Source organism: Priestia sp. YIM B13490, assembly GCF_042787735.1.
Classification (GTDB): Bacteria; Bacillota; Bacilli; order Bacillales; family Bacillaceae_H; genus Priestia; species Priestia megaterium.
Genome location: NZ_JBHZOT010000016.1, coordinates 1 through 57,671, shown reverse-complemented (window position 1 = coordinate 57,671; position 57,671 = coordinate 1). Strand labels below are relative to the sequence as shown.

Below are 57,671 nucleotides of genomic sequence, written 5' to 3'. Positions count from 1 at the left end.
GTTACTTGGGGGCAAGTTGGATATGCCCAATAATCAATGTCAAAATAGCTAGGATAGTTCTTAATTGTTGTCCCTAACAGGGGCATTAAATCAGCCTCATACGAGGGAGCCCATAATACTGGTTTAGCCAATAGTTGAGCATAACCTGTATTAATATTAGTAGCTACTCTAAGTGTATTAATAAATGTATTTATTTCAAATTGAGCATAAGATTGGGGCTTAGAAAACACCTTGCTTATCATATAATAACTAGCGTTCCTAAATTCCAGACCTTTCATAACAAAAGCATGTGTTGCACTTTCTAATACTGTACTGGGGATTTGTATGGGATAATATGTTTTATCAATTCTTGACTTTTGAAAGTCTTCGTCCATCTTTACAATAGAAATTCTGTCAGTAAGTTGGTATTCCTCAAAATCAAAGTGAGTAAATAAAATGGGAACATGTATCTCCAAGGGTAGTTGCTCCGTGTAAATGCAATTCTCAAAACTCTGGTAAATCTTATTAAACCTTTCTTGATTGTAATCCTCGTCTCCATTAATATACATATATCTTTGTATTAAACTTTGAGCAATATCTTGTATCTTATATTCGGAAATGCCTTCAATTTGTTTTTCGATATACTGTCCTGTTGTTGCTTTAAAATAAGATGATATGTGTTCCGATTTAAGCATATAGTCTTTATATTCTTCGTATCCACTAATTTGTGTAATGTCTGTGTCTTGTTTATCTTTATACTTAGTAAAAAACGTTTCATAGTATATAGGAACATTATCACCGTATGATGTTAACGATGATTCAATACTTGGCATTCTATTCGGTTTAACATAATAAATACGTGGATATTTAGGATACGTAGATAGATATAGCTTTTGTGAGACCACTTCTTTAACTCTTTTTACTCCATTTTCCACAACTGTAGATAATAGGTGATGTAAAAATTCATCTTTTATTTTTAGCATAATAATCTATTTTCTCCTTTAGTGAGATAATTTAGATATCCTCATATTATGATAACCCTTTTATATTATTTTTGGTAGTTTAAACCTTTTAAATTGGTTAATTATGCTATTATAATAGTAAAGTTAACTTATCTTATCTTAAATTTCAAAGGAGTATATATATGTTACCAACTTCAGAAGAAATGTGTTTAAATGTTGGGCTCTATGATTCATTTGATATTGAAAAAACAGACTTAATTGATTTACGTGACATGCTTTATGGTGCAAGAACAATGGATTTCTCTCGCTTTATAGTCGCGCTATAGTAATATTTTTTTGATTTCTTCCAAAAAAGTGGAGTTTAACGTGAGTTTTAAAATAAAGAATTTAAATCCTCAATAGTTAATATTATACATTATTTTTCTGTTATTATATAAAAATGCAATTATGAAGATATACTAAAAACAACACTTTTAATGTATGGGGTGAGATAGATATGGAAAAAATCTGTATATTTTGTGGAAATAAACCACAAGATAAAACTAATGAACATGTAATACCACAATGGCTTATTGAACTAACGGGTAACCCTAGTAGAAAAGCAAATTTTGCTCTAAACAAACAATTTGCCTTTTCATCATTCAAGTTTCCCGCCTGCAATATATGTAATAATAAGTTTTCTGGGATGGAAGGTGCTGTAAAGCATATCATCATTAATTTATTAAATGGACAACCTATAAAAGCATTGGATTTAAATTTATTACTTGATTGGCTAGACAAAGTACGAATAGGTATATGGTTAGGTAATTTATATCTAGATAAAAACCCTACTAATATTGACCCTAATTATCATATTAATACAAGAGTGGGGCAAAGAGATAGAATGCTAGTGATATATAAATACCATCCTATGTTTATTAATAAAGGTATACAATTTTCAGGTACTAATCTCCCTTCATTTCATATAATGCCTACGGCATTCACATTAAGAATAAACAATATTGTCTTAATGAATGTATCAGTTACTAAATTTCTTTCTCACAAATTGGGATTTCCTTATATAAAAGAACAAAAAATTAAGGACGCTAAAACAACTTCAGGCATTCTAGAAAAAGGTCTAGAAAGAGTAAAAAAACCTATTGTTTCATTTCCTTTAATTTCAGGTGGAATTGAAATTTACCAACCGATGTTCGGTCGTGAAATTGAATTTATGGATGACGCAGATTATTCCCTTCTCTACGACACCGACTATGTAAAAGAGAACTCTCTAGACTACGGAAAAGGTGCGGGATGTTTTTTCATTAATAAGAAGGATACAGATACTTTTAATATATATAAAGACAAAGAGGACTTGATCAACTTAAATTGTAATACTATTCAACCCATACACGACTATGAGAAATTCATGAAGCACATACTTGTAATTCAAAATCATTTTCTTGAACAAAATATTTCAAACCTTTACAATCTGCCCAAAGATAGAAGGAATGCACTTAAAGAAGGCTTGAAAAGTTGCATTCTAATCAATAAGAAAGCTATCAAGAGTAAGGTGGATTGGAAAACAAATATGATATCATTATGATTTAGAAAAAGGCAGCATAATAGCAGCCTTTTTTTTATAAAAAGTTCTTATCACTAAGTAAAAAACATTAGGGTATTATTTATTTTTAGCTATTGAACTTAATAAACCTCAATAAAAATTTAATATTAGTTATGTTTATCAAATAAATAATCAGCTACTCTCTAACACCTTAATTGAATGGAAATATACCCTGATATAAAATTAGCAATTGAGTTAATCCTTGATGAGAAGTTGCACCAAATTGAACGTGAAAAGAAAATAAAATCAGCTAAGGCAAAAATCTCTAAAATTCACGAATCGTTAAAGTCTAAAACAGAAGCTTGAACTAATTCTAAGCCCTCTTTTTAAATAAGAGGGCTTAAATAATTTTATTCACTCCTTTTTTATCTACAGACTAAAAAAGAGAAAAATCCTTGTATATTCTATATGTAGAATAATTTATATTTGTCTCCGATAAATCTAAAAGGGAAAACTTGATTAGCGAACGTTTTTTAATATCTGTTTAAGTACAAAAATAATATATAATCTTCTTTAATCTAGAATATAACCTTTATGAAAGTTTTTATTTACTATATATAAATGATAAAATTATTGATAAAAATAAGTTTCACTACTTACACACCTTGTAGAAAAACGTTGTATTTGTCGTCAGGTAGAGTAAATGGTAAAACTACGATTTTTATAAGTTAGTTTATAGAATAACTTCAATATATGTATTTTTATATTAATTTACTTCTATTAATATACATTTTTATTAAAGAATAAATAGAATAAATAAATCAAAGATTTCACATTAAATATAATATAAATAACAATATTTATCCAGGTGAAATAAGAATGGATGAATATATTCTGAAAAGAAAAACCAACTCCATATGTGTGAAGGTAGTTTTTCTCTAGACATTAAAATTTAATTATTGAGTAGATTCTTCACGGTATTATCAATGTGGCTCCTTTTTGTTAACTGACACCTAGAGCTTTAAACACTGCATCCGTTGGATCTGAGTAAAAGACCGGCTGTACTTTTACTAATAGATCGGAAGGTACTGTTTGAAAGTCGACAACTGAAGATGCAGGAATAAGAACTTTTTTTGCTCCCGCATCTACGCATACTTGTAAGACATTAGCAAACTCTTCTACTTTCGAAATAGTTCCTCCTACCGTCATGTTACCGATAACGACCATGCTTTCTTGTACAGGTTTTTCTAAAGCACCTGAACATAATCCAATTAGCTCGGCAATTGCTAATTCATTGGTTAAACCAATGCCTTGCAAATCACTTATATGCATAAGATAATCTTTTGTTTTTGTACTAATCATGTTGCTAATGCTTTTACAGTTTGCTGTAAAGTAACGGAAGGCAGTATCTAAACTTTCTTTTGCCCCGCGGTGAGAGCTAACACCTGATTTATCAAACTTTCCTGTACCACTGACTATTTGATTTTCAAGCTTATATACGCCAATCATTCCTGAATTTCCATGACCAACTAGATAAACATGTCCAGGTTTACCCATGCCTTCAGGAATAAGCTTACCACCACCTTGTTCTGGTACAGAAACATACTCTTCTTCTAAGGTTTCTTTATTAATATAAGAGAACATAATGTCATAAAACTCCATGCCTCCAATTTTCTTGAGCTGTTCCTTTACTCGACGTCTGCCTTCAAGAGCGTATTGTAAAATTTCCTCAATATCCTCTTTTGTATATTCTCCATGTGGATATAATAGTTTGACCATTCCTGATACAGTTTTACGAACAGCTACAGTGTCACGCTGGTTTAAGTTATTACCGAGTTTGAAATACTGATCAATTGAATTAGCAAATGAGCGTTTTTTCATTTCTCTAAAAAACTCCGCAATGTAATCGACAATAAAACCATACTTATCAGTGAAAAAGTCAGGACGCATCTTGGGAATTTCCCATCCTGGCAAATAATAATGCATTCGGTCAAAGAAAGCTGTATCGTTTGCCATTTCTTCTGGAAATGGAGCAAATAAGTGGGAAGTTTTTATTAACATATCTACACTTTGGTTTATATTTCCTACAAAAACCATGGACGCACTTGCATTTTTTTCTTCTTTACCTCTCGCAAATGAACCAGATGCCATGTAATCTTTCATGATTTGAATTCCATCTTTATCTTTAAAGCGAATACCCGCCACCTCGTCAAAAGCGACACAATCCCAAAGCCCGACGAGTCCAATTTTTCTCGACGACATATTATAGAAGAGGTTAGCCACAGTAGATTGGCCACCAGATACTAAGATGGAATTTGGCGAAATTTCTTTGTATACATGTGATTTACCTGTACCACGAGGTCCGAGTTCACACATGTTATAGTTATTTTCAACGAGAGGTACAAGCCTCAAAAGAAGATGCCATTTCACTCGACTCTCCAACTGAGTTGGCTCCATTCCTGTCGAACGAATAAGAATATCTATCCATTCTCCTTTTGTAAATCCCTTTCTCCCTTCAAAAACTTCATTAATGTCCATATTCGGCATCTGAATTGGCTTTAAGCTATTCACACTAAATGGATTTGAGTTCTTTATCTCTTCATCATAATAATAGTCGATTTTGACCATACACCAAATTCCACCAGCAAGAAGCTTATCAAACTCTTTTACAAAGTTTGCTGAAACAGGTACGCCTTTTAAACCCAAATTTGAAAACTCTGCTTCATATGTATCAATTTTGGGATTTAAAGCTACTGTTACTTTGTCAATAATTGAATATTGTCCAAGTTCACGAATTCGAGATTTTATTTTCTCTGCTTCATCAGGTCTTACAAAGTTATCAGAAAGGATTTTCTTGACTCGTTCGACCCCTTCTTGAATACTCTCCTCATCATCAGTGGCTGCATACATCCCTAACAAGTATTCAAGAACATAAATTGGAACATTGGCTCCTTCTTTAATAAGCTTTGTTAAATCTTTTCGAACGACTCGACCGGCAAAGATTTCATTCAACTTCTTATCGATATCGAGTGTGTTGAGGTCAATCATTGGCTCTTCCATTTACAAGCCTCCTTAAGTTAAAAATCAAAATCACTTACAATCCCCAAGTTGATAGAAAAGGATACTTTTTCTATGACTACATCTGTTTCTGCATCCTTGATGATTAAGTAATAGTTTTTATTTTTATCGTATGAAATCGACTTCAACACAAATTGAATTTTAAAGGTTCGTTCTGTTGGATTATCAAATGAACGGTCGCCAATAATCGTTTCTTCATTTGATAAAACTATTCCTTCTTCATCTGCCATATAAATGACAACCGTTCGAGGAATAACTTTTTCTTCTACTTTTTCCGTTTGGAAGAATTCTAAATTAAAGATACTATTCGTAATTTTTCTTGTTGTGTTTGTTAACTTAATATCCACTTTTTTTATGGTTTTAGTCCCTTTTTGTCCCGTTCGTTTATTCTTGAATGATAGCAATGGCACAACGACTTCTTGCAGACTTGCTCCACCATGGACAAAATTCACTCCAGATCCTTGTAATTTGTAACGAACAGTTGAGTTTGGCACATAAGCAGTCAGTTGATGTTTATTTTTTACAACCGATGTTAAATCAATATCTAATAACCCAGCTCTTTCTTTTTTATCCTTTGCAAGCATGTAACGACGTTTCACTTCAATTGCATCCATAGTTTGTCGTTGAATCTTATCACTTTCCTCTAAGCTATCTCGTTGATAGAGGAAACCATGATCTGCTGTAATATATACATTGGTTCCACTTAAATCATCTCGAATAACTTTGACTAAGTCGTATAATTGATTTAACGCACTTTCCACCGCATTAAATGTGTACACTTCTGTTGAGGCTTTATCACCCATTGCATCAATAGTATCATGATAGATATAAATTAATTTCTTTCCTTTAAATGTTTCTCGTCTTCCTGCTTTATTCATTGCCATTACATCCTGGAAATGAATTGCAATGCTATCTTCTACCTCAGTTTCAATGATTTTTTTACGGTTGTCTAGTCCGGAGGAATCTTTCCCATCCACTAGTACTCGTCCTTTCTCATCAAAGTCCAAATTTTGATGTGGCAGCAACGAGGCCATACCCAGCTTTGTAACAGAGGGAATAACCCCTAATAATGTTTCAACCTCACAGACACCTACCGTCTCGGAATTCAATCGTTCGTTTAGTTCCAAACCAACCTCATATCGCATTGCATCTGAGACAATGACAAACACTCGCTCTCCTTTTCGAATTTTGGGATCAATAAAATTCGAATAAAAGTGTTGTTGATTCCGAACACCAGGCAGGACCCAGTTTTGTTTCATCTCTGAACTGACAGAACGGGACCAATGGGAGCTCAATTCACCCATGAACCAATTTGTATATAAATTCTCCACAAGTACTTTTAATTTTTTTAATAGCTCATGATTATTCTCCTGGTCAAAAGCAATATAAAACTTGCGGTAAAATGTATCCATCTGATAGTAGTCTTTTACATATGCTTGATACACGTCTATTGCTTGGCCTTGTGAAATACTCTGATGATGACTTTTATAAAAAGCATGCATCTGCACCGTATAGTATAGCGCCTCATATATATATTGATAGGTTTCATAATAGTGCTTTACTCTACGTAGCTTAATAAGCTTCTCATACTCTTCATAATCCTCTAAATGGTTCACAAGACTATTCGCTATGTAAATAATAACGGCACGATCTATATAGGGGAATATATCCGCTTGTTTGAACGACTCAATCGACATGTGCTTCACGATGTTAGCTAACTGAATTTCTTGTTCAACCATTTCTGCATACTCCTGAAATACAACGTAATCCGTTTTATGATGCATCCAATGATCAACAAAGACGACAACGTTTGGTCTGTTGCGTTCGGAAATATAGCCTTTTATATTGACTAAATGAGTTTCATCGACCATATGACTAAATGCCGTTACTGTCAAATGAATAAACAGCTTTTTAAGAGATTTTTCTTCTTGATCATAGCCGTACTGTTTTGAAACATACGTCCAGAAAATATCTATATCAAAAAATTTCTCCATTAATGATAAGTATTTATTTTTACTGTCCGTTAAGGTATCCATAAAGACTGTCTTTAAAATTGTCTCAAAATCAGGCGTTTTAACCTGAGCTAATACACTCATAATTGCCAGCTCTATGCGTTCTTCTGTAAAACTATCCATATCATACGCTTGGAATTTCTTAAATCGATCTTTATTATTAAAAAATTTCTCATACTTTTTTACGACTGACCGTAGTGATGGATCAATATGTAGTTCATTTAATAGTAGTGAAACTCGATCTGCATAAAACTTATCCGCATATAATACTGTATCTGTTAACCAATTGTCTTCTACATTAATGTCAATTTGTGTATAGATGAGATAGGAAGAGACCTGATCTTCTTCCTCTAATAAAAATTTCGTATAAAATTGGTTCTGGTCGGTGAGTGTATGTACCTTTACGCCTTCTATAAAAAGGTTTTTAATATCTTCGTTAAACTCTTGATCTTTATCTACCCAAAAGACAATTTTTCTCTGTTCACCATCATTTAATGGTTGCTGAAACAAATCGGTTAAGGCTTCTATTATTTGATATATATTCACACTCTTCCTCCTTTCATTAGACCATAATAAGGCAAGGATAAATCAGTCTAAGCAAACTTATCTTGCCTCATATATCTATATTTTCGCTACTAACCCTTTAAACTTCTCATAATTGACTGCAACACCATCATCTAAATCAATCTCAACTTGCATATCTGCCATATGATGTAGCAGCTCATCGTATTCTTTCAACTCTACAATTTTTTTATCCAGATCCTTTAATTCTTTCTTCGCACTGTTAATTTCTTTAACAGAAGAATCACCTTCAATAATATTGAGCAAATCTTTCTTTTGCGCATCCATTCGAATTTGATACTCATGTAAGTAATCGGTGCGAATTCGAGATAATGTTGTTTTGTCATAACGATGCATATAAACCAAACAATTAAATGCCTTCTGCTTACCAGAAGTAAACAACCAATAAATTGGTCGCTTCTTGTAAGTCTGCACGTGATTTTTGAAGAACTCCTTCAAGAAGTAACGACGAATCGTCTCTTTTGATGTCTCTCCTTTGTTCTTTCCGAGCGTATCAGCGATAAAATCCAGATTATCTAACAAAGTCTCCTCACCAAACGTTATCTGAACAAACTCAACAAACCTCGACACGATATCATCTTCAAAATATGCTCCAGGTAGAATTGGAAGGATATTATCTCTATCTGGTTTGAAGGTCTTGTATTTATATGGATCAAACTTTCCGCCTGCATAAATAATGCCTTCTTTGTCTAAAGAGTACCGCCCAAACATACAACCTACTGCATAAGAGATGAAAGATTTAGTATCAACAAGACAATCAGCTTTATTTAGAGTGAGTTCATCGTCGCTTACTTCCAATGCAATACTTTTTTCAAGGCCATGGTTTTCCACAATTAAGAGGTTGATCTTTTCTTCAGTTAATTTAAGATCTTTTCTTTGATTCAAATTGAAATTTTCCCATTCGTTATAAACCTTAGCAATTTGTCGCTCATCATTTTTAAATTTAATAAAAGGATGTTTATCAAAATCAATCGAAGTTTCGTAACTGTTCCATTCTGAAACAGCAATTCTAATACAAAGATCGATACCATTTTTGAGATTTTCTCTTACCTCATCACTAAAATTTAATATTGGTAAATTACCAATGACTCCAGTAGTTAAATTTAAAGTTCCACCCTGTATTTTTAGTAATTGATTAAAAAGATCACTATTTAATTGAGCAAGTAATAAATAAGCATCTTCACCGAAAATTGTTGGTGCTGCATCATTAAATGCAAAGCCACTTGGTCTCCATCTAAAACTTGGTTTTCCAGAACCAATTTTCCCCCAAGTAACCCCTTCCCTGAAAAGAAATTGTAAGTTTTGAGGCCTTGATCTTAAACTCCCGTCAGCATTCCTATAGTTTTTAATTCTTTGGCCATCATTTTCCCAATCCATTACATAGGAAAAGCCCATATACCATTTTTTAAAGCTTCCTGCTTTGTCTGTTAAAACCCATCTATTTCCTATACCGATTTTTTCTAAAGAAACTTCCCAAAACAACCTTAAAAACTCAGCGTCGTTTCTTGTTCCTACGCCTTCTTTTAAATCGTATTTATGTCCAATTAATTTATTTGAATATAATCCTCTAATCTTTTCATTAATCCAATATGCAATTGGGCTTCCTGGAATTTCGTTAAAGGTGTCTGGATTAAAAGAATAACGATAAGAAATATCTGGATTTTGAACAGCATCTAAGGTTTTTTCTTTCTTTTCTCTTGACGTTCTTTGATCGATTAAACGAATATATATCCCGCTTAGATTAGGCACCCTACTGTTTCTCAATACAAATGCTGTCGATTGTACAACTTCTCCACCAATTTCCTCAAATGCTCTAGTGCCTAAATGCAACATGGACGAAATAGATTTGTTTTGAATAATCTTTTTTCTTAAATTTTCATAACTTGATAAAAACATCCATGAATGTTGATTAATACTTGCATAAAAGCTAGTTTCTTTCAGGTAGTGACCTAACTCCATAAAAGAAGCAAAAAGGTCTGTTTTTGAATTAGGGTAGTGTTTTTTTAGAAAACTGGATAAAACTGTATTCATGTTTCCAGAACCCATATATGGTGGGTTGGTCACCAAAACATCAAATTTATTAACCATAATGTCGGCTTGCTTAATTAATTGTGTTAAAAGCCATATACACTTTTCTCTTGTCTCAGTTTGAAACAAATTAGTTACCGGAGTTGCTTTGATATTGTCCAGTCTCATTTCCAAGAACTCTTTGGGAAATGAAGTTAACTTAATCAGTGAGCCTGTTGTCTTCGCATCTTGAAATTGTTCGATAAACTCCTTTGTTCGATTGAAGTTTGATCCAGTATTTTCTGCTGCTATATAGGCAATATCATCATCTGTTAAGTAATTAGTTTCCTGAAGGGATGCTAAATGCAAAGTAAGTCCTTCTCTTTCGATACTTCTAAAGAATCTTTTGTTATATTCCAATGCCTTCATTACAACAGAAAAACATGCTAACTGATTAGCTCGATCATCAATGTCCAATCCATATAAATTATTCTCCAAAATGAGCCTTGGGATCTCCCGCTCCATATATCCACATTTACTATAGATTTCATATAAAACATCGAACATATAGACAAGAATATGCCCGCTACCCATTGCTGGATCAAAGCATTTAATGTCCTCCACTCTTAATTCTTTATTAATGTAGAGGTCTAATTCCCCTTCGAAACTAGGGTCTGAAATCGAATTTTCTAGATAAAACTCCCAGTCTCCAATTAATTCACGATGTTCAGCATGTGATTCAATCCAATAACGACCTAGGGAGTTTTGTACCATATAGCGAACAATCCAATCAGGTGTGAAAAGCTGTGTTGCAAATGGAATTTCTTCTGGCTTATATTTCTTTTTCGCTTTAAAGACTCTATCTTTTTCTTCCACAATGTAATACTGGTACAACCATCCAATAACTTCGATTTTTCTCCAATTTTCTTCAGGTATCGATTCCGTATTTGTCATATGACGAACGAATGAATCGGTTGCTAACAATCCTTCTGGAAAAAGTATTTGCGTATAATGGTCTATTCTTTCAAACATAAACGGTAAGAAGCGATTCAAGTCGTTACAATGTTCAATAATGAGATATTTAAAAAGCTCATCTGTTTTATTATTTAGTTTTAGATCATAAACAAGTTCTTTGTCCAGATCTAAGTCCAAATTTAACGCTTCTTTCATCATGTCTGGTTCTATTCTGTTAGCATCTGTAGATGATAATACCCGTACTTTTGTTGGCAAATAATTATTCACTTCCATGTAACGCAGAGCTGTAATACGGTTGAACCATGTATAGGCAACCTCATCCATAACTTGATCAAACCCAATTTCTTTAATGCGAGCAATTAAATGATTCCTCTGAACTTTTTCTACTTGTGAAAGCTGTTTGCCATCGATAAAGATGGCATCCGAACTTTCTATATCTGCTTTTTTAATGGCATCTCGGGTAATACCAATTTTCATAGCTTTTGCTTCTACTTTCTTTAACAACTCTTTCCTTGCAGTTGTTGCAAAAGTTTTCAATGCTGTTTTATTCATTACATCTTTCCCCGCCTATTCGATAAATTCAATGTGCTTATTGGACTGTATAATTTTTTTTAATTCATTTGAAAGAGTACGGATATATTGATCAACATCTTCTTCAGATGTTAATACCTGTACATTCACTAAGCGAGTGACTTTCACAGATTCTTTTTGAATAGTTGGAACGATTGGTTCAATTGGATCTATTTCACCCGTATTAAAACGCACTTCTTGTTCTTCAACTTTCTTTCTTTGCCATTCAGCAATTTCCAATTGTATATCTCTCGTCATTTTTTCTTTAAAGGTAACACTGCGTGAAACCATAGCATCAACTTTGAAGATATCCTGAAACGTTTCAACGCTAGCATTCAAGTCTTCGTAATAGCGATCAACCTGTTGTTTTGTATTATTCGATACACCATATTGTTTTGCTAACAATGCCAAATGATCGTAGTCTAATTTAAGTTTATTTTTTGCATTAATTTTCTTTTCCTTCAACACAGTATTAAATTGTTCATCAATCGTATTTAACAGTTCAGGAATCTCTTTAATCTTTTTATATGGAATAGGATCTTGTAGAATCATTTCTAGCTTTTCAATAACAATATTCAATTGTTCATTTTCAATATAAGCTTTATTTTCTTCAATTTTTTTTAATCCCTTTAATCCGTTGTCAAAAACGTCCTTCTGACTAGCAAAGAAGCTCTTTACATAGACAATATCTTCTTCCCAATCCAACAAATCATCTTCTAACTCTTTCAGTTTCAAAAAGAAAGTTGAGTTGTCTAAACCTTTATTGAATTGCTCAAAGTATGCTAACCCTTTATCCAACAAGCTCATTCCAGGATATTTACGTCCTTCGTAACGCGCTTTATAGCCGTTGATTTCATTGATTTGCTTATCTATGAGAATACGAATGTCTGTTACTAATCCATCTTCGTCATCCGGTAAGTCTGTTTTATTAAAAACTTCTTTACAAATACTTTTCGCTATTCTAATTAGTTTTTCGTCTACTTTTACACGTTTTAACACGATGGCTTTGTCCGCCTCAGTTGCTTTTGTAAAGATGTGTAAAAGCGTATTAACATTTTCTTCAGGCTCCAAGTATTCTGCATTATAGCGAATACGAATACGTTGTTCCTTTAATAAATTAGAAATCAACCCTGCAATATCAATCGTTTTCCACCCATATGGCTTATCCGAAAAGCGATCAAACAAAGTTTTCACTCTTATTTGCTTTTTGATGTCATCTTGGAGGCTGATAAAGTCGTATATTTCTTGTTTTGCTAGCTCATTCGGATTCGTTTGAAACTGCTCGTCGAGACTTAGTTGATTGTCACTTATGGATAAGACATGTATGAGCCCTCGCTCGCTATCCAGGAATTCTTTTACGTAGCCTAGTTTCGTGTATACATTATTAACTAATGACTTAAATGCCATGCTGATTTTTTCTTTTACAGATGAACCTTTTATATCCATCTTATCGCCATTTAAATAAAACTGTCCGCTTTTAATTGCTTCTTCTAAAAGTAATTTCACCCGTCGTCTACGTTCTCGTACTTCTGCTTGTTTGTTATTTAGAATGTTTTGAATGTTTTCAGGAAGTTGTATAATGTTCTTTTTCTTACGGTATTCTTCAATACGTAATACTTCTTCCATTTCCTCAACATATGCCTCATTGCCACCAAGTTTTAGAATTAATTCTCCACTCCCGGATGACATCATCATGAGTTCTTGTTCTGACTTTGTATAGTGGTCAGATAGTAGAGAAAGAATATGAATACCAATACTTGACGTTTGGTTTCCTATGTTTTTATCGTCCATTTTTTGGTTGTATGAGAACGAATAGTGACTAGAATACTTGAATTTTTTATCGTCATATAAATCTTGGAAAATATAATTAGAAAGCTCTCGCTTCACCAAATCTTCTTCAATATTCAATGTTTTAATTTCTCGATTAATATCCTGCTCATCATCTGTCAAGAATACGTAATAATCACCATTCTTTTGAATAAGTGTTTGCGAAATGAGTTTACGTAAAGCCACTTTTATTTTTTCTTTCAGTTCTAATTTGTCCTGATCAATGTCAGTCACCATGAGAGTAGCGATGTTATCAATATTGGAAGGAAGTTCCTTAACGTATTTAATCATGAATAATACTTTTAATAGGTCCATGTTAAAGTCGTTGTCTTTCAGTGCAGGGTTCTCATATGCACCTTCAATCACTCTTGAAATAGATGGATTCAAGAACTCTTTAATAGTATCGTAAAACGCATAGAATGGGATAAGTGAACCTTCTTTTGAATCTTTGAATCGAAGCCCTGCTTCTTTAAACGCTGAAAGCATGGAACGCTCTCCTTCAGACAAATGCTTTCCTGAAGAACCATGCTTTCGAACCTGCTCAAAAACATTTTGTAACAGCTTGAATTGGTAAGGGATGAATGGATAGACATCTGCAAATTCTTGTTCGTTTTCGTAGCTTCGCAGATCTGCTGTGCTTTCTCGAAAGCTAATTAAATTTTTTAAGATAGCACTTTTCTCAGGAAAGAGAAGTTTAAGCTTATCATTTACAAAGTCTTTTTTTAATAAAATACGTTTTTTGATGACTTCATCAACAGAAATTGAAGAAAGCGATAGCCTCGTATCAAAACGCCCTTGAATACGGGAGAAGTCGTCTCCTTTTACTTTCACAATACTATCAATGCTTTCTTGAGACGTAACCATAATCCAAGCTTTCCCCTGACAATGGGTTCCAAGATCTTCAGCCACTGTTTGAAGATTTAACATTAAATTACGACTATCCCCGATGTACTGACCGATTTCATCCACTAAGAATATGAGATGGAAGTTTTCCCCTTTCTCATCTATGTATTCTTTAATGTCTTTGGCGAATTTTTCTATGCTAATCTCAAAGTTATCGACGCCATTTTCAAACCAATTTCGAGCAGATTCTTCTGTCATATCCGTTACTTTTGTTAAGGCTTTGATAACAAAATCCGCGTCAAAATAAAACGTATTTCTTCGTTCAACCCATTCTTCGCCAGCTAAAGATTTAAATTCTATTTTAAAAGCTTCGTAAACACCTTGCTTGTCCAAGTATTTTTCCATTTCTGCAACACCTGGAATATCTCCATAGTATCCACAGTGTTCATAGAATACTTTCATAAAAACACGTAATATCGCATCTTCTTTTGACTTGTTATCTAATGAACTTTTAGAGTCAATATTGAATAAAATGACTTCTGTATCAACATCAGATGTTCGTTTCATATTTGCAAGCATTATTGGATCTTGAACTTTATCATAGAAAAACTCAACGGCTTCTTTGCCCATTACTTTTTTATTTTCAAGTAGGTAAGCTAATATTTTGAGAAAATGTGATTTCCCTGATCCAAAGAACCCTGAAATCCATACACCCATTTTATCCGTTACCCCATCAATTCCTCTTTGGTAGTTCTCATAAAACTTAGATAAGTGTTTGTTTAGTTCACGTGTCACAACATATTCATCTAATTCCTGATGAATGCTCGTTTCATCGGTCTGAGCCACTTTAATGACGCCACGAATGTCTCTCTCTATATCCTTTTCAAGCATGTCTTTAATAATCATTTTAATTCCCCTATTCGTTAATCGACTAAGCGAAATGCTCGGTAATAGTTATCATCTTTAAACTTGCTAAATAGCTGAAGTGAATGTCCATCATATTTACCAGGAAAAAATATGATAACAGGTGTTTTATCTAAAATTTCTTGCAAATTGTTTAAAATATTGTGTGAGCGAACAAATGGATAAACCTTTCCCACTCCTGTTATGAAAACGATATTATATTTGTTTATCTGTTCTTGTATCTTTTGTAGAAAGATGTCTGGTTTCGCAAATGTTGTCATTGCTTTAAACAATGCTTGCTTTCCTTGTCTTTCTTCCATATCGAAAATACGGTCAAATACCTTGCGTTCTTTTGCTATATCCAACATCATTTTATATAGATCAAATTCGATGATTTTTCGATTGGACCCCTCATAGTTGAACTCTTTTTTTATGTGTTTGACATAGTCTCGAACAACGAGTTCTTCTGCCGGTTCGTAATCAAAAACATAAAAACTTATTTCATTCCCAAGACCACGACCATCAATAAATTTATCCTGCTGAATTTTTGGGATGATCTGATCAAGTCTTCGATTTAAGTTAGCCACATTTTTACCTCTCATTCACCTATTGCACTAACATAGCGACGTTCTCCGATATGTATGATATGCCTTTTTACTTGTTCATCTATTATAAGAAGATTTAGTTCCCCTGAGCGTTTATCTTTTAAAATACCTGTTTCAAGAAGGATTTTAATATACACTTGTCTTAATTTTTGAACAGTCACTTCGGTCCAATTTGCAATATGCTCATTTTGCTCTGCTTTTACAGTGAAATATGTATTTAGCTCTTTTTTCTCTAGATGATAATCACCCATTTTAAGTTTCTCTTTAATTACTTCTTCCATAAATTCCAAAAACAGACGATCTGTTTTCATAATAGCGTAAAGGTTAATGACCTTTACTACTTCCAAAGAACTTTCTAAGACAAGTTGTCTTAACGTTTCATCTAGGGCATTTACTCTCCGTAGTATTGATGGAAGTCCTCTCTTTAAGCTAGATATTTTCTCATGTTGAAAAAGATTTTCTGTTATTACTTTAGTTCTGATTTCTTGATCAGAATGTCCTTGCTCCTTCAGGTTTACTACTTGTTTAAATTCATATAGTAAAAAAGAAGCACCCGTTAAAACAGAAGAATACTCTAATTCCATTCTCATTCAATCCGACCTTTCACAAAATACTAAAACTATTTTAGTTCCAGTATCCGTTCTACAACAGCTAATCTTCTCTTTCCACATTGCTGTTGAAGTACTGTTGTAAATTGATTATTTTTCATAAGTTTATTTTCATTATTTTCATATAGATTTTTGACACCATTAATCAACTGCGTTTCCTTTATTTCCTCGCTCCAATACGCATCTACCAGTTGATTTAACGCCATAGCCAAGTCCCTCTGGGTACGGTAAAACAACTTCAATTCCAAAATATCACCTCTATCACTAACTCTTACTTAATTATTATTTTACTCTTATTCATTTTTTATAACAATAGAAAAACAAATTCTTCTACTTTAGCATTTATTCTGTAAATTCTCACAAAAAAGCTACCCATATGTAACAATAAACGCCATATAACTGATAGCAACAATCGGAAAAAGGTATGATATTCCATTGAATAAAGAACGTTTGTTCGTGTAAAATAAGGAACAAACGTTCTTCATTTAAGGAGTTATTCCAATGGATTATGGGCAGCTACCAAACAGAGTCATTATTTGCATCGACATGAAAAGCTTTTTCGCTTCGGTTTCATCTGTCATACGGGGTTTAAATCCGTTGAAAACAAGGCTTGCTGTTGTAGGAGATATCAAACGGTCGGGATCTGTTGTGTTAGCTGCCACACCTTTATTAAAGAAAGAAGGGATCAAAACAGGAAGTCGCTCTTTGAAATTCCTAAAAGGAAAGATATCCATGTGGTGAATCCATCCATGGAGAGATATATCAAGGCTTCAAACTATATTTCGAGTTTGGTGTTACAGTATGTGGCTCCTGAAGACTTTCATGCGTATAGCATTGATGAGTTGTTTATTGATGCGACAGCTTCTTTGCATTTATTCGCTAAAACACCAGAAGAATTAGCCCATAAAATCATCAACGAGATTTATCGCAAGACACGGCTGACAGCTACCGCAGGAATCGGTCCGAATCTCTTACTGGCAAAGGTGAGCTTAGATCATGAGGCCAAGAATAGCCCAACAGGGATTGCATATTGGCGATATGAGGATATTCCCTTTAAGTTGTGGGCCATTCATCCAATGAAGGATTTCTGGGGGATCTCGTCTGCTACGGAAAGGCGCTTGAACCGTTTGGGCATTGACTCCATAAAAGAACTCGCTCTTTCTTCTGTAGAGATGTTACGTAAAGAATTTGGTGTCCTAGGGGAAGAAATCCACCAACATGCGAATGGGATTGATTTTAGTCGCATTTCTGATGTCTACATTCCTAGTTCTCGTTCTTTTGGAAAGAGTCAGATTCTATTTCGCGATTATACAAACCGAAAGGAAGTGGAGTTATTGTTGTTAGAACTCTTGGATGATGTGTGTTTTCGTTTACGTATGCATCAAGTGGTAGCTCAAACGATCCATTTATCGATTGGCTACAGCAAACAAACAGGTGGAGGCTTCTCAAGACAAAAGAAAATGGGGCGAGCTTCAAACTTAAGCCAAGATATTTTTCCTTATTGCTTAACCATCTTACATACATATGACAATGGAATGCCGATTCGCTCCATTGGGATCTCCTTATCAAATACAAGCATTGAAAAAGAGGAGCAAATGAGCTTATTTGAGGATATCGATCAGCGTGAAAGAGCCTATGCTCTTGCGAAAACGATTGATGAAATTCGAATGCGTTATGGGAAGAATAGTGTGCTACGGGCTTCAAGTTATCTGGATCACTCAACAGCTCGTTACCGAAACGGCCTTATTGGCGGCCATAAAGCTTAAAGGAGGATGATATCATGAATCACGATAGAGGAATGAAAAAATGGCGCCCGTTTGCGAGTATGCCCGAACAATACACAGGATTGCAGGAAGTTATAAACAAGCAAGCAGAAGTACCTCAACCTCTATTAACAGAAGAGCAAATGGAACAAATCAATATCAACTTGATTGAAGCATTACATACAAATAAACAAGTATACCGTACATATTATAAGAATGGGCAAAGTATAACCGATACAGGATTCATCCAATTTGTTGATTCCCTGGGGGATCTCTTTATTTTTATCGATGAAGTATTTGAATTGAAAAATAAAATGAGGTTAAGTGAACTAGTTGATGTTCGTTTTACATAAAATAATTCCAGCTTCAATTTTTGTGGTAATCTAATAAAAGTCAATTGGAAAAGAGTGATCAACATGGAAGAGAAACAGCAGCAAGAAATAGATCTCACTAAAGTATATGATTATGCCGAATATCCAGATAAACAAAGTGGACGATGTGATAACTGCAATTCAGCTGACTTCAAAAACTCCGTAAAAGGTGGCGTTTTCTTACGCGAATGCAGAGAATGTGGCATGAAGAAGAGTATATAAGTTATATTGTTAAACTTTTTTCCCTTACATTGAAATAAATTTAAGAAAACCTGTTGTATAAAAGAGCAATAGGTTTTCTTTATGAGTTTTTTCGATATGCAAATAGTATAATAAATCAAAAGAATAGGGAGGCGATAAAATGAAAAATAAAAATGAAGATGTAGGCTCGAAAAAGAAAGAATACCTAATCGATGATCCACACTTTGAACACTGGAAAAAAGGTATCAAAGATATGGAAAAAATAATTTCAGATGTAGTGCCTGATTTTTCTAAAATACTTGAACCAGTTCAAGAACAAATCAAAAGTCTTAGTATGGATATACCTTTAATAAAAGCTTCTCTTTTTACTGAGGAACAACAGAAAATGCTTACCTCTGCAAGTAAAGGAATTTCAGCAAAGATCAATATTCTAGATATGCAAAAAAGAGCTTCCTTTTTTACTGAAGAACAACTTGAAATCTTTAAATCGGCAAGTAAAGGTCTAGGCTTTAAAATGCCTGATCTCCCAAAGTCATCCTCCCTTTTTACACCTGCACAACAAAGGATTTTAAAGTCAGTAGGAAAAGGGTTAAATTTAGGACTTGATAGGTTACCCAAAATGGCTACTATCTTTACAGCTGAGCAACAACAGATTTTAGGATCGACTGGAAAGATGCTAAATCTTAAAATTAATAACTTGCCAAAGACAGCTTCTTATTTCAGTTCCGAACAAAGATCGATGTTACAATCCATAGCAACTGGATTGAATATAAGTGCGAGTCATCATACTCAAGTAGTTCCGGCTATAACTATTGATGACTTTGTTCCTTATTGGGAGGATGAAGAAGTCCAACAAACTATCAAACAAGAAATCTCTGCTCTAGAGGGAGTGGAGAGTGAAAAAAAGCTAAAGGACCATTTTGATAATTGGGCTACGAAAGTGCTTGATTTTCCTAGTTCTTTAAGAGAAAAATCACCATTTGTATACCTCATTCTTAGAAATATTCTGTTTGTAATTAGTGTTTCCTTCATCCCTGCTATTGAAGATGTGATAAAGGAAACTGTATGGCACGTATCAGATTTTATAGAAGAAAAAAAAGAAGTAAAATCCGAGGAAAAACCAAAAGCCCAAGTAAAAGAATTAAAAACTAATGTCCTATTAAACTATCCAGATGCCGAACATGCAATGAATTATATACGTGTTACAAACCGTGAAACACTCGTTTATCGTTCAGGACAAAGAAAATCAGGAAAAATTGGTACTATTCAACCTAATAAACCGGTAATTATTTTACATAAAAAAAAGAATTGGTCCTTAGTATTGTATCGAGATAGCAATAAACAAGAAGTAGAGGGATGGGTATTCACTAAAAATCTAATAAAATAAGGATTATGAGGAGTATTAAACTATGTAAAATCAAGTTATAAGGGAAATTACAGTATTTTATACCTCTGTTTCCTCAAATAAGCATCTTTCTTTTGATCATGTGCTTTTGCACGAGTGAAGGATGATACTGTTTTCCGCCACATTCAACTGCAACCCTACCTTTTACAAGATCAATTCGATACGAAACACATTTTACTTGAGTTTGCACATAGCACTTTATTAGTTTAAAGTAATTTAATTGATGTTTGATATATTTAAGGACGTTGCATTTAATAAGCAACGTCCTTTTTGGTTGTTCTATAATTAGTTTAGTTTAATTTCTTTTCTTCTAATAGTATAAAATCTACCTCACCATAGGAATCTTGGGACCATACCCATTGTGCTTCATATTTAGCTCCACTGAGAGTTTCCCAAAATATAGAGATGGGTGTCTCTGGTTCAAGGGAAAAGGAAAGTGCTTCTTGATCAATGATATAACTCTGTTTCGAGTTTGGATTAATAACTTTTGAACCAGAGGCTTTCTTTTTTACATGATCAGTGTGTATGTTCTCCCTGTCTCGCACATACATAAAGACCTTTACATTAAAGGCAAGTCCTACACCGTTGTTTTCAAATGTTAAACGACCTTTTCCATTTGGAAAGTCAAAATCTATAGGATAAATAATGCAACGCTGTGAAATGTCGGATATTTCTTTAGTTAAAGCTAATGCGTTTCTTGATACCACTAAAGAGTTCTTTGCAATCTTATAAGTAAAAAAGGCAAAGATAACTGAAATCAGTGCAATGACCAATTGTAATATTTCTGTTAGTGTCATGTTCATTTTGATAAATTTGCCCTCCCTGAAAGATATGAGCAAAATAACTGAATACTCTCATATATAGCATAATATGTTTAGGGTCTTGTTCAATGATTAACTCTTTATCAATAGCATCCAGTACATCTTTTTATTCTTTTTTCATTACGTGTTTCAATCCCCATTCATAAAGTTCTCTTTTACGTTCTAAATCTTCTTCTATATCGCTATTTTTTATACGACCACTACCGTACATCATTCCATTAGGAAAATTAAATCCACTAAATAAATATCGGAAATTTGCTCTGATTTCTCTCATTTTTGTATGTAACTCCTCTAAAGGAATTAAGTTATCTTCCTTATATAATTCTATAGACTCACCACATAACTCCATGTTGTCACCATCAATTATAACTGGGTTCTGCGTACCTTGAGTTAAAAATGAACAACCATAAGGTCCTCTTACCAAAGAAAGGGAAGGGCCGAATGTATTATCAGGCTGAATTGCTGTGGCAATAAAAGATTCTGGAGTTTCACTCCTTATTGAAAAACAATAAGTGAATAAGCCATGACCTAGGGACCTATACTCTCTTGCAACTTCATCAATCATACTCGATGCAGCAGAATAGTAAGGAAAAAATTTATCTGTGTAATAATTACGCATAGCATAATGGGTTTCAGTTAAAAACATGCCAGAATAACATGAATCTAACAATATATTTATTCGTAATCTATGTTCATTATTATCTGGAACTAACTTTAGCAACTCATCTAAAAAAGTGCGCCACTCAATGTCGCCATCCTCCAACACTAAAGCTCCATCTGCCTCACGTCCATGTCCGGCAAAAGTAAAAGTAAGACAGCCTCCTTCCCAGTTCTGATCTTCATAGAACTGGGAAAACCACTTACCTATATTTTTGAGCTCTCTTCTAAATTCGGCAATAGAAGGATTTTGAAGTCTTTTATGCAATTCGTTTGGGGCAGTATCATAATTTTCGGTGGCCCAATTTTTTTCAAGGTAATCTATATCTGCGGTTGTATATGCTAATTTGGCAAGTGCTCGGTATCTCATATCTGAACTCGTTTCATCTAAGAGCTTACTTATTTCATTGTTTAACAAGGGACCACTAGCTGAAATAGATAAATAAGCTCTATGGTATCTCATTTTACCCATGTTTGAAACCCCCTCCTAACTCTCACTAGTTTAGGATAATCCTATACTTTGTAGACATTACACACTGATAAGTAACAACACTCTATTCTTTTATTTAGAAACCTGGTAGAGGCCCTCACTTACCATTCTCCAGAGTACAATTTTTATAATTACATATTTTTATGTTCTGGAGGACTTGTAGACCAATCAAGAAATTGACCCTTATATTGTATTTTCATTAATGCAATTCTTTCTAATAAAGCTGCCATCGTAGAAAAAATTTGGTAATCGCCTGTGGTGTATTTGTAGGTACCATGCGCAGCAGCATTTCTTTTCTTTACAAATTGCCCCACTAAATCTTCTTCATATTCTAGCTCAAAAGAATCCATTAAACTTATAATCCTAGAACGCAAAGTCCTTCCAAGTAAACCACTTAGTTTTTGCTTTAGCTCACCCTCTTCGAAATAAATTTTATCACTTTCATCTAATAGTCCCATTACATCTTCTTCAATAAATGCCTTAAACTTTGGTAGTAATGCACGTCGGTCCGTTTTACCTACAAAATGTGTTATTTTTTCCTCCAATTCTAAGTTAGTGAATTCCTCAATTATTGATCCTAGGTTTACAAAAGGAGCAGGAAACACTAACTGTAATGTAGAAAGATGGATTCCTTCTATCAGCTTCATAAAGTTAAGTCTTTGCTCGTTATCTAATTTTGAATACAAAGGAAAACAATTTATGATAAGCCCTGATAAAACATGGTAAAGGTTCACAGGCATTAATTGTCTAGAAGGTTTTAAGGGGGCAAATGGAACATCTCTAAATATTTGAAAAGACTTGTTTTCATCTAGAATACCAAAGCAGGTTCCCCAACTGACTCTTCCTCCATAAGCTACAGTACATAGCTCTAAGACAAGTTCAACTACCTCCTTTGCCTCCTCATAATCTATTCTTCCATTTGCTCTCTTCACTTTCAGCTGAACGGTCACTAGATCTTTATTATTGCTGATAATTTCATTTTTTTTGGCAATAGGATTATTTACACCTATTAATTCAAGGGAATAAGCTATCTCATTGTATTCAAGGGTGAAAGATGTCATATTTCTTATTTGTTTATCTCCTTGCTTTACAAGAATATCAAAACCAATTAAAAAATTGGGAATTAAAAATTCAACATAATCAAAACCAGAGGCATCGCCTACTATAATCTCAAGGATGCTAAAGCTGAACTTATTAGTAAGTTGACCTTGTTCATTTGTACTATAACCGTGTTTAGTCAAAGCCATACCATTAGCCTTTATGACTATCCCTTTACGACTTGTACCTTCAAAGACCCAAGGAAAAAAAGGGAAATCATTAAGGTGTTGATTTACTGAATTGTCTTTTACATTTAAGGATAAAAGGTTTTGTCTCTTATTCCATATCTCTCCTAAAATCCCTTCAATAAAGAAGTCTCCTGTTAACTCAAGTCCCTTGTCAAACTTTACTGATCCATTACCTTTTAGAGTGTGTTCCATGGACAAACCTCCTAATTTGATTAGACGTTATATAAAAGACAGTTGGTTTACAGAGATAAACTATCTTTATTTTCATACTATTCAAAGCTTATAATTTTCCCCAATGTATTTCACCAGTTCTCTATTTTCTTTATTTAATAACATCCTCTGCATTTCAGTCTCACCAATATTTATTATGATTGATTCAAGCTCTTTACTATTCTTATATTTCTCAATTAACAATCGAAGGTGAAGAAACATTACGCCTATGGCTGCTGCTAACCTTGCTGCTAAACTATGATTAGGATTACGGAATAGTTCATAGTGTTTTTTTAAATCCCCTTTAAAACTACTCACTAATTTGTCAAAGTCGACTTCTTTAACTTCAAAACCCCATTTGTGAGCATAAGAATTTCTAATTTCGCCTAGATTTTTACATGAGATTTTATCATCTTTAGATAAGATACCTAAAGCATAAGCTAGACTAAGTTTATTTCCGTAAAAGGTTCTTTCTGTGATAACCTCCTGAGGTTCTTTTAATGCTAATTCTAAAAATGTGGTAATTTCACGTTCTATATATAAATGCCCTCTTAATACTATTTGCAAAGTGTTTTCTTCTGCTGTATCAATTATAAATTGATCAAAATCTTTACTGAAATCCTCTACTATATCCTTCCCCTCTTTTAGATTTTTTTTCATTATATTTTCCATTTCCTCCTCATACATCTCTATCCATATCCTGAATTAGAACTATTTTACTGCTAATTATAGGTTGTAAGTAGTATGATGTCATTATAAAAATCGTTATTACTACTGTTTTAAGATGAAATATGCTGAGAGCTTTTTTGTTACTTAAGGATGTATACCATCATTATTTAAAGATCATCTACCGGAGTAAAAGTTCTGTATTATTTTTAGAGTGGACAGGCAACCTTACTGCGGTAGCTACTTGGTATCAAAAGAATAACTACTTCGTTTGGTAATCAGTATCTACTGCGTTAGTGTTACTGCGTTAATACAGGCTTTATGTACGTATTAGAGCTATTTTTGGAATCTGTAAGGAAGCTGAGCCGGAGAGGCGAATGGGGCGACCGGATGCACCTTTTTGAAAAAAACTATACACGAAATTCAAAAAAGCACATCGATTAATTTAGATGTGCTTTTTAAAAATTAAAAAAGTCCTCTATTTTATTTTTGGGATCAAGTTTCTTTAAAATGTTCATAATCTTTTTTATCGTTGTGCCTGATGGGATATAATTTGAATCATTATAAATCTTACTAACTGTACTTCTTTCTAAATTAGTTGCTTTAACGGTTTTCGTTTGGGTATAACCCTTTTCAATTAAGTATTTTCCTAATTTACTCTTTTTGGTTATCTTAGGCATATAAACACGCTCCTTTTTATAAAGGATTGACGCATTCGAAAAAACTATTCGTTTTTGCAGGAAAAAAACTGCAAAAAATTTCATTTACAGCATATACTAAACTATAAAACAAAAAGTATATGTATATTGCTTATACAGAATTAGAATAATGTCGATATTTTTGTCATAATCATATAGCATGAATACAGTTAAGACCGCCTTATACACTAATACATAATGGGCGGTCTTTGTTGCGGATATACTATGATTTTAAACATTTTATATAAAAAGAAGAAGATCCTGTTTGAAAATAGGATCTTCTTCTTTACAACGATAAAAAAAGTAGATGTTAGTATGTTGAAATTTTTAAAACGCTTAACCTTTTTTAGTATATCATTCGCCTGTATAATATATCCACCATTTATATAAGAACTAGATGAACCAGTTACACGTTTACTTAACTACTGAACCAACGTGACATAAAACCTTTTTTCTTTGTGTCCTTTTCACGTTCATTACGTTCTACGAGATTTATAACACGATCAAATTTTTCAGACACAAAGTCTAGTTGGTCTTCTTTTTCTTTGTTTTGGCGTCTTAATTCTACATTCTCATCCAATGCTTTTTGTGTTAGTTTTACTAGCTCATTAAATTCCTGTTTGCTCACTGTATTCTCTTGGATATATGTCAGTTTGTTAATAACCTGTTCGAGAAAAGGTTGTAAAGATTCTTCTTGAACCGTTGCTGCAACTTCTTCTGATACACCCTGTATCAGATCCGTATCAGTTACCTTTGAGTCTTGACCATCTATTGCAAATGCAGCTGCCTTCGCTAAACCCTCATCCTCTTCTTTAATCCTCTTAAGCATCTTGTACAGAACTAATTCATCCGCAGGACTATATAGGCGCATTCTTTTCTCGCCTTTTCTAAAAACATAACCAGCTTCCTCTAATACCCTTGAGTATTTTCTTAACGTACTTTCTGGCATATCAAATATTTTCGCTACCTCTGAGGGTTTCTTATATTTACTCTTACCTATCTCAACTTCAAAGGCATTGTCCATAAAAAACCACCTCTCTCTCCTTTAATATTATCTGACGCGCATCTGATACCCTTCAATAATCGATAATTTTTTAACCTTTATTTAATAGGAATCATATCTTCTTATTTTTTACAGGTATCAGATAGCGTGTCGTTTATGTATCAGATAATTTCAACGCATTTGTATATTTAAACACATTAAAAACAGCTCTGCAATCAATCCGCACGCTATGTATCAGATCTCACCAGATACTTCATCCACTTATAACGCACCAGATACTTTCATCTGATATATCAGATCGTGCGTTTCATAAAATTATCTGACACGCATCTGATATCCTTCAATAATCGATAATTTTTAAACCTTATTTAAAAGGAATCAATTTTTCTTATTTTTTACAGGTATCAGATAGTCTATCCTTTATGTATCGGATGATTTCATCACATTTATTTATTTAAACACACCAAAAACAGCTCTGTAATCAATCCGCACGCTATGTATCAGAACGTATCAGATATTACTTCTATTTATACCGTATCAGATAATTCGATCTGATATATCAGATCGTGCGTTTCGTGAAAAATAAGAAAATCTTATCCTTTAAGTTCAATTAAAGATAAACTTAACTCCATTATTCTTTCCCATAGGTTTAAAAGATTAAGAGAACCTATCATTAGATTGCCTCAAGTTCAACTAGTAACCATTTTTAGTTCAATTAGTGTCCAACTAAAAGATGCTAGTTTATCTTCCATGTGAAATTAAATGAGAAGTAATACAACGTAAAAGAGCCTCCTGTTTCGCACAAGAAGCTCTTTATAAAATATTTTATATGTAGAATTGAAAGATTGATTAAGGAACCCTAGAGTGACAATTAGTTTTTCCATTAAAGGAGCAGATTGTTGAGATAGAGGGAAGTTTATTGTTAGGAAAAAAAAGAAAAGAATATAATTAAATTTCTAAAAAATTTAACCATGATTAAATACATAAATTAAAATTATAGATTTTAAAAGTTCCAATTTTACATTATTATAGTAATAGTAGTAAAGACTTTAATTATTGAAAAAAATTTACATTGTAAAGGCCTTTTACTCAGATTGTGGGTTCGAGCTTTTACAGAGGCTTAAGATTGAAAATATCTTAAGGTCACTTCTTCATCCTTGTAATAAATTATATAAAATTAAATAGGAGTGAATCTATTTATGACGAGTAGTACCACATCGTTCAGCCAAATGCGGCATGAATATATTAAGAACTGGCCCAATGTCCAACCATTTAAAGAAGAAAAAGATTATGAAAACAAGATTCTATGTTTTAAAGAAGAGGGTAACGAATTATTCCTACCACACCCAATAAGCTACTCATCGGATAAAGATCATAATATTGCTGTTTCTTTTATAATTGATGCATTAGATGTAATGCCCATACATCCAAATTTTGCATTTGATTTTATTTTTCGTGCATTTGATCAATATTCGGGTAAATTGTTTAATTCAAATAATTTGAAGGCATCACTCGATAAAGGTATTGATAAATGGGTCGAAATAATTAGCCAAAACGCTAAAGCTGAAATGTTTTTCAACAAACTACTGGAAAATATACCTCAAATCACTGGCCAGTATTTGCAAGCCCGTATTTTTAAAGGATATGATGGGTCAAAAAATGCTGAGGATAATGGGGGATTAGTCTTAAAGAGGTTATTAGCTTCAGAAAAAAAAGGTAGAGTTACCGTTGTACACAATCAAAAAATGAAGAAAATAATAGAAGGTTCATTTAGGAAGTTCGGTTTTAATGAAAGGGATTACGATTATTCTATTAGAGACGGAAGTAGGTTCCTCCTTGTGTATCTTAAAAAAGATTCTGTAAAGCTTCCTGATTCTAATAATAATGATGAAGAAATTACAGTCGATCTTGTAGATAAAATGCATTTGTTGGTTCATGGGATATTGTATACTATGAGAAATGACCGAGTTCATGGAGATAGTTCATCCTCATTTAAGAGCAGTAAGGCATCATTTAGAACATATGCACATAACCACTTTTGTTTTATATCAATGTACTTCTTATTACACTTACTTATGATTGATCCGACAAGTAATGAAATGAATACTCTGATTACTACAATGGATAAAAACGTAGATAATTATGTGGAATTTTATAAAAGCGTTTTAGGGAAATAATTATATCTAATACTAGGTAAGAATCCATTTCGATTATCTCTTTTCAAAATGGATTCTTTTTATTTTTCATAACCTAATTAAAGAGGAGAGACAATGCGCTCATTTGATAAGTATGTCTTTTCCTTTGAGAATAGCTTTAATCCCATAATATCAGGGTGAATCTGTACGTTTACGGAACGATAATGTAAACCGTAATCTTCTATACTAGGGAAATCAATGTTGAACTTCTCATTGTACTCAGGTTTGAAATAATTAATTAGAGCTGCTTCCGTTACATCTATGATTTGATTATTTAATTCCTGAGGCGGATTCTTTGTGATTTCTTGTAGTTCGAGTAGATCTTCGTCCTCACTGTCTATTTCCTCTAATAATTGTGATTTGAACTCCAATAATAGAAGGGCTAGATCTTTTTCTGGATATTCACGTAAAATAGCTTCTTCTACCTTCTGTAACTTAGGATCAGACATTAACTCTTCAGCAGGAAGGCGCTCTCCATTTTCTCCAAATGCCTGCCCAATATAAACAATCTCTGTATCTAGGTAATACTTTGAATCCTCACGGTAGATATGAAGAAGATTTAACTCAACAGGGCCTTTTTCCCAACCGGTGAATACCATTGCTTTACGTGGCTTCTCATAGGCAAATTCAAACTTTCTGTGATCAAATTCTGGCATATCATCTGAAATAATAGAAATGTCCAGCGTCTCTCTGGAAGTATGTTCTCCTGTCCCAACCATTACGTCAAAACGTATATAATCTTCAAAGAATTGGATAGAATCTTCATCTATATTTAATTTTGGAATTAAAGTGGCCACGTAAATATTATATCGTCGATCATCTGGCGATAAATACTCTAAATCAAAAGGGTAACTCATGCTTAGATGATAAGCCCATGTTTGCAGCCCATAGTCTGACATATAGTTAGTATTCATAGCTGCCTCCTTAGAGGATACGTTATTTTTGATAGTCATAGACAACAGGAACGTTGTCCATTTTCATGGTTTTGGCCACGATATAACGACGATAGCCATCCTTTAAAACCTTCGTTTCTTTCTCAATTGTTAATGGTTTGTCAAGGTGTCCTGTACGCTTCACAAATTCAACGACTTCTTCTGTTTTCACAGGGTTTGGACGTGTCTTTAAGAAGGCTTCAGGAACGATAATGTCCTCAAAACTCACAACATCTTTTGTCCCTTTTGGCTGAATAGGTTGTTGCTTCTTTTGTGGCGCAGCCTTTTTCTCTTGAATAGGTGTTTCGTTCACTTCTGGCTGTACAGTTTTCGCTTCTTTTCCTACAGGCTCTTGTTTTTCTTCCTGCTTAGTAGCTGCAACCTCTTGTTGAGCCTTAGCAACCTCCTGTTTGGCTTCTTTTTTATTGTTTGAATCATTGGCTTCTTTATCGTTTTTATTCGGGAGAACGGTAATCTGGAAACAGATGATACCAATTTCTCCAGGGCACTCGTCAATGGGAATATCTAACGTTGGTTCCCCTTGAACTAAGATCTTTTCATGCATAATACTCTTTTTTGTCAGTCCGGTTTTATTGAAGGCTTTCTTGGCAACAAACACGGTATACGAAATAAAGGTGCTCTTTTTCAGACCTTTCGGCGCAGAAGGTGAACCTTTTTCACGCATATCAAAGGCAACGTAGCGATCATATTCTCGTAGTGGTCCTGTCGCAGAACCTGTTAGGGTCATTTTATGTGGCATCGTGATCTCCTCCTACATAGATTTATATATTAGTTATTTAGAAGTATGTTCTAAATAATAATACTCTTAGTAAACATCAGCTTCCAAGGGATTTCTTCACTTTTTGATTACGAAACGGTGTCCTGTAATTGGGCATGTTCGTGTAATAAAGCCTGTTCTTCAGGTGTTAAAGCTTGTCCTAGATCCTGCTTCAGTTGCGCCATTTCTAACGAACTGTACGTAGTACTGTGCTCTTGGAGTACGTTTTCTTCTTCTGGTGTTAGTTCTTGCCCTAAATCTTGTTTTAATTGAATCATTTCAAGCTGTTGATCTAGAGAAATAGTTTCTTCTTGTGTACACTCTTTTTGCTCCTGTTCAGCTTGTAACCAAGCAGGAACGATTTCCTTACGGATGATCTGTTTAGGCGTAAATAGGGCTGTCTTAGCTTCAGTATGTATGTCTGACTCAGATGCTTGTTCTTCAGTATTCCCTTTTAGTAGATTGTTAAATTGATTGTAGGCAATTTGATAAACAAGGCGGCACATTTCATCCAGGGATAGGGGAGTACCCTTATGATTTGCCTCATGGACATATTTATCTAAGCTTACAAGAGCTGTATAAGCGACTTCATGTACGTGTTCTTTCACAATCTCAATCTCTGTATCTCGTTTTACTGCTTTAGCTGCATTTTGAATACGAGCATAAAAATCTTTTAGTTGATGACCATATTTACCTGCGTACACATGATTTACTTTTTTAGGCACACCTTTGATATAAGCAAATGACTGAGAAGCAGATATTAAATGATTATTTAAATGATTTTTAGGTAAATCAAGGTTAATAAAGGGGGACGATGTTTTTTCGTCCTCAAAGCTTGGTGTATCAACGTTTTCGGCACTTTCTGGACTTGTCACAGGAGTTGTCACAGGAGTTGTCATTTCTTCTTGTTGAAGCGTTTGGATACCTGTTGTGTCATGGTCAAAAAAGATCTCCTCACAAATTTGATCAAAATTTGTATGGCTTTTAAGGATAAATACATAGCTATCAGGGTGAGCACCTGTTGTATCTTCTTTGATATAACGTGCCACGATCATAAAAGGTGTTTCCTTTAATGATTTTACAAAGCGAGAAACGGTACTTTGAGATACATCAAATTTCTGCATAAGTGTTTTGGATTGAATTGCTTGAATACCTGTAGCGACAAGGTTATAAATCACGTAATCTAACATTTCCATACGTTTTTTAGGGAATACTTTATGTAAGGCCAATTGTTGTTTTTTGAAATGAGTACGAAGTGTTTCTAAAAACGCTTCTTTCTTTTTACGAAGGGTCGGTTTTTCTTTCCATAACCATGTGAATCGTCCATTGAAGGTATTTACATCTTGTAAATAGCAGGTAAAGAGCTTTGTCATTTGTTCATCTTCTCCTTTTGGGAACACAAAAAAGACACTGTCTCCCTTATGAAAGGAAAACAATGCCGTGATTTTGATGAACTAAGCCCTTGAAATAGATGTCAATTTCGTATAAAATAAAGCCATAAGTTTTATTTTATAAAAACTAACTCTATTAACAAGAGGCTTCGACAAGTGTTTTTCCTACCGTAACTAGGAGGAACGGTTTAAGAGTGTCCGTACACTACTTAAACAGTTGAAGTCTTTTTTCTATCCGCACGTTTTTGTTAGTTTTATTATAGCGTTAAGTAGTCTTATAATTCAATAAAAATTAGCAAAATATATCAAAACAAGTATATTTAGCTATGAGTGATCCTATATTGCTGTAGGAATCATCTTTATCATATATGAGTTTTTTAGAGTAGGGGAGGGGAAAAAAGTTTCCCCTCCTCAAGTGTTCTAAAGTATGTTATAATATTGAGTTTTCGATAATTTAGGAAATTTAGTGATTAGTAAAACTTCAATAATAACGATAAATGGATCTTTTATGTAGGATGATTAGAATATGATATAAGCAGCTTCTATTTATGAAAATAGAGGCTGCTTTTTTTGTTATTGTATGAGGGGAAAATCGTCCTATTGGAAAATTTGGAATTACAAGTTAGTCTTAAGTTAAACTTATTTATTTATATTTACAAATCAGGATAATTATAGATACCAGAGAGAGGAGTAAGCTATATGAGAGTGTTGAAAAATAATGTAGTTCCAATTCTTATATCTTTCCTTATAGTTGGTTTAGTTTTTACTGTTTTGTTTATGATCAAAGGTTTTTTATTACAGCTTATAGGAGCAGTATTAATTATTGTTGCAGCAGTCTTTTGTATTTTTTGTGGTTTGTATTTGTTCGGATATATAGTATTAGGTGTAATAGGCATAGTGGCTCCCATTATTGGTTTGTTATTAATAATTGGAATATTTATGTGGATTTTCTAAGAGAAATATATGAAAAAATAAGTCTTAAGAAGCTTATGTAGTGGTAAATAAAGGTATAAAAAGAATAAAATACATTATTATGTAAACAAAAAGAAAATATTTAGGGCTAATGTAGCCCTAAATAAGCTGTGAACAAATGTAAATAAAAGGCACTCTGTTCTATTTGAAATCGAATAGTAGTTTGATAAAATATACCAAACGAGTGTTCTGTAAAAATATAAAGAACTTGAGGAGAATTATATGAATAAAGTTATACTTTTTAATTTCAATGGGACAATTGTAAACACAAAACTTCTAGCACTTGATATTTATAATAGAATTGCTGAGACAGATGGTTACAAAAAAATGGCTGAGGAAGAAATTCCGTACTTAAGTACATTATCCATACGTGATAGATGTAAAGTCCTCAATGTTCCAATTTATAAAATGCCCGTTGTTGGATTGAAAATAAAACAAAGGTATCAAAAGCATATCCCTGCTTTAAATTCTGTGCCTGGAATACATGAATTAATACATGAATTAAAGCAAAGAGGATATCGTTTGGGCTTTTTAACAAGTAATTCTAAGGATGCAACGACTCAATTCCTAACAAAAAATTCAATTGATGTTTTTGACTATAAGTACTATTCTTTTAATCCTTTTTCTAAATCAAAAGACATTTCTTCTTTTCTTAAAAGTAATGGGTTAAATAAAAATGAAATTATCTATATAGGCGATGAAGTAAGGGATATCAAAGCCTCTAAAAAGAATCAAGTTTGTTCTATAGGGGCAGGTTGGGGATACGACTCGGTTGAACTTCTGAAAAAAGGAGAGCCAGATTTTATCGCAGAAGAACCTAGTGATATTTTAACTATCGTTTCGAGACTTTGAGATATGTTATTTATATTCTTTTTTAATTTACTGTTTTCCATTGTCTTATTTGTTAGTCAACCCAAGGAAAATGAAGCGAATCGCTGGATGATTACATTCTGTATGACTTCTGCTATAGGAGCATTATCAAGAGCATTGGTGAATGATGTTATACCACAACTTGAACAAATAGACGCTCTATTTCTTTCTAAGTTTCTCCTTGAGTTACGTATATATTTTCACTTTATAGGTCAAGTTGTGTCTCCTTATGCAGCTCTTATGTATGCTATTGTATACTCCGAAATTGTTAAGGTTGAAACTAAAAGGAAATTGTCATACATCCTTGCAATACCAATAGTTGTTATGGTGTTTTATACAGATTTCGCCTCAAATAATCCAGACATTGTAATTAATTTTCGCGCTTTGTTAGCATGGTCTGCTCCATATCTTTTGGTTGCAAGTTATATTATGTTTTACACGTGGCGTCATGAAATAAATCTGTATAGAAAACAAAATAAATTTCGTGTCTTTGTTGTTTTGGTTCCTGCTTGGCTAGGTGTTCTTCTCTTTAATACTGTTTTTGGAGCTATTAATCAGAAACATCAACTTTTTCATTTTATTCCTATGTTTTTTTTCACAGCTTATATCTTATTCGTTACGTATATCTTTCTACATGGCGCTTTTGGAATTAAGGTGAAGGTCGAACAACAACAAGTTTTAGATAAGTCCATTCGAATTATGAGTGGAGGAAATGCAATATTAAATCACACCATTAAGAATGAAGTAAGTAAAATAAAATTCTTCTTTAATATTGCTCAAAACTCAATTAAGAAAAGGGATCTAGACGAGGCGGAAAGGTCCATTGATTCAGTTTTTTCTGCAATTGAAGGAATTGATAACATGGTAGATCGCATTAGAGCAAAGACAGAAGAAATTGTGTTGAAAGAATCAAATGTAGAAATGGTAAGTTTACTTAATGAGTGTGTGCATAGAGCAAGGGATATTTTTAGTGCAAAAGGTATCGAAATAACTACTGAATTTAAAATTGATACGGTCTTTTACGGTGACGGAATTCTCTTAAAAGAAGTAATTAACAATATTTTAAACAATGCTATGGAAGCAATTACTGTTGCAAAAGGCTTAATTCATATTCAAATGTTTAAAATGAAAAATGGTGGAATTAGTATTGAAATTACTGACAATGGAGCTGGGATCTCTAAGGAAGAACTAAATCGTATTATGGAACCCTATTTTTCTACAAAGAAAAACATTAAAAATCATGGTCTAGGACTTAGCTTTTGTTATAACACGATTAGGGCACATGATGGCGAACTTTCTGTACATAGTGAACTAGGAAAAGGGACTTCAATGATTATTAAACTTCCTAAAGCCAGAGTGCTTTCTACAAGCTTAGCTCATAACCAAATGGGAGGTAAATCTACATGGGAAATGAAAATATAAAAGTGGTTCTAGTAGAAGATGATCCTTTTTGGCAAAAAAATATATCCACATATATCGAAAAAGAAGCAGATGATATTGAGGTAATATCAATTGTTGATTCTAAAGAAAAAGTTCTAGAAGTTGTAGAAAATGAAAGTCAGATTGATATAGTTCTTATGGATATTAATTTAACAGCAGCTAATCTTGATGGAATTGAGATTATTGAAATATTAAGTAAGCAGGATATCAAAACTATCGCCCTTACATCAATTAGTGAGGAAGAGGTTATTCTTGACTCTTTTGAATCAGGGGCAATTAATTATATAAATAAGAGTAGCATTTATGATATTATTTCAGCTATACATGAAGCAGTTGAGGGTAGGAATCAAATACACTCGGATGCTGTTGGAGCTCTATTGGGGAAAATGAGAGAAGAAAAGAAATTGCGTAGTCTTACATCTTCTGAAAGGGAGGTATATAACCTTGAAAAAAAGGGTTATAGAAAAAAGGACATTGCTGAACGCCTATATAAAACTATAGATACGATAAAAAAACACTCTCGGTCATGGAGACGGAAACTAAATGCATAAAAGGGATCTTAGTATTGTACTAAGATCCCTTTTTTTGATGAATTTAGATTTAGAAATTAAACCAATTTTTAATTGTAGCACATTTTTAGACATTTGGGGAGGGGAAAAAAGTTTCCCCTCCTCTATACGAATAAAATCTTATAACATATATTTATAGCTTATTATTCATTAACGAGTTAAGTAAAGATTTTAAAGATTCTCTGTCGGACTGTGGTAATCGATTAACTTTTAAAAGTATATCTGTAAGCAACCTAACTTCGTCAGAAGACAAAGAACTAATTAAATTTGTAAGTTGGCTTATTTCAGGGCTGTAAGAGGCATCTGGTTTTTCTTGGGAAGCATTTATAGGCAAAACATCGTTAAGCGTGACACCAAGAGCATTGCAGATTTTTGTTAAAGATTCAACATGTATAGATCTATTACCTCTCTCTATTTGACTTATTGTACTTTGTGATGTGTCTGATAAATCTCCCAACTCTTGAGTAGTTAATTTCATTGCTTTTCGATATTCTTTAATTTTTGATCCCATGTATTGTTTTATATCCATTATTTTTCATCCTTACAGAAAAGAGTTTATTTAAGTTTATCTTATCAAAAAAAATCCCCAAAAATAAACTCTTTAAAAAAAGAGACTAAATTTATTTAAAAAAATTATTCGTAAATGTATTTACAAATTATTCAGAATCGACTATTATGTAATCAAGGAGGTGCTGGAAATAAAGACCATACGAGAAAAGAGGTTAGAAAAGAAATGGAGCCAAACCTATTTAGCTCAGTTATCAGGGGTCCCGCAACCCACTATTTCTCAAATCGAAAATGGGACTCGTCAATATCCAACGTTTGAAAATATGAAGAAGATCGCAGAGGCATTGGATCTTAGATTAGAAGATATTTTCTTACCAGGTCAGAAGGATATCAACTAAGTTTTAGAATACTTAACGAGGGGCGATGAACATGGAAGCAGAAAAGCGACTAGCATTCTATGATATATCAGACGCACGGGCGAAAAGTGCCAAAACCTTTGATGGAAAGTTGTATACGTTAAAAGGAGGGGTAGCTGTAGAAAAAGGAACGGGCGATATCAAACGTGTAGCTGATATTTATTATGAAGTACGTTCAGTGATGGATCAGGCTCATACCATCGTCGCCAAGCGAAGAAAGAAAGATGAGGAATTGAAGGAAGTTTTACAAAGAACCTGCTAGCTAGTTCTTAGATGCAGCATACAAGCGATTTTGAAACGTGCCGAGAGCACGAGAAGTGGTACCTTGATAATTTTATATTGCGTGCCTCCCCTAAACGGATCACAAGGGGGTTAAGGTATACGATAACGAAAAGGTTCGATGAGTGCGTCCTAAAACTCATCGGTGATCTAGCAACAAAACAGTGACGGTATATCCATGATCTGTGAAGGGTTTCGTCGTGAGGGTCACTCCGAAGAAGCGACAAGACTCCAAACAGTAGATATACGAGGTTCTTCGTACATGCCGAAAACGTTGTGCATTATTGGGCTTAGTGAAAACTATGCATGCCAATATAGGGTTTGCCCTTCCAGCCAGAAACGGGTATATATTTCCTTTCATAACCTTGAAAAGACAGAGATGATCGCTAAACTTATGGTAAAATATTACTCTCGGTAGGTTTCAGAATCGCTTGTTATGTCTGAATATTAAGAACAAAGGAGAATGGTTATGAAAAACAAAAAATGGTTAATTTCTGCGGTTGCAGGAATCGTTGTGGCTCTAGGAATAGGCACAGCGTTTGTCTCTTCCCAAAATTCAAGTGAAGTGAAAGGAAATGGTGAACTAGAAGAATTACATCCTCTTCAAATGAAAAAGTTTATGAAAGAAGATGGCACAGGATTTGTGATGTATTCCTTTGATGAAGATGATCGCAGTGTATATATGAACACGGTCAAAAAGGCTTTGGAGGAAAACGAGGTAAATGGAAAAGAAATTTACAGTCGTGATCCACAGTATGATCGTACGAAAAGTCGTACTTATTATGGTATCGATCAAAGTCCCGATAGTCTAGCAGTTTATAAGAGTGGAGAAGTAAAACAGCAAATTAAACTAGATGATTATGATCCATCTCAGTTAGAAACAGAACTTTCTCATTTTATTGAAACATCGAAAGAAGTATATTTCGAAAAATAAAAGATTCGCTTTGAAAGGTGGTGGTATCTTGACGATTTCCCAAAAAGACTTAAAGAAATCCAGAGACCTGGTAGAAAAGTTGCTTAAAGTGAATGGAAGCAAATACAATGATTGGCTACATCAACAGCACCAACAGTTTATTGAAGAAAATCAAGATTTAATTCTTCAAGCATTAAGTGCCTTTACAGGACAAGAGGAAGAGGAGGAGGAGAAAAGCGATCCAAAAGTAAATGAACAAGTTTCAGTAAGACCAACAAGTATTCCTGTAACGCAAAATTAACGAAAAAGAGGAGTGAAACACATGTTAGATTTATTGAATAGCGTTGATGTGACGCAGTTAACTTCGCATTTAACCCTTGGGGCGGCAGATGGCATGTCGGGCCTCATTGAAAGTGGAAAGTCCATTATTAAATGGATGCAGCGTATTGCAATGGTTGCGGCAGCTCTTGCCTTTTGTGTAGGTGGTTATCACTTAATATTAGGTGGAGAACGAGGTCGTCATAAATGTATCGCATGGTTTGTTGGGGGCGCTGTTGGTTTAGTGGTCGTGATGGGTGCTTATGCATTAGCTGAAGGTGTAAATACAAATATCCGATTCGGGAGCTAAGAAAGCTATACAGTCTATTGTATAGCTTTTTTCTATGCTCATTTTTAGAAGAAAGGAATGGAGAAACATGCTGTCTGTCATGTTTATGAAAAGTGAGACGAAAGAGTTGAAAACATTTCAAAAGTTATCAATTGAAGATGCATGTGAAATAACATTTACATTAGAAACTCATTATCAACGTATTAACAAGAAGGCAAATGCTGATTTTTTTATCCTAGATGAAGAAGATAATGAGGTGTACAGTGGAATGCTATCCCTTGGATCGGGGCGTGCCCTTCATGTAGTCGATCATATTAAACAAAAGTTAGCCCTTTTAAAAATGGATGATATACAGGAGGCTCGAAAGAGAAGTTTTCTTGAACAGCTCGACAAGGAAGTACCGGACCATCTGAAAGTAGTAGATGATCCGCCTTCTTCCTTAGAGGAAACAACAGAAAATTATATGCAAATGAATGAAACACCTATTCTTTCTACTCGTAATCGAAGGTTGATCTATGGAGGAGGGATTTTATCCCTTCTTATCCTTTCGGCTACATGTTTTTCAACTGTAGCTACTTCTCAAGATCGAGCTGAAACGATTCAAGATTTGCAAAAACAGGTCAAACTGGAACAAAAAATAACAGGGACATATGAAAAGGCGATTTTAGGGGACTCAGAAGGGGCTTTAAAGCGACTTTCTTCTATCGATGAACAAAGTCTCACGAAAAAACAAAAAAACGTCTACATGAGCCTTCTCATCGATCAAAAAAAGTATGAAAAAGCTATTCAGCTTCAGGGAAACCATCCAGAAGTAGTGGAAAGCATGATTTCAAAGAAGGGAGATATCAATGCGCTAAAAGAGTTTCAACAAACGTTTCCTTCTTCAAATGGTGCGTTTGATCTTGCCTATCACGAACAGCGGTGGGAAGATATGATGCGCCAATCAGGAGTAGAAATGACAGATAAACGGTATGAAATGAAGGCTTATGGTTATTTGAAGCTTGATAAAGTAAAGGAGGCCAAAGCAGCAGCAGCTCATGTCCAGAATCAAGATTTGAATCAGAAAATAGAAACCTATGAAAGAACAAAAAAGGGGATAGAAGCAACAAAAAAACAATTAGAGGAGGAAAACAAGAAAGATAAAAAAGATGAAAACAAAATTAAATCTTTAACGGATCAGCAGAAGAAACAAGAAGAACTACTAAAAAATCTATAAGAAAGGATGAACAGGATGTATACACAAACAAAAGTAAAAAACCAGAAGCAAACCTTTGTGGTAGGTGTTGAGTATTATGAAGAAGATTTATTTTTAGAAATCGAATTAGGCACGTTTCACACAACTGAGCTTCATGCCCAACGTATTGCAAATAGTGTCCATAATGTCATTCTTTTAGAGAATCAGATCGTCATTATTTTTAAAAATGCTGATTCAATATCCATCACAGATGACTTTCTGAAATATGCGTTCAAGTTTCGATTATGCACGAAACCAACTATGCCACCTCTAGATATCTCCAAGCTCACTCAACAAGAAAAAGACGACTTAGTTTTTAATGAAGCCTATATGGTGACAGAAGAGGACATGAAAGAGGTACAATGGGACATTGACACGGCTTTTCGTTATCTTCAACATCAGTATGAGGCAAGAGATCAAACGTTCTTTTCCCTTTCATCTAGTGCCTATTATGTGATTCCTACCTCTGAACAGATTGACCAGGAGGGAATGAGAAATGCAACCTAATAAATCCATCAAATATGTGGTCGCTGAAAAACAAGTACTTATTCCTTTAAGTGCTTGTTTTTTTGCGTCTATTCTTCTCATCTTGAACTTTCTTTTTAACATGATGCGAAGCCTTATTCAAACAACGTTTAGTGATGTATTTGAACCGCAGCCTTTTCATTTGGACACATCTTTTTTGACAGAGATTCATCTTCAACAGTACTCGCCTTTATATGGGGCCATGTGTCTAGTGGCTGCCTTATTAACGGCAAAATTTGCTTATAATATTCGATCTAACTTTAAAGATTTAAACCGCAATCAAAAAGGATCGGGACGATTTACCACAAGACGTGAACTGAAAAAGCAATATCGAAAAGTACCTGAAAAAACGACAACGTATCAAGGTGGAGGTGGTGTACCTGTTTCACGTATTCAAACCTATGACCTGATTCAAACGTGGAAAGAGTACAAAGCTTTAAAGGGAATACAGAAGCTTCTCCACACACATCGATTCTTTACGAAGAAAAGCTACATGCTGATTGATGATACACCCGTTAATAATTTGATCATTGGGATTACACGATCAGGGAAAGGAGAAACCTTTGTTTTTCCAACGATTGATATCTACTCACGAGCTGAAAAACAACCTTCCTTAGTCTGTAATGACCCTAAGGGCGAATTGCTTGCAGCTTCTAAAAAAACGTTAGAGGAAAGAGGCTATCATGTTGAAGTTCTAAACTTACTTAATCCATTAGAATCGATGAGTTATAACCTGTTGGAAATGATAAAAGAAACGTATAAAGATGGGGATTATTCAACAGCTCAAGCGTTATGTAACACATTATCTTATACGCTTTATTACAATCCAAATGCGAAAGATCCGTTCTGGCAACAATGTGCCATGAGCTTATGTAACGCCATGATTCTTGCAGTAACGGATAAATGCATTAAAGAACAAACAGAAGAGAAGATTACCATGTACACAGTGGCAAATATGTTGTCAGAGCTAGGCTCAAAAGAGGTTGTCATTAATAATCAAGGAGATACCCAAAATGCATTAGACATGTACTTTGATGGTCTTCCAACAGAAAGTGTAGCCAAAATGCAGTATGCGACATCGAATTTCTCAAAAGGAACGACAAGAGGGGGGATCTTTACTCAAACAATGAATGGATTATCCATTTTTACGTTTGATGAAATCGCGAAGATGACCTCTAAAAACAGCGTCGATTTAAAACGTGTGGGCTTTGGCAAAACCATCAAAGGAACCGCAGCACCTCTTACTCGCTTAGAAATGACCTTTCCAGATGGTCAAAAAGAAACAATTAAAACGGATGCCAAAGGGTTATTTGAAGTCAATTTTACAAGTGAGTTAAAAAGTAATGATGAAATTATTCTTGGTGAAAAGTTGAGTGATAAAATCGTTACTTCATCGAGGCTTGAAACAGTGATATCGATTAATAAAATCACGAAAGAAACAGGAGCTACGACGTTTACAGTCGAGAAGCAGCATCCAACCATTCATGTAAAGGAAGTGACGTATTTTACAAAACCGATTGCGATATTTATGGTCACACCAGACTACGATTCAAGTAATCATGTAATAGCCTCTATCTTTGTTCGGCAGTTATATTATGTGCTTTCTAAGAACGCTTCGTTGGCAAGAGGAAACAAGTGTCATCGAGAAGTAGTTCTAATTTTGGATGAATTTGGAAATATGCCAGCGATTCAAGATATGGCGAACATTATCACCGTTTGTTTAGGGAGAAACATACGCTTCAACTTAGTCATACAGGCCTATGCACAGCTAAAAAATAAATATGGAGATGATGCCGAAACGATTGAAGGGAACTGCGGGAATACGATTTATATTTTAAGCAATAACTATGAAACAGCTAGAACCATCTCACAAAAATTAGGAGACGGTACAATCAATTCCACCTCTCGAAGTGGAAAAGGATTATCAACAGATAAAAGTAAAACAGAGGGAGTCGATGGAAAGCCATTATTAACACCAAATGAATTAATGGAATTACAGGAAGGAGAGAGCGTCGTCGTTCGGGTGGTTAAACGTCAAGATAAAGCACGTCAGAGGATTAAAGCACATCCCATCTATAACACTGGAAAAACAGCGTTGAAATACCGTTGGGAATACCTTGGAGATGACTTTAACACAGATCGTTCGATTCTAGATATTGATATTTCGTCTTTACATGAAAAAGTCAATCCAAGATCCTTGGTTATTGATAACTTTCTTTCACCATTTGCAACTCCTCCAGTTGAGGAGTTAATAAAAAAAGTTGAGGAAGTGATAAAAACAGAAGAAAAAGTTAAGGAGTCACCAAATGAGCTTTTTACTGCTATAACCCTTGAAAACTGGAAAACTAGAACAGTCAAAGAGTTCTTTTGCAATGATCCAAGTGTTTTTGAATTTATTAGAACCTCTTTACCTCACGTAATGAAGAAAACAACAGAAGATGTTGAACAACTGGCTATGGGAGATTTTGATGAAGAGTTTGAGCAACTAGCTTTCATGAATGGAATTGATCCTAAAGGCTATGAACTTGTTCGTAAAAAAATTGATTCTACTCTTACTCAATTACAAGACCAAATGGAAAAACAAGAAGCCTAATATCAAAAGGGGGAGAAAGAATGACTCGTATTTCAAAGGAATTAGAACGTATTTTAGAGGACTATGCACCGATTGTAAAGGAAGGGCAACAGGTGTTAATTGGCTTGATAGATGGCACTGTGCAATTGGAAAAAGGGCAGGAAGGAGAAGCACCTGTACAAATTCGTGTTTCTCCTCTGGATGAACGATTAGAGATGACAATTGATATCTTGTTTCAAGGCATGTAATACCTTCGTAAGGAGATGAGCAGATGAAGGATGAAGAAATTCTTAAAAAACTCCATGAGTTTTCAGATTACTTAGATGTTGGAAATATCCTCACCTATTTGTTGCGGAAATTAGGTTGGGCATGTATTCAACTTCTTTCTTTTCTAGTGGATGGATTAGAAGGAATTACAGATAGTATTTTAGGAATTAAGACATTTTTTAATTCACCTGATATTCAAGACTTTATTACTAAGATTCAACCCTTTTTATATGTATTACTGGCTTTTTCCTTTTTGTATATTGGTTACATGTTGATTATTCAGAAGAAGGTCAATCGTGAACAGATTATGATTAACATTTTTATTTCGATGGCTGTTCTTCTTCTTCTGAATACAAGCATGTTAAAGGCTGATAAGTTCACCGATCAAGCCATTGAAGCTGTTGATTTAAACGAAAAAAGAACCGTAAGTGAAAAGATTATTAAAAGTAATATAACGGATGTAGCGCAATTTGATCTTACAAAGTGGAAGAGTCCAGAATTAAAAGAACCGAATAAAGTACCTCAAAAGAATATTTTGATGATTGATATTACTGAAAAGATTGATGGTGACTTTAAAGTAAATGAGAAAGATACTATCTCAGATGAAGGAACAGATATACTCACACACAAAGCAGCTGTAACACCAGATGGAAAAGACGGGGTTGTGAAATTAGATAATGGATGGTTCGATTTCTTTCCAGAACTTTATTATCGATGGTCATGGAACTTCTGGACAATTGCCATTTCTCTTTTTGTTATAGGAATGACCTTGTTATTTACCTCTATTAAGTTAGCAAAACTATGTTACGAGCTAGGATTTAATGCAATTTTAGCCCAACTAGTTGCGCCTGCGGATGTAGCAGATGGGCAGAAGTTAAAAGCCGTTCTGAAAAACATCCTAAATACATTTCTCGTCACGATTATGATCTTTATATCCATGAAGGTTTATCTAATGGGAACAGTGTTTATTAGCGATAAATTAGAAGGTATTCCGTATCTTATCGCATTGATCGCTTTTAGTATTGCCGTTGTTGATGGGCCTGTAATGTGTGAACGTCTCTTTGGCATCGATGCCGGACTCAAAAGTGGTTGGGGCGCTATTGCAGGAGGTTTTGCGATGGCAAAAGGCATTGAAAGTAGTATTGGCATGATGGGCAGAACCTTAAAAGGAGGAGCCAATCTTGCAAAAGGTGTTGGTAATGTAGGAAAAGGACTTGGTAGTGGCGCTCTTCAGACAGCAGCAGGAGTTGGAGGTTTTGGTAAAGGGTTAGCTACACAAGGAAATAAAGAAAAACAACCAGCTCTGCATGAAGAAATGAAAAAGGCAGGAATGGCAGGTGAGAAAGGAAACGCTGCCTCTAAAGGTCAAAACGCAGGAAATGAGCAAAAGGCTCAACAACAGGGATTATCTTCTACTGAAAAACAAGAAGGAGGTAAAAATACTGAAGGAAATTCTTCGGAAGGAAAAGGGGCAGCTCAAGGCAGCTCTTTACAGGATGAGATGCAAGCAGCAGGTGTTTCTACTGATAGTCAGGGATCAACTTCCTCTGTAGAAGGTGGAAGTGCTTCACTTCATGATGAAATGCAAGCCTCTGGTTATGGCGAAAGTGCAAATGAAGGTATTGGATCTCCTGTAGAAGGTGGAAGTGCTTCACTTCATGATGAAATGCAAGCTTCTGGTCATAGTGAAAGCACAAGTGAAGGTACTGGATCTTCTGTAGAAGGTGGAAGTGCTTTTCTACATGATGAAATGCAGGCTTCTGGTCATAGTGGAAGTACAAATGGAGGCAGCTCTTCTGTAGGAAAGGCAAGTACTCCTCTACATGGTGAAATGCAGGTTTCCGGTCATAATGGAAGTACAAATGGAGGCAGCTCCTCTGTAGGGAAGGCAAGTGCTTCTCTACATGATGAAATGCAGGCTTCTGGTCATAATGGAAGTACAAATGGAGGCAGCTCTTCTGTAGGAAAGGCAAGTACTCCTCTACATGGTGAAATGCAAGCTTCTGGTCATAGTGGAAGTACAAATGGAGGCAGCTCCTCTGTAGGAAGTGTGAGTACACCTGTTCATGAAGAAATTCAAACTTCCGGTTATGGTGGAAGTACAAATGGAGGCAGCTCTTCTGTAGGAAAGGCAAGTACTCCTCTACATGATGAAATGCAGGCTTCTGGTCATAGTGGAAGTACAAACGGAGGCAGCTCTTCTGTAGGAAAGGCAAGTACTCCTCTACATGGTGAAATGCAAGCTTCTGGTCATAGTGGAAGTACAAATGGAGGCAGCTCCTCTGTAGNGGAGGCAGCTCTTCTGTAGGAAAGGCAAGTACTCCTCTACATGGTGAAATGCAAGCTTCTGGTCATAGTGGAAGTACAAATGGAGGCAGCTCCTCTGTAGGAAGTGTGAGTACGCCTGTTCATGAAGAAATTCAAACTTCCGGTTACGGTGGAAGTACAAGTGAAGGCGGATCTTCTGTAGGAAATGTGAGTACACCTGTTCATGAAGAAATCCAAACTTCCGGTTACGGTGGAAGTACAAGTGAAGGCGGATCTTCTATAGGAAATGTGAGTACACCTGTTCATGAAGAAATTCAAACTTCCGGTTACGGTGGAAGTACAAGTGAAGGCGGATCTTCTGTAGAAAGTGTAAGTTATCCTACACCAACAAGAGAACCTTCTAGTTCCATGCCGACAGGGATGGATCAAGCACAAGCACAAGTGGCAGCTACACAGGAACCTCGTCAAGTAAAACAACCAATTGAAAAAGACACAGTTCCTGTTTCAACAGAAGACATTCCAATGCCACATCAACATCGAACAGAAACACTTAATATTGCAGAAGTGGTACGAGATAATGTCAAAGAGAGAGTAGGAAAGGTAAGAGAACGTATTGATAACTCACAGACGATTCATAAAACAAAACGTTCTTATCAAATTGGACGAAATACAGGACGAGATTTACGAAACCTTGGATCAAAGAAGCGAAATAAACCAGAAGAGAAGTAACAAGCGTTACTTCTCTTCTTTATAGGGAGGAGAAGAATCATGGCAAACTATAACATTCCGAAAGAAATCTCGACGGAATTAAAGATTAATAAATCACTCTATCTCTTCGATTTGTTGTTCATTATTGGCTTACTTATGGTCACGATGATGTTACGTTTTTTTATTCATCCTACACTTCAAATTCCCTTTTATATCTTCATGGGCATATTTGGGCTATTGATGATCGTTAGACCAAGTACGAACCCTAAAAAACGGATGTATGAGGCGTTATTGCTTACATTGGTACGAAAGAAGAGCACGTATTGTGCGATAGATCGGGATCAAGAATAAAGGAGGGTAATAGATGGCATTATTCGATGAAAGAATCCTAGAAAAAGAGAAACCTATTTTAAAAGAAAAAAAGACAAGTAACTCCCTTCTCTTTGATGAAAAGGAACTGGATAAACAGATCGCTCGTACAAAGAAAAAGAATCCTTTTTCTCTGTTACAACTTCCAAAGGCTGAAAAGGAAAAAAAGAAAGAGAAATTACCGGAGGTGAAAAAAAGTGTGGCTGATATTATTCCCATTATCGATCAAACAGATAGTGGATTATTTCAGCTAAAAGATGAGGGAGGTTTTTTTGGAATCTGGCAGCTTCAAAGTACAGATATCAATGCCATGCATGACCAAGAGGCAGGACGCAATATTTATACACTGGCTAAAACATACCAGGGCGACAAAGATCCGTTTAAAATCATCTCATTAAACTTGCCCGTTTCAACCCAAAAGCAACAACAGTATCTTGAAAAGAAGATTCGAGAGGCCAACAATGCGTTATCACTTCGATTCTTACGAAAAAAGTTAAAAGAGCTTCAATATTTAGAATGGGGGCGAACCAATCGAGAATACTTTCTTTTCCTATATGGACCGACTGAACTCGCTGTAAAAGAGCGAAAAGACCAATTTATGCGAGATATTCAACTGGCTATCCCTCTGTTACCTGTTTCGGATGAAAAACAAATTAACCTTCTTTACAAACTCTACAATCAAAACGCCAAGCTTGGTAATAAACAATAAGAAAGGATGATAAAACCATGATAACTTTACCTTTTCGTAAAAAAGAGAAAACACCTCAAGAAATCAAGCAGAAAAAAGGATACAATCCCTATTTTGTGGCACAGATTCAACCACAAGGAGGCGTGAGCTTTAAAGAAAACCTTGTTCGAAACGGAGATGGATATTCAACTTGTATTCATATTTATGAGTACCCAACGAACGTGAATGATTTTTGGCTGGAACCGATCATGAATATGCCAAATGCCATTACAACCTTAGATGTAGTAAGCGATGAGCGAAAACAAGTCGTAGAAGCGATCAATAAAAATATGTCAGAGCAAAATGCACGGCATGTAAATGCCAAAGAAAACATTGATCGTATGGATGCCCAAGAACAGTATTTAGATATGAAAGAGCTATACCGTCAAGTCACAAATGGTGAAGTGATCAAACGGATACACCTTCGCATTTATATTGCGGAAAAAACGATTCCTGACTTAGAAAAACGATTAAAAGAAGTCATTCACCATCTTGAAACGCATAACTTCAGAGGATCCATTTTCTTAAATGAACAAGAGTATGAGTGGGAATCGTTAATCACACATTTTGACATGCAAAAGAAATATCCCAATAAGCGAAAAGGAAAGGAAATCCCCGCATTAGCACTAGCCGGAGGGTTTCCTTTTCATTTTACTCACTTAGATGATCCATACGGCACGTATCAAGGAACCACTCGTACAGGTGGCAGCGTCATCTTTGATTTGTTTCACAAAGACCAACAACGAAAAAGTTATAATGCGGTGTTGATGGGTTTAATGGGCGCAGGTAAATCTACTTTTTTAAAGAAAGTCACGACAGATAATGCGATTAAAGGCTATAAGATTCGAGGCTTTGATATCGTTGGAGAGTTTGAAAGTCTCGTCAGAGAGTTAGGAGGTAAACAGATTGCGCTAGATGGATCAGAAGGGCAAATTAATCCCTTACAGGTATTTAAAACACATGAACATGAGCTTAATAGCTTTACACAGCATCTATCCAAATTAACTGTTTTCTATCGCTTTATCGCACCAGAAGCAAAAGACGATGAGTTAAAAGAGTACGAAAAGCTACTTCGTAAACTCTATATCCAAAAGCAGTTATGGAACGATGAAAAAGGCGCAATTAACTACATCACAGGGCTTTCACCAGAAGCTTACCCAACCTTTAGTGAGTTTTTACAGCTTATTCGCCAAGAGTTATATGCAGATGAGAAAACACGAGAACACCATTCGAACCTAGGAGAGTATCGGAAACGTCGTCTTGAAGTTATTGAGCTTAACATTGAAAACTTGGTTGAAACGTACGCTCATTTGTTTGATGGCATTTCAACCATTGAAGATTTTAATGACGAACAAGTCGTATTCTTCTCAATCCGCCATTTATCGAAATTAAAAGATGAAATTGCACAAGCACAGCTTTTCAACGTCATGAGTTTATTATGGGATGGCATGTTGCAAAATGGTGAACCTCAACTAGATGCCTATACAGAAGGGACATTGGCCTTTGAAGATGCTATTCGCTACTTAATCGTGATCGATGAGGCTCATCACATCGTGAACACGAAAAAGGGCAATGAACATGCCTTAGATTTCCTAACAGAGTTTAGTCGAGAAGCACGTAAATACTTTGCTGGATTGATCTATGCAAGTCATTTAATTAGTGACTTTGTGCCAGATGGTTCGGAACAAACAGCGATTGAAAAAATTAAAAAGCTTTTTGACTTAACACAATATAAATTCATCATGCAGCAAGATGATAACAACTTAGATACCATTCAACGAGTGTTTAAAACAGGGATTACGGATAGTGAACTAGCTGAGATTCCGAAGCTGCCAATTGGGGATGTGTTGCTTTGTATTAAGTCCGTAAAAAACATTCTCTTTCATATTGAAATCGATGAGGAAGAAAAAGTGCTGTACGGTGGAGGTGCGTAAGCCTTGCATATCGTTTTACAGCTCATTCCAAAAAAATATTTGATTGGAGGCGCGTTGATCCTGTTAGGATTATCGGGCCTCTTAGTCATGAGTACGATTGTAGCCATTACAGGTGAATTTGAAAAAGATAGTCAACAAAGTGACGTGACAGAGATTGAAGGAGGAGGCATTGGCGTAGGAACGGCTAATGTGTCACCAGAGGTTATGAGGTATCAACCGTTACTTGAAAAGTACGCACAAAAACATGGGTTAGATGCTTCCTATGTGCCAATTATGATGGCATTAATGATGCAAGAAAGTGGAGGAAGAGGAAACGATCCCATGCAATCCTCTGAGTCTAAATGTGGAAGCGTTGGATGTATTCAGAATCCCGAAGCCTCTATTGACCAAGGAGTAAAACATTTTAAAGACGTATTAGAAAAAGCCCATTATGATCTAGAGCTATGTCTACAAAGTTATAATTTTGGGCCAGGGTTTATTATCTTCGTGAACAAAAATGGAGGTCATTATACCAAGGAATTAGCCATAAAGTTTTCACAAATTCAATACCAAAAAGTCAAGCATACGGGAAACTATCACTGCCTTCGACCAGAGGCTGTTCCCTATCAGGCGTGCTACGGCGATATAGCCTACAAAGATGCTGTGTTGAAATATTACACTGGAACAATCACAGCTGACGGAAAACCGGCTGCTCCTGCGAGTGGTGGAAGTGGTGGTAAATCGGGTGTAAAAGTGATTGATGCCGGAAAAACGTTAATTGGCAAAACACGCTATGTATTTGGGGGTGGGCGCTCTCAATCTGATATTAATGCAGGACGTTTTGACTGTTCAAGTTTCGTAAGGTGGGCATTCGAACAAGTAGGAATGAATGTCGGTCCGATGTCAGGCGTAACAACCGATACACTCAAAACACAGGGGCAAGCAATCAATCCAAAAGACATGAAGCCTGGAGATGTGGTGTTTTTTGATACCTATAAAATAGACGGCCATGTCGGAATATATGTTGGAAATAATCAGTTCTTAGGCTGCCAAGGAAAAACAGGTGTAGCCATCGCAAGTATGGCAAAAGGAACGTATTTTGGTGAACGATTCAATGGAAGAGTAAAACGATTTTAAAAGGAGAAAAGGCGATGAAAAATAAAGCAGCACTACTATTTGGAGCGCTTGCCGTTGTGGTGGCAGGCGTGACCATTTTCAATATCTACCTTAACCACAATATCTCCAACACAACAGCTTCGAAACAAATTCAAGTCACAAATGACAGCTTACAAGAAGAAAATAAAGAGTTAAAAAAACAACTAAGTGAAGTTCGCCCTTCTGCCCAAGAACAACAAAAACGAGATTACTTGAATACGGTTCATCAATTCATCGATGTGTCTTATCATCGTGAAAAAGAAGGATTTGAGGAACGAAAGAAGGTTGCAAAATCCATCATGGACAAAGAGCTTTATGAGCAATTTTATCCTTCTGAAAAATTCGTATATGGAGATAGTTACACTTCAGTTCCAAACGATGTACAGCTTTATGTACAACAATACGATGGAGGGCAAGAAGAGGTCGAAGTCATTGCTGAATTTACGAATCATCTTGTCATAAAAGATGAGAATGTCGACGATCAAACGCATGACATTATTAAAGTTTCTCTACGGAAAGAAGAGAATAAATGGGTGGTTTATAGTATTGAAGAATTGAAAACAGAAATCATGAAATGAGGTGGTATAAGTGGCATTTAAAAAGCAATTGGAAGATTATCGATTTAATTTAAATCGTAATCGGTCATGGAAGTATACAGCGATGTTGATCTTTTTCTTTATCGGTTTTTTATCCTTACTGACATCGAAATTTTATTTAAAAACAGAAGATCCTTTGTATCATACGAATACCTATGAGGCGGTTTCTTCTAACATAACAGGAACCGTCACGATTGAAAATCGTGTGTATCATCCGGCTAATGCCTCACTGGATATGGTCATCAAAATGGATCAAACAGATGAAGAAGAAGTAAGCTTTGTGGCACAAGAAAAAGCGAACCCAAACATCAAATTACCTGTTCATTTATTGTATGAAGATGATGGCTATTATGTCGTAAGAATCAGCGATTTGTCTCCAAATTGGGAAGCACTTGCCTTTGATCTGTATCAAGAAAATGAAGAAAAAGAAACAGTAAACTTTGATGACGTAACGAGTGATTCAGAAACAGATTCAACAGAGGAAATAGATGCTCATGCGTTAATTACGACACTCTATTCTGACCAACGAAAAACAAAAAGTGAAGAAGGAAAAGGAACAAAAAACAAACAAGAATATGCGCTTTTGGTCAATGATTTAGAGAAGCAGTTTGTCAAAAAGAAAATGAAAAACTATGAAAAAGCAATCACAGTAGAAGCCAAACATAAACGTCAAACGCAACAAGAAATGAGCGAGTTACAACGTGATATGAAGTACCAAGTGAATGAGGAAAAAGCCGATACTGAATCAAAAATTGCGATGAAAAAGGATGCCATTCAGTCGAGTGATGAAAGCATTCAGCTTTATAAAGATGAACAAAAAAGTTTACAAGAAAAGCTCCAAAAGTTGAATGAAAAACAACAAGATTTAGCCATGAAGTGAAAAAAGAGGTGTCGCCACTGACTCGCCAAGGTGTCGCCAGAGAGTCGCCAGACACCGTTTTGGAGTCGCCAGAGAGTCGCCACTTTGAGGGTTTTCGTGATATCACGGTTTTGCTAGGCTTTGCCTAGCCTATCACACCCTGTGATAGCAAAAACCCCTTATGCTCTTCTCTCTGTTTCAGTGGAGAACCACAAATTACAGGAAAGGAACGAATATAGTGGATATAATCATACGAAATGTAAGTGCAACTGCAATAAAAAAGATTGATGAAAAGGCAAAAGAAAAAAAGATTTCTCGTCAGGAATTTTTAAAAGGTCAGCTTGAAACGCTGGCTTTTTTTCATGAACAAACCAATAGAGAATTACAGCTTGAAAATATGCTAGAGAAAGTTCTTCAAATGATGGGTCAGTGCTCAACAACAATGGAAAATATGAATGACATCATGCATGAATTGATGGGAGGAGACGAACCGTTATGATGAAAGAGCGTATGAAATTATCGTTACCACCTGAAGTGAAAAAATATATCCAATCTTATATGAAAGAACATCACTTGTCATTTACAGGTGATGCGATTTCTCGTATCTGTCAGGAGCATGAGGAAACGCAAAAGAGAAAGGATGGTTCAATAAAAAAGATCGTAAAAGATGTTACTCAAAATATAGAGGATCTTTTACAGAGGGAACGACTTCATATTAAAAAAGAGTTGCTATATATGGAGCAAAATATTGAACGATCTACAAGGAACAGTTTAAAAGAAGTTGAGGATTATAGCATAGCAAAACGGGGTGAGCTTTTCGCTTCTTTATTGGAGGGATATGAAAAATGAATCAGTCCTCTGTTACACCAGGAGTCGTGCTTAAAACGAAATTTGTTACGTCTGATAAGAAAGCATTTCAAGAGTATGTGGAGTATGTTGATCGTGACGATGCAAAGAAAGATCAAGAAGCACATGAAAAACTATTTTCTCTTTATCAAGACTATATGAATAACCCTGATAAGACGTCCTCTTTATTTACAGAGCACTCGGATCAGTTAAATGAAGATGAGAAAAAAGAATTGAAAGGTTTATTTGAAATAGCACAAAAAAATAACAGTATCATGTGGCAAGATGTTATTACATTTCATAACCCTTGGCTCCAAGAAAATGGTTTATATGACTCTCATACTCATACAGTGGATGAGAAAAAATTAATGGAGATTACCCGTCAGTCCATGAAGGAAATGCTTAAAAGGGAAAAGCTAGATCAGTCAGCTATTTGGTCAGCTGCTATACACTACAACACGGAAAACATTCATATTCATGTTGCAACAGTAGAACCAAATCCTACACGTGATCGGGGCAAAAGAAAACCCAAAACGTTAGATGCCATGAAATCAAAAGTGGTGAGTCAGATTCTTGAACGTGGGCAGGAACAAAAAGAAATAAATGATTTAATCCGCAAAAACATGGTAGGAAGCAAGAAACAGGATTCCTCTTTTAAATGGAGAAATCGAGAGCTTAAACCACTCTTTTTGCACATCTATAATCATCTTCCAGAAGATAAGAGACAATGGCAATACAGTTATAACACGTTGCAACCTTTAAGATCCTCGATTGATACATTAAGTGCAAAATATATTCAAAAGTATCATACAAAAGAGTTTGAACAGTTCAATAAGAAATTGGATCAAGAGGTAGAGGTGTTAAGGAAGGCATACGGCGAAGGAACGTTTGATAAAAAACGGTATGAACATTATAAGCAAAACAAAACAGATGAATTATATAAGAGAATGGGCAATGCTTTTTTAAGTGAAATGCGGGAGTATGATCGAAAACAAACACATATCAAAAAAGTAATAGCTTCTTCTTCTGGGGCAAAGCAAAAGTCCTATTCGGCTAACCATCTACCTGTACACGTTTCTCTAAAGAAAATGGAACGTGCTTTTAAATCAGAATATGAAAGCTGGAAAAATCAACAACATTATGAGCGTTTGCAAAAAGATATTGAACAAAATCGTGAAGTCGAAAGGGGTTATTAAAAATGGAGAAATACAGACATAAGGTGACAGTGGATGAAGAAACAGAGGCATACATTCAAGAGTATATGAAGGAACATAAACTTCGTTTTGCTTCAGAAGCGATTATTGATATTTGTGAGAAATATAGAAAGATTCAAGAGCAAGAATGGTCATTGAAATATATTTCTGAAGTCGTCAGCAATAGTTTACATGATGTTATAAAAGAAGAACTAAAAAGGATTCGTCTTGGCACAAACAGTGCGGATAAAAACACACAAATTTTAATTGAGTATATGAATGGGTTATTTGCTCATCATGGATTTAAAGGACTTATGACTACGAGTATGAGGGAAATGGATAGTACACGAATTGCGCGAGAAGTTGTAGAAAATCGTATTGCTCATCAACGTCAAAAGAAGGTTGATGCAGAAGAATCAAGAGGGAAACAACCATCTTCATGATGGTTTCATATAAATATAGATTTAAAATTTAAAGGAGGAATCATTCATGTTGTTTAACAAAGATTTAGTGCTAGCTTCGATTAAAGCTGTGGGAGAGGATCACGCCATTGTACAGTATCAAGACAAAGAAGTAGAGGTGAATTTAAGTCCAGAAGAAGCGAAGGAGTTTCACCAATATGTGGTGCATCAAGAGAATATGTTGGTGCCAATGAATATCAAAACACAGAAGCTTTTTGTGGATTTAGAAGAACCTTGGTATGAACAAGAATTAGAAGAGCTTAAGGGGATCTCCTATCAAGAAGAGGAGGATGGCAATGAGTAAAACGTATGCGAAAAAATCCGTTGAAGATAAGCGTAAAGAGGTTGAAGAGCTAACGAATGGGATGGAGAAAAAGGTCGAGCAGCACTTTCATTCTGCCGAAGAATTAAAAGACTATTTATCTTTTATGGGTAAGTTTTATCAATACTCCATGTCAAATACAGCTCTTATTCAAGAACAGTTCTTTGGTGCTCAAGCTGTTGGCTCATTTAAGTTTTGGAAAGATAAAGGTTTCTCTGTCAATAAAGGGGAGAAAGGCATTAAAATTCTTGTACCAAATAAAACCGTTCCCAAATTTAAAGATGAAAATGGGAAATTAAAGTCCATTAATAAAGCCACTCCTCAAGAAAAGAAGCTGATTCAAAAGGGAAAAAAAGAAGTCACTCAAGGCCGACTGTATTTTTCAGTCGGTCATGTTTTTGAGATTTCCCAAACGAATGCAAAAGCGAGTGATTTACCTAATATTTTCCCAAATCGTTGGTTGGAAGGAAACGTGGAGGACTACAAGGCGCTTTATAAAGGGATGGAAGCCATTGCCGAAAAGAATGGTATTTCTATTATTCAACCAAAAGAGGAGCTTGGAGCTGCAAAGGGGATCAGTTACACCTTAACAAAAGAAGTTGCGCTAAATCCTCGTAACTCTGAACGTCAAAATGTAAAGACTTTGATACACGAATTGGCTCATGCGAAACTTCACACCAAAGACACACATCTAAGCTATACAGCTGCGGAAAAAGAGTTTCAGGCAGAAATGACAGCTTATACGGTTTCCTCTTATTTTGGAATCGACACCAGTTCCTATTCGTTGGATTACTTATCGCACTGGACAAAAGGAAAGACCTTTGAAGATAAAACAAAGCTACTAAAAGAAGTACATGAAACGTCCGTTGGTTTTATTGAAACAATTGAAGAGACGTTGGTAAAAGAACGAGAAAAAAATCAGTCACCAGAAAAAAACGATGAAAAGCAACAGCAAGCAGATACTCTTTCTTCTGAAAATGTACAAGAGAAAATGAAAGAAGGATATGAAGATTATAAACAAAAACAGCAACAGGAATCGGCACAAAATGTAGATAGCATATTAGATCGTGTCACGGCTGAAGAAAAGTATTATTCAACCAAAACACAAGCGATTAAAAATGGATGGATGACAAAGGAAGAAGTCGTGAAACTTGAGCATCAGATTGATTCAACTATGACTAAAAACGAGAAGGGGATCATCAATGGTCAAGTTCAAGAACAATCTCTTACTTTTCAAGAGCGTGTTGAAGTGGGTAATCACATGCAATTCCAAAAACGTACAGGCACCGTCAAAAAGAAAAAAGACGAACAGGAACTCGAAAGGTAAGGGAGCGTAAAAAGCTCTCTTTTTTATTGTCCAAATACTATCTAAATGGAGGAAGAATGATGAAAAAAATTACGTCTCTTTCAAATGACCAATTTAAAACGCTTATTTCCGATAAACGAGAATTAAAGAAGTTTATGAAACACCCACAAAATGAAAAAATCGAGGCAGGTTGGGCAAATATCAGTGGTGAACAGCTGCAAGAGATTCCTTCTGGTGCTGTTTACTTAACACAATCAGCTATAGGAGAAGAAAAGCCGCAGGTTTTGTTTGTTTCCACCGATGAAAGAGGACAAAAACAAGCCTATGAAAGTGAAGCAACACTTGATTTTTTAAAGAGTCATGATGTGAATCCTGTTTTAGAGAAAGATCGAGAAACACAGCTCAAAACAAGCTACATTACGTTTTTACAGGCTCATGACAAAGAGAAACCTCAAGATATTGATAGCATGTTAGCCCGTGTGAATGCAGAAAACGATTATGTCATGTTGAAATCAAGTGCTTTAAAGGAAAATCAGTTCACCCATGACCAATTAAAGGGCATGGAGAACGAGCTTTCTCATCATTTCCAAGCACGAAAACAAGCACAAGAGAAGGACCGATATCAAGAAGGTTACAAACAAGAAGTATTAGAAGCTTTGCAGCAGCCTAGTGACGAAGAACAGTATAAGCAGCTGTTTAAACAAAGCTTGTTATCCCAATTAGGCATATCAGATGAAAAAGATTCTTCTAAAGAAGCGAAAAAGGAAGCTGAAGCAGAAAAAGCTCCTGTCGAAAAACAGCTTAAGCAAGAAACACCTCAAGAGAAAGAGCAGCGTTTGGCCAAAATGAAGGAGTTTGAACAAAAGCATTCCTTTGATAAGGTGTACAAATTAAAAAAAGAAGTGCTACAGGAATTAAAAGAGCTCAATTTGACTGATTCTCAACGTGAGAAATTAACCAAGCTTGAAAAGGCTTTAGACACGGAGAAAAAGGATCACGACAAGCAGAAAAAAGAAGAGAAATCACAGAATGGATTTACAAAGTTTTTTGCACGGAACAATGGAGCAAATTCTTCAAAAAAACGGAAAGAAACGCATGAAATAGAACGCTAAAAATGGCAAAAGATTGGAAAAGAACGAGGGGGGCTGAAAAGCTCTCTTTTTTCATATGGTGAAGTGAGGGAGGGATTTAGATGGGAGAACGAAAACACGTCAAGGAGGGGGAGGTTATGAAAGCGCGAGATGTTGATTTGTTGTCGTATCTGGAAGCCAAAGGCGAAACTTTTGTAAAAGAAGGCAAGTATTACCGTCATACCGAACATGATAGTTTACTCATCAAAGGGAACATGTACGCTTGGAATAGCCGAAATGAAAAAGGATACGGAGCGATCAGTTTCGCTCAAATGTATTATGGGATGTCGTTCCCACAAGCTGTATTAGATATCAACAAAGGCGATTATAAAGAGATTGCTCAGTCGCATGTGCAATCGTCGGTTTCACCATCAAAAGAGCCTTTTCGCTACCCAAAAGAGTTAGAAGTAAAGGATCAAAGCAAAGTGAAAGACTATCTGATAAAGGAGCGTAAAATTGATCCTCGGTTAGTTCACTGGCTACTTCAAAAGGATTTAATCGCCCAGGATAAACGAAACAATGTTGTGTTTAAATGGCGTGAGCATGGAGGCAAAGGAAAGGTAATTGGGGCAGATCGACAAGGAACAGCTTCGATAAAAAATAAACGAGGTTCTTTTAAACAAGTCTTACCAAACGATAACCCACATACAGGCTTTTCAGTTGATGTGGGTCGCCCAAACAAGATTCATTTCTTTGAAAGCCCAATTGATCTTCTTTCTTATTGGAGTATACAAGAGAATAGTTTGCAGAATACACGCCTTATTAGTATGAATGGCTTAAAACCTAAAACAGTTGCTCAATCTTATATCGAAGCTCGAAGAGAAGGCTTAAGCATTAAAGAAATGGTTTTAGCTGTCGATAATGACCAAGGAGGAAAAGAATTTATTGACAAAATGAACCAAATCGTTAATGCTGATTTAATAAGAGCAGATATTCCAAAGGGAGCGAAAGATTGGAACGAAGAGTTAAAGAAGAATGGAAAAAGCATTCAACCTGTAGCATCACGTCTCCGAAATAAACAAACAGAACAGGAGCTTTCAATGAATGGATAATGTGTTTCAAAGTGTGTTTTATCTTTTTCTTATCATCATTTTATTTAAGCTTTCTCAATTTGCTTACCGTGTCATTCGTGAACGGAAGTATATGAAAGAGCTAGCTCAATCAGGCATGCCCTATATTGATAAAATGGATGGTTATCAATTTGAAATCTATGTGCGCCCATAAGGGCTTCTGGGGAATCTGCTATAGCAAGCAGTAGGTATAGATATCTTAATAAACCTATCATCAAT

53 protein-coding genes and 2 pseudogenes (1 of these 55 running past the window's edge) are annotated in these 57,671 nt (G+C 35.0%); 37 read left to right on the top strand and 18 right to left on the bottom strand.

Going from position 1 to position 57,671, the window contains the following annotated elements; genetic code table 11:
* On the bottom strand, nt 1–962 hold the 5' portion of the coding sequence (locus ACFX4R_RS26225) for a hypothetical protein (protein WP_377571141.1). 484 nt of this gene lie to the left of the window's left edge; the window shows 962 of its 1,446 coding nt (coding positions 1–962); its start codon is at nt 960–962; the stop codon falls past the left edge of the window.
* Between the two features lie 161 nt (nt 963–1,123).
* Here ACFX4R_RS26225 and ACFX4R_RS26220 point away from each other — a divergent pair, with 161 nt between their 5' ends.
* The gene (locus ACFX4R_RS26220; protein WP_377571139.1) at nt 1,124–1,267 is read left to right on the top strand and encodes a hypothetical protein; all 144 of its coding nucleotides are present in this window, start codon (nt 1,124–1,126) and stop codon (nt 1,265–1,267) included.
* Between the two features lie 170 nt (nt 1,268–1,437).
* Entirely contained in the window at nt 1,438–2,523 is a 1,086-nt protein-coding gene (locus tag ACFX4R_RS26215) for a hypothetical protein (protein ID WP_377571136.1), read from the top strand.
* 960 nt (nt 2,524–3,483) lie between these two features.
* Here the strand turns inward: ACFX4R_RS26215 and brxL are convergent.
* The 7 genes from brxL to ACFX4R_RS26180 form a co-directional block, all read right to left on the bottom strand.
* Nucleotides 3,484–5,541, bottom strand: coding sequence for a protease Lon-related BREX system protein BrxL (gene brxL, locus ACFX4R_RS26210; protein WP_377571133.1), 2,058 nt, complete (start codon nt 5,539–5,541; stop codon nt 3,484–3,486).
* A 17-nt stretch (nt 5,542–5,558) separates the two neighbouring features.
* Nucleotides 5,559–8,117: a BREX-1 system phosphatase PglZ type A gene (pglZ, locus tag ACFX4R_RS26205; RefSeq protein ID WP_377571130.1), complete on the bottom strand. Its 2,559-nt coding sequence runs from the start codon at nt 8,115–8,117 to the stop codon at nt 5,559–5,561.
* Nucleotides 8,118–8,192: 75 nt separating this feature from the next.
* A complete protein-coding gene (gene pglX / locus ACFX4R_RS26200; RefSeq protein ID WP_377571127.1) occupies nt 8,193–11,687 on the bottom strand; it encodes a BREX-1 system adenine-specific DNA-methyltransferase PglX in 3,495 nt (1,164 codons plus the stop codon).
* Nucleotides 11,688–11,702: 15 nt separating this feature from the next.
* On the bottom strand, nt 11,703–15,281 hold the full coding sequence (gene brxC, locus ACFX4R_RS26195) for a BREX system P-loop protein BrxC (RefSeq protein ID WP_377571124.1): 3,579 nt from the start codon (nt 15,279–15,281) through the stop codon (nt 11,703–11,705).
* A gap of 17 nt (nt 15,282–15,298) precedes the next feature.
* Complete coding sequence (locus ACFX4R_RS26190; RefSeq protein WP_377571121.1) at nt 15,299–15,865, bottom strand: DUF1788 domain-containing protein; 567 nt, start codon at nt 15,863–15,865, stop codon at nt 15,299–15,301.
* An 11-nt stretch (nt 15,866–15,876) separates the two neighbouring features.
* Complete coding sequence (locus ACFX4R_RS26185) at nt 15,877–16,473, bottom strand: DUF1819 family protein (protein WP_377571118.1); 597 nt, start codon at nt 16,471–16,473, stop codon at nt 15,877–15,879.
* 29 nt (nt 16,474–16,502) lie between these two features.
* Nucleotides 16,503–16,727 (bottom strand): TIGR04540 family protein, encoded by a 225-nt coding sequence (locus ACFX4R_RS26180; RefSeq protein WP_377571147.1) that lies wholly within the window; start codon nt 16,725–16,727, stop codon nt 16,503–16,505.
* Nucleotides 16,728–16,992: 265 nt separating this feature from the next.
* Between ACFX4R_RS26180 and ACFX4R_RS26175 the strand changes: the two are divergent.
* The 4 genes and pseudogenes from ACFX4R_RS26175 (at nt 16,993) to ACFX4R_RS26160 (ending at nt 20,213) form a co-directional block, all read left to right on the top strand.
* Nucleotides 16,993–18,257 (top strand): annotated as a pseudogene (locus tag ACFX4R_RS26175) (Y-family DNA polymerase).
* Nucleotides 18,258–18,271: 14 nt separating this feature from the next.
* Nucleotides 18,272–18,607 carry a YolD-like family protein gene (locus ACFX4R_RS26170; RefSeq protein WP_377571115.1) on the top strand — a complete coding sequence of 112 codons (336 nt, stop codon included), beginning with the start codon at nt 18,272–18,274 and terminating at the stop codon, nt 18,605–18,607.
* A gap of 63 nt (nt 18,608–18,670) precedes the next feature.
* Complete coding sequence (locus ACFX4R_RS26165; RefSeq protein WP_377571112.1) at nt 18,671–18,847, top strand: DUF8096 family protein; 177 nt, start codon at nt 18,671–18,673, stop codon at nt 18,845–18,847.
* Nucleotides 18,848–18,986: 139 nt separating this feature from the next.
* Nucleotides 18,987–20,213: a hypothetical protein gene (locus ACFX4R_RS26160; protein ID WP_377571109.1), complete on the top strand. Its 1,227-nt coding sequence runs from the start codon at nt 18,987–18,989 to the stop codon at nt 20,211–20,213.
* 308 nt (nt 20,214–20,521) lie between these two features.
* Here the strand turns inward: ACFX4R_RS26160 and ACFX4R_RS26155 are convergent, their stop codons facing one another.
* The 6 genes from ACFX4R_RS26155 to ACFX4R_RS26130 all read right to left on the bottom strand — a co-directional run bounded on the left by ACFX4R_RS26155 (nt 20,522) and on the right by ACFX4R_RS26130 (nt 26,083).
* The gene (locus ACFX4R_RS26155; RefSeq protein ID WP_377571106.1) at nt 20,522–21,034 is read right to left on the bottom strand and encodes a hypothetical protein; all 513 of its coding nucleotides are present in this window, start codon (nt 21,032–21,034) and stop codon (nt 20,522–20,524) included.
* 124 nt (nt 21,035–21,158) lie between these two features.
* Nucleotides 21,159–22,181, bottom strand: a complete 1,023-nt coding sequence (locus ACFX4R_RS26150) for a hypothetical protein (RefSeq protein ID WP_377571103.1) — start codon at nt 22,179–22,181, stop codon at nt 21,159–21,161.
* Between the two features lie 149 nt (nt 22,182–22,330).
* Nucleotides 22,331–23,677 carry a hypothetical protein gene (locus ACFX4R_RS26145; protein ID WP_377571100.1) on the bottom strand — a complete coding sequence of 449 codons (1,347 nt, stop codon included), beginning with the start codon at nt 23,675–23,677 and terminating at the stop codon, nt 22,331–22,333.
* 81 nt (nt 23,678–23,758) lie between these two features.
* Nucleotides 23,759–24,367: a hypothetical protein gene (locus tag ACFX4R_RS26140; RefSeq protein WP_377571097.1), complete on the bottom strand. Its 609-nt coding sequence runs from the start codon at nt 24,365–24,367 to the stop codon at nt 23,759–23,761.
* A 452-nt stretch (nt 24,368–24,819) separates the two neighbouring features.
* The gene (locus ACFX4R_RS26135) at nt 24,820–25,041 is read right to left on the bottom strand and encodes a helix-turn-helix domain-containing protein (protein ID WP_098590582.1); all 222 of its coding nucleotides are present in this window, start codon (nt 25,039–25,041) and stop codon (nt 24,820–24,822) included.
* Between the two features lie 436 nt (nt 25,042–25,477).
* On the bottom strand, nt 25,478–26,083 hold the full coding sequence (locus ACFX4R_RS26130) for a hypothetical protein (protein WP_377571093.1): 606 nt from the start codon (nt 26,081–26,083) through the stop codon (nt 25,478–25,480).
* A gap of 1,178 nt (nt 26,084–27,261) precedes the next feature.
* Between ACFX4R_RS26130 and ACFX4R_RS26125 the strand changes: the two genes are divergently transcribed.
* Nucleotides 27,262–28,239, top strand: a complete 978-nt coding sequence (locus ACFX4R_RS26125; RefSeq protein ID WP_377571090.1) for a hypothetical protein — start codon at nt 27,262–27,264, stop codon at nt 28,237–28,239.
* A gap of 77 nt (nt 28,240–28,316) precedes the next feature.
* On the opposite strand, the gene ACFX4R_RS26120 is transcribed toward ACFX4R_RS26125, so the two are convergent.
* From ACFX4R_RS26120 to ACFX4R_RS26110, 3 genes are all read right to left on the bottom strand, one after another.
* On the bottom strand, nt 28,317–29,171 hold the full coding sequence (locus ACFX4R_RS26120; RefSeq protein WP_377571087.1) for a hypothetical protein: 855 nt from the start codon (nt 29,169–29,171) through the stop codon (nt 28,317–28,319).
* A gap of 22 nt (nt 29,172–29,193) precedes the next feature.
* Entirely contained in the window at nt 29,194–29,949 is a 756-nt protein-coding gene (locus ACFX4R_RS26115) for a plasmid stabilization protein (RefSeq protein WP_377571084.1), read from the bottom strand.
* A 107-nt stretch (nt 29,950–30,056) separates the two neighbouring features.
* On the bottom strand, nt 30,057–31,340 hold the full coding sequence (locus ACFX4R_RS26110) for a replication protein (protein ID WP_377571081.1): 1,284 nt from the start codon (nt 31,338–31,340) through the stop codon (nt 30,057–30,059).
* Nucleotides 31,341–32,057: 717 nt separating this feature from the next.
* On the opposite strand from ACFX4R_RS26110, the gene ACFX4R_RS26105 reads away from it, so the two are divergent.
* The 4 genes from ACFX4R_RS26105 (at nt 32,058) to ACFX4R_RS26090 (ending at nt 35,191) form a co-directional block, all read left to right on the top strand.
* Complete coding sequence (locus ACFX4R_RS26105; RefSeq protein WP_377571078.1) at nt 32,058–32,312, top strand: hypothetical protein; 255 nt, start codon at nt 32,058–32,060, stop codon at nt 32,310–32,312.
* A gap of 240 nt (nt 32,313–32,552) precedes the next feature.
* Entirely contained in the window at nt 32,553–33,182 is a 630-nt protein-coding gene (locus ACFX4R_RS26100) for an HAD-IA family hydrolase (RefSeq protein ID WP_377571075.1), read from the top strand.
* Nucleotides 33,183–33,185: 3 nt separating this feature from the next.
* Nucleotides 33,186–34,622: an ATP-binding protein gene (locus ACFX4R_RS26095; RefSeq protein ID WP_377571072.1), complete on the top strand. Its 1,437-nt coding sequence runs from the start codon at nt 33,186–33,188 to the stop codon at nt 34,620–34,622.
* Entirely contained in the window at nt 34,604–35,191 is a 588-nt protein-coding gene (locus ACFX4R_RS26090) for a response regulator (protein WP_377571070.1), read from the top strand. Before ACFX4R_RS26095 ends, ACFX4R_RS26090 begins: the two co-directional genes overlap by 19 nt.
* Before the next feature lie 151 nt (nt 35,192–35,342).
* On the opposite strand, the gene ACFX4R_RS26085 is transcribed toward ACFX4R_RS26090, so the two are convergent.
* A complete protein-coding gene (locus tag ACFX4R_RS26085) occupies nt 35,343–35,738 on the bottom strand; it encodes a helix-turn-helix domain-containing protein (RefSeq protein ID WP_377571067.1) in 396 nt (131 codons plus the stop codon).
* A 160-nt stretch (nt 35,739–35,898) separates the two neighbouring features.
* Here ACFX4R_RS26085 and ACFX4R_RS26080 point away from each other — a divergent pair, with 160 nt between their 5' ends.
* The 26 genes and pseudogenes from ACFX4R_RS26080 (at nt 35,899) to ACFX4R_RS25955 (ending at nt 57,606) form a co-directional block, all read left to right on the top strand.
* On the top strand, nt 35,899–36,114 hold the full coding sequence (locus tag ACFX4R_RS26080) for a helix-turn-helix transcriptional regulator (RefSeq protein WP_333473966.1): 216 nt from the start codon (nt 35,899–35,901) through the stop codon (nt 36,112–36,114).
* 31 nt (nt 36,115–36,145) lie between these two features.
* Nucleotides 36,146–36,394 carry a hypothetical protein gene (locus tag ACFX4R_RS26075; RefSeq protein WP_377571063.1) on the top strand — a complete coding sequence of 83 codons (249 nt, stop codon included), beginning with the start codon at nt 36,146–36,148 and terminating at the stop codon, nt 36,392–36,394.
* Between the two features lie 486 nt (nt 36,395–36,880).
* Entirely contained in the window at nt 36,881–37,345 is a 465-nt protein-coding gene (locus ACFX4R_RS26070; protein WP_309150309.1) for a hypothetical protein, read from the top strand.
* Between the two features lie 28 nt (nt 37,346–37,373).
* On the top strand, nt 37,374–37,625 hold the full coding sequence (locus ACFX4R_RS26065) for a hypothetical protein (RefSeq protein WP_377571060.1): 252 nt from the start codon (nt 37,374–37,376) through the stop codon (nt 37,623–37,625).
* 21 nt (nt 37,626–37,646) lie between these two features.
* Nucleotides 37,647–37,952 carry a hypothetical protein gene (locus tag ACFX4R_RS26060; RefSeq protein ID WP_057275462.1) on the top strand — a complete coding sequence of 102 codons (306 nt, stop codon included), beginning with the start codon at nt 37,647–37,649 and terminating at the stop codon, nt 37,950–37,952.
* Between the two features lie 67 nt (nt 37,953–38,019).
* Nucleotides 38,020–39,147: a hypothetical protein gene (locus ACFX4R_RS26055; protein WP_377571056.1), complete on the top strand. Its 1,128-nt coding sequence runs from the start codon at nt 38,020–38,022 to the stop codon at nt 39,145–39,147.
* A gap of 15 nt (nt 39,148–39,162) precedes the next feature.
* On the top strand, nt 39,163–39,672 hold the full coding sequence (locus ACFX4R_RS26050) for a hypothetical protein (protein ID WP_377571053.1): 510 nt from the start codon (nt 39,163–39,165) through the stop codon (nt 39,670–39,672).
* On the top strand, nt 39,662–42,283 hold the full coding sequence (locus ACFX4R_RS26045; protein ID WP_377571050.1) for a VirD4-like conjugal transfer protein, CD1115 family: 2,622 nt from the start codon (nt 39,662–39,664) through the stop codon (nt 42,281–42,283). The genes ACFX4R_RS26050 and ACFX4R_RS26045 overlap by 11 nt, the downstream gene beginning before the upstream one ends.
* Before the next feature lie 20 nt (nt 42,284–42,303).
* A complete protein-coding gene (locus ACFX4R_RS26040; protein ID WP_377571047.1) occupies nt 42,304–42,510 on the top strand; it encodes a hypothetical protein in 207 nt (68 codons plus the stop codon).
* A 23-nt stretch (nt 42,511–42,533) separates the two neighbouring features.
* Complete coding sequence (locus ACFX4R_RS26035) at nt 42,534–44,837, top strand: pLS20_p028 family conjugation system transmembrane protein (RefSeq protein ID WP_377571044.1); 2,304 nt, start codon at nt 42,534–42,536, stop codon at nt 44,835–44,837.
* 29 nt (nt 44,838–44,866) lie between these two features.
* Complete coding sequence (locus tag ACFX4R_RS26030) at nt 44,867–45,526, top strand: hypothetical protein (RefSeq protein ID WP_377571041.1); 660 nt, start codon at nt 44,867–44,869, stop codon at nt 45,524–45,526.
* A 39-nt stretch (nt 45,527–45,565) separates the two neighbouring features.
* Nucleotides 45,566–45,856 carry a DUF5592 family protein gene (locus ACFX4R_RS26025; RefSeq protein WP_097813629.1) on the top strand — a complete coding sequence of 97 codons (291 nt, stop codon included), beginning with the start codon at nt 45,566–45,568 and terminating at the stop codon, nt 45,854–45,856.
* A gap of 13 nt (nt 45,857–45,869) precedes the next feature.
* Nucleotides 45,870–46,583, top strand: coding sequence for a hypothetical protein (locus ACFX4R_RS26020; RefSeq protein ID WP_098786859.1), 714 nt, complete (start codon nt 45,870–45,872; stop codon nt 46,581–46,583).
* 17 nt (nt 46,584–46,600) lie between these two features.
* Nucleotides 46,601–48,535 (top strand): VirB4 family type IV secretion system protein, encoded by a 1,935-nt coding sequence (locus ACFX4R_RS26015; protein WP_224980693.1) that lies wholly within the window; start codon nt 46,601–46,603, stop codon nt 48,533–48,535.
* A 3-nt stretch (nt 48,536–48,538) separates the two neighbouring features.
* Entirely contained in the window at nt 48,539–49,651 is a 1,113-nt protein-coding gene (locus ACFX4R_RS26010) for a bifunctional lytic transglycosylase/C40 family peptidase (RefSeq protein ID WP_377571036.1), read from the top strand.
* Nucleotides 49,652–49,665: 14 nt separating this feature from the next.
* On the top strand, nt 49,666–50,247 hold the full coding sequence (locus tag ACFX4R_RS26005; RefSeq protein ID WP_205664405.1) for a MerR family transcriptional regulator: 582 nt from the start codon (nt 49,666–49,668) through the stop codon (nt 50,245–50,247).
* Between the two features lie 10 nt (nt 50,248–50,257).
* Nucleotides 50,258–51,145 carry a hypothetical protein gene (locus ACFX4R_RS26000; protein WP_377571031.1) on the top strand — a complete coding sequence of 296 codons (888 nt, stop codon included), beginning with the start codon at nt 50,258–50,260 and terminating at the stop codon, nt 51,143–51,145.
* Nucleotides 51,146–51,362: 217 nt separating this feature from the next.
* Nucleotides 51,363–51,623 (top strand): hypothetical protein, encoded by a 261-nt coding sequence (locus ACFX4R_RS25995; protein WP_061859916.1) that lies wholly within the window; start codon nt 51,363–51,365, stop codon nt 51,621–51,623.
* A complete protein-coding gene (locus tag ACFX4R_RS25990) occupies nt 51,620–51,973 on the top strand; it encodes a hypothetical protein (RefSeq protein WP_310331362.1) in 354 nt (117 codons plus the stop codon). Before ACFX4R_RS25995 ends, ACFX4R_RS25990 begins: the two co-directional genes overlap by 4 nt.
* Nucleotides 51,970–53,166, top strand: coding sequence for a MobP2 family relaxase (mobP2, locus tag ACFX4R_RS25985; protein ID WP_377571028.1), 1,197 nt, complete (start codon nt 51,970–51,972; stop codon nt 53,164–53,166). The genes ACFX4R_RS25990 and mobP2 overlap by 4 nt, the downstream gene beginning before the upstream one ends.
* 2 nt (nt 53,167–53,168) lie before the next feature.
* Nucleotides 53,169–53,606, top strand: coding sequence for a C2 domain-containing protein (locus tag ACFX4R_RS25980; protein ID WP_377571025.1), 438 nt, complete (start codon nt 53,169–53,171; stop codon nt 53,604–53,606).
* A gap of 46 nt (nt 53,607–53,652) precedes the next feature.
* Nucleotides 53,653–53,928: a hypothetical protein gene (locus ACFX4R_RS25975; protein WP_377571022.1), complete on the top strand. Its 276-nt coding sequence runs from the start codon at nt 53,653–53,655 to the stop codon at nt 53,926–53,928.
* Nucleotides 53,921–54,922: pseudogene (locus ACFX4R_RS25970) on the top strand (ArdC-like ssDNA-binding domain-containing protein); the annotation flags it as partial. The gene ACFX4R_RS25975 and the pseudogene ACFX4R_RS25970, both read left to right, overlap by 8 nt.
* A gap of 410 nt (nt 54,923–55,332) precedes the next feature.
* Nucleotides 55,333–56,364 (top strand): guided entry of tail-anchored proteins factor 1, encoded by a 1,032-nt coding sequence (locus tag ACFX4R_RS25965; protein WP_377571021.1) that lies wholly within the window; start codon nt 55,333–55,335, stop codon nt 56,362–56,364.
* A gap of 80 nt (nt 56,365–56,444) precedes the next feature.
* Nucleotides 56,445–57,434 (top strand): toprim domain-containing protein, encoded by a 990-nt coding sequence (locus ACFX4R_RS25960; RefSeq protein ID WP_377571018.1) that lies wholly within the window; start codon nt 56,445–56,447, stop codon nt 57,432–57,434.
* Nucleotides 57,427–57,606, top strand: a complete 180-nt coding sequence (locus ACFX4R_RS25955) for a hypothetical protein (RefSeq protein WP_377571016.1) — start codon at nt 57,427–57,429, stop codon at nt 57,604–57,606. The genes ACFX4R_RS25960 and ACFX4R_RS25955 overlap by 8 nt, the downstream gene beginning before the upstream one ends.
* Nucleotides 57,607–57,671: the final 65 nt, after the last annotated feature.

What these genes read in the sequence shown, in the direction of transcription:
- ACFX4R_RS26185 (WP_377571118.1), bottom strand. Translation starts at nt 16,473, where the DNA reads ATGAGAATGGAATTAGAGTATTCTTCTGTTTTAACGGGTGCTTCTTTT.
- ACFX4R_RS26150 (WP_377571103.1), bottom strand. Translation starts at nt 22,181, where the DNA reads ATGGGTAAAATGAGATACCATAGAGCTTATTTATCTATTTCAGCTAGT.
- ACFX4R_RS26075 (WP_377571063.1), top strand. Translation starts at nt 36,146, where the DNA reads ATGGAAGCAGAAAAGCGACTAGCATTCTATGATATATCAGACGCACGG.
- ACFX4R_RS26090 (WP_377571070.1), top strand. Translation starts at nt 34,604, where the DNA reads ATGGGAAATGAAAATATAAAAGTGGTTCTAGTAGAAGATGATCCTTTT.
- ACFX4R_RS26015 (WP_224980693.1), top strand. Translation starts at nt 46,601, where the DNA reads ATGATAACTTTACCTTTTCGTAAAAAAGAGAAAACACCTCAAGAAATC.
- ACFX4R_RS26100 (WP_377571075.1), top strand. Translation starts at nt 32,553, where the DNA reads ATGAATAAAGTTATACTTTTTAATTTCAATGGGACAATTGTAAACACA.
- ACFX4R_RS26055 (WP_377571056.1), top strand. Translation starts at nt 38,020, where the DNA reads ATGCTGTCTGTCATGTTTATGAAAAGTGAGACGAAAGAGTTGAAAACA.
- ACFX4R_RS26005 (WP_205664405.1), top strand. Translation starts at nt 49,666, where the DNA reads ATGAAAAATAAAGCAGCACTACTATTTGGAGCGCTTGCCGTTGTGGTG.
- ACFX4R_RS26160 (WP_377571109.1), top strand. Translation starts at nt 18,987, where the DNA reads ATGAAAAATAAAAATGAAGATGTAGGCTCGAAAAAGAAAGAATACCTA.
- ACFX4R_RS26025 (WP_097813629.1), top strand. Translation starts at nt 45,566, where the DNA reads ATGGCAAACTATAACATTCCGAAAGAAATCTCGACGGAATTAAAGATT.
- ACFX4R_RS26085 (WP_377571067.1), bottom strand. Translation starts at nt 35,738, where the DNA reads ATGGATATAAAACAATACATGGGATCAAAAATTAAAGAATATCGAAAA.
- ACFX4R_RS25960 (WP_377571018.1), top strand. Translation starts at nt 56,445, where the DNA reads ATGGGAGAACGAAAACACGTCAAGGAGGGGGAGGTTATGAAAGCGCGA.
- ACFX4R_RS26165 (WP_377571112.1), top strand. Translation starts at nt 18,671, where the DNA reads ATGGAAGAGAAACAGCAGCAAGAAATAGATCTCACTAAAGTATATGAT.
- ACFX4R_RS26220 (WP_377571139.1), top strand. Translation starts at nt 1,124, where the DNA reads ATGTTACCAACTTCAGAAGAAATGTGTTTAAATGTTGGGCTCTATGAT.
- brxC (WP_377571124.1), bottom strand. Translation starts at nt 15,281, where the DNA reads ATGATTATTAAAGACATGCTTGAAAAGGATATAGAGAGAGACATTCGT.
- ACFX4R_RS26135 (WP_098590582.1), bottom strand. Translation starts at nt 25,041, where the DNA reads ATGCCTAAGATAACCAAAAAGAGTAAATTAGGAAAATACTTAATTGAA.
- ACFX4R_RS26170 (WP_377571115.1), top strand. Translation starts at nt 18,272, where the DNA reads ATGAATCACGATAGAGGAATGAAAAAATGGCGCCCGTTTGCGAGTATG.
- ACFX4R_RS26130 (WP_377571093.1), bottom strand. Translation starts at nt 26,083, where the DNA reads ATGGACAATGCCTTTGAAGTTGAGATAGGTAAGAGTAAATATAAGAAA.
- ACFX4R_RS26215 (WP_377571136.1), top strand. Translation starts at nt 1,438, where the DNA reads ATGGAAAAAATCTGTATATTTTGTGGAAATAAACCACAAGATAAAACT.
- ACFX4R_RS26145 (WP_377571100.1), bottom strand. Translation starts at nt 23,677, where the DNA reads ATGGAACACACTCTAAAAGGTAATGGATCAGTAAAGTTTGACAAGGGA.
- ACFX4R_RS25965 (WP_377571021.1), top strand. Translation starts at nt 55,333, where the DNA reads ATGAAAAAAATTACGTCTCTTTCAAATGACCAATTTAAAACGCTTATT.
- ACFX4R_RS25975 (WP_377571022.1), top strand. Translation starts at nt 53,653, where the DNA reads ATGTTGTTTAACAAAGATTTAGTGCTAGCTTCGATTAAAGCTGTGGGA.
- ACFX4R_RS26155 (WP_377571106.1), bottom strand. Translation starts at nt 21,034, where the DNA reads ATGAACATGACACTAACAGAAATATTACAATTGGTCATTGCACTGATT.
- ACFX4R_RS26050 (WP_377571053.1), top strand. Translation starts at nt 39,163, where the DNA reads ATGTATACACAAACAAAAGTAAAAAACCAGAAGCAAACCTTTGTGGTA.
- ACFX4R_RS26120 (WP_377571087.1), bottom strand. Translation starts at nt 29,171, where the DNA reads ATGAATACTAACTATATGTCAGACTATGGGCTGCAAACATGGGCTTAT.
- ACFX4R_RS26110 (WP_377571081.1), bottom strand. Translation starts at nt 31,340, where the DNA reads ATGACAAAGCTCTTTACCTGCTATTTACAAGATGTAAATACCTTCAAT.
- ACFX4R_RS26140 (WP_377571097.1), bottom strand. Translation starts at nt 24,367, where the DNA reads ATGGAAAATATAATGAAAAAAAATCTAAAAGAGGGGAAGGATATAGTA.
- ACFX4R_RS26115 (WP_377571084.1), bottom strand. Translation starts at nt 29,949, where the DNA reads ATGCCACATAAAATGACCCTAACAGGTTCTGCGACAGGACCACTACGA.
- ACFX4R_RS26040 (WP_377571047.1), top strand. Translation starts at nt 42,304, where the DNA reads ATGACTCGTATTTCAAAGGAATTAGAACGTATTTTAGAGGACTATGCA.
- ACFX4R_RS25955 (WP_377571016.1), top strand. Translation starts at nt 57,427, where the DNA reads ATGGATAATGTGTTTCAAAGTGTGTTTTATCTTTTTCTTATCATCATT.
- brxL (WP_377571133.1), bottom strand. Translation starts at nt 5,541, where the DNA reads ATGGAAGAGCCAATGATTGACCTCAACACACTCGATATCGATAAGAAG.
- mobP2 (WP_377571028.1), top strand. Translation starts at nt 51,970, where the DNA reads ATGAATCAGTCCTCTGTTACACCAGGAGTCGTGCTTAAAACGAAATTT.
- ACFX4R_RS26095 (WP_377571072.1), top strand. Translation starts at nt 33,186, where the DNA reads ATGTTATTTATATTCTTTTTTAATTTACTGTTTTCCATTGTCTTATTT.
- ACFX4R_RS25990 (WP_310331362.1), top strand. Translation starts at nt 51,620, where the DNA reads ATGATGAAAGAGCGTATGAAATTATCGTTACCACCTGAAGTGAAAAAA.
- ACFX4R_RS26045 (WP_377571050.1), top strand. Translation starts at nt 39,662, where the DNA reads ATGCAACCTAATAAATCCATCAAATATGTGGTCGCTGAAAAACAAGTA.
- ACFX4R_RS26020 (WP_098786859.1), top strand. Translation starts at nt 45,870, where the DNA reads ATGGCATTATTCGATGAAAGAATCCTAGAAAAAGAGAAACCTATTTTA.
- pglX (WP_377571127.1), bottom strand. Translation starts at nt 11,687, where the DNA reads ATGAATAAAACAGCATTGAAAACTTTTGCAACAACTGCAAGGAAAGAG.
- ACFX4R_RS26030 (WP_377571041.1), top strand. Translation starts at nt 44,867, where the DNA reads ATGCAAGCTTCTGGTCATAGTGGAAGTACAAATGGAGGCAGCTCCTCT.
- ACFX4R_RS26060 (WP_057275462.1), top strand. Translation starts at nt 37,647, where the DNA reads ATGTTAGATTTATTGAATAGCGTTGATGTGACGCAGTTAACTTCGCAT.
- ACFX4R_RS26070 (WP_309150309.1), top strand. Translation starts at nt 36,881, where the DNA reads ATGAAAAACAAAAAATGGTTAATTTCTGCGGTTGCAGGAATCGTTGTG.
- ACFX4R_RS25980 (WP_377571025.1), top strand. Translation starts at nt 53,169, where the DNA reads ATGGAGAAATACAGACATAAGGTGACAGTGGATGAAGAAACAGAGGCA.
- ACFX4R_RS26105 (WP_377571078.1), top strand. Translation starts at nt 32,058, where the DNA reads ATGAGAGTGTTGAAAAATAATGTAGTTCCAATTCTTATATCTTTCCTT.
- ACFX4R_RS26125 (WP_377571090.1), top strand. Translation starts at nt 27,262, where the DNA reads ATGACGAGTAGTACCACATCGTTCAGCCAAATGCGGCATGAATATATT.